Origin of the sequence: Streptomyces tibetensis, assembly GCF_007655005.1 — a bacterium.
GTDB lineage: Bacteria > Actinomycetota > Actinomycetes > Streptomycetales > Streptomycetaceae > Streptomyces > Streptomyces tibetensis.
The window spans coordinates 169523-227193 of record NZ_SZVW01000016.1; the positions used below are offsets into that span (position 1 = coordinate 169523).

The following is a 57671-nucleotide window of genomic DNA, read 5'->3' on the forward strand; positions in this document are numbered from 1 at the left end:
TTCTTCCGCGGACTGGTCGCCGGGGGCGGTGTAGCCGGCGTAGTAGGCGGCGGCCCGCAGATGGGGAATCGGGTCGGCGTCGAGATCACGGTGGATCACCGAGCCCTGCGGGTTCTCGTCCTCCCACACACGCCGGAAGGCGGCGGTCACTGCGCGGGAGTGGGAGCTCTCGCCGTTGAGGGAGGTGTCGATGTGAAGCAACGTGGCCATCAAAGTCTCCTGCGGACTATCGGGCTGCCCTTGCGCGGCACGCCCGGTGGGATGCCCAAAGCCTGCTTCCTCACGTGCACTTGAGGTCCAGTCGGTGTGATCCACGTCACCGTCGGGCATGCTCTGCGCCATCCGCTCACGGTTCGCAGCCGAGTGCGACGGCGCACTCAGTGCTTGCAGTCACCCCCCGGCGGCGGGTCCGCGACCGATCACACCGAAACGGCGGCCAGCGCCGCCAGGGCCGCGATTCCCAAGCGCGTTCTGGGCGTGCTCACTCGGCGCCGCCCGAGAGTGCCCCGTGCAGGAACACCTCCACCAGCTCCTGCGGGGTCAGGTCGGGCTCGTCCTCGGTACGCGGCTGGATGAAGAGCAGCCCGAAGAAGAGGGCCGCGATCTGCTCCGGCGGCCGGCGCAGGGCGGCCCTGTCGGGCTCCAGAAGGTCCACGAGGGCTGCACGGATACGGGCCGTCGACTCGGTGCGGCCCGCGCCGCGCACCGTGCCCGGGTGCTTGCCGCCGCCCTGCCCCAGCGAGCCCATGACCGCACCCATCCGGGCCATGTGCGCCTGCAGTGCGTCAGCCGCCTCCGCGAGCCTCTCGGCCAGCGGCTGGGATGCATCGATCGCGTCGAGCTCGCGGACCGCGTGTTCGGGAGAGAGCGCCTCGGCGATGCAGGCCTGCAGCAACTCGTCCTTGTCGGCGAAGACACGGAAGATCGTCCCCTCGCCGATGCCCGCGGCGCGGGCGATCTTCGCGGTCGTCACCGCGGCGCCGTACTCGGCGATCAGCGGGATGGCGGTGTGAATGATCATTTCGCGGCGCCGCTCCGGCGACATGCTGGGGGAACGGCGGCGGGTGGTCTGGTTCTCCTTGGCTGCTGTCATAACCACGAGAGTACGGAGTGAGTCCTCACTCCGTCAATGAGTGAGGACTCACTCCGTGTGTTTTCCCAGCAGATCGGCGGAGCCGAAGCCGTCGATCACACGCCGGAGAAAACCCGCCGCCGTGCCGCCGTCGCACACGCGGTGGTCGAAGGTCAGGGAGACGTTGACGACCTTGCGGACCTCGACACGGCCGTCCCGCACCCAGGGGCGGTCGGTGATGCGGCCCACCCCGATCATCGCGGCCTGGGGGTGGTTCAGGATCGGCGTGGCGCCGTCGACCTCGAAGCCGCCGTAGTTGTTCAGGGTGAAGGTGCCGCCGGTGAGGTGCTCGGAGGGGAGCGTCCCGCGGCGGGCGAGGCCTGTCAGTCGCCGCAGTTCAGCGGCGAGGTCGTCGAGGCCGAGACCGGCGGCGTTCCGGACGACCGGGACCACCAGGCCGTGGTCGGCGCGGCGAAGCCGAGATGCACCTGCGGCAACCGGACCACCTCCTGACGGTCGGTGTCGACGCGGGAGTTGAGCTCGGGGAACGCGGCGAGCGCGCCCAGGCACGCCCGGGCGAGCAGCGGCATCAAGCCGGTTCCGAGGGTGGCCCGGGCGGCGAGCAGGCTGTCGGCCTCGGTGTCCGCCCAGATGGTCACGGCGGGCGTGTCCCGCCGGCCCCGGACGAACTTTTCCGCCACGGGGCGCAACGGGGCCCGGGTGACGGAGAGGAGGGGCTGGTCGGTGTCCCGGTCGTGGGCGGCACCGGTCGTCCTGGCCGTGCCCGCGCAGGCCGGCCGAGGCGGCTGCCGCAGTGTGCGCCGGCCCGACGTGCCGTAGCCGGTCAGGACGGCACCGGAGGCCGCTGACTCCTCTCCCACGGTGAGCAGCGGCGCCCCCACCTCGACGACGGCCCCGGCTCGGCAGTGCAGGGCGGTCACGGTGCCGGTGTACGGACTCGGCAGTGTCACCACGGACTTGGCCGTCTCCACCTCCGCGACGACCTGGTCGTGTTCGACGGGGTCACCCACGGCGACCTTCCACTCCAGGACCTCCGCCTCGGCCAGCCCCTCACCCAGGTCGGGCAGGAGGAACGTCCGGCCGGTGATGGCTTCGCCGGTGGCGGCCGGGGTGCCGTCCGTCCGGCGCGCCGCGGCAGGGGAGGCGCTGGTGGCGGGCAGCAGGCGGTGCAGACCGTCCAGTACCCGGCGCACGTCCGGCAGGTGGGCGTCCTCCAGCAAGGGCGGCGGATACGGGATGTCGAACCCCGTGACGCGCAGCACCGGCGCCCGCAGCGCGTCGAAGCACCGCTCCTGCACCCGCGCCGCGATCTCGGCGCCGACTCCGGCGTAGCCCTGGGCCTCGTGCACGACCAGGCACCGCCCGGTCCGGCGCACCGAGGCGGCCAGCGCATCGTCGTCGAGGGGGACGAGGGCGCGCAGATCCAGCACCTCGACGTCCCGGCCCTCCGCGGCGGCCAGGTGAGCCGCCTCCAGGGCCACGTCGACCGACGGCCCGTAGGCGACGAGCGTGGCGTCGCTGCCTTCCCGGCGCACGGCTGCGGTGCCGAACGGCCCGGTGCGGACGGGCAACTCGAGTGGTTCCCTGGTCCAGTAGCGGCGCTTGGGCTCCAGGAAGATCACCGGGTCCGGGTCGTCGATGGCCTCGCGCAGCAGGCACCGTGCTTAGCCAGACCCCGTCGGCCTTCGCCCAGCTGCTGGACGTCGACCACGCCGAGGTGCCCGCCCGTCTCGTCGTCTTCGGAGGTGAGCCGCTGGACGCGCGGATGCTGCTGCCCTGGTTCGACCGGCATCCCGAGCGGCCCTGCCGGGTGGTGAACATGTTCGGCATCACGGAGACCACCGTCCATGTCACCGAGCAGACGCTCACCCGGAAACTGGCGCTCGCCGGCACCCGTTCCGTAGGGCGGGCCCTGCCCGGCTGGCACCTGTACGTGGTGGACCCGGCCGGACGGCTGCTGCCGCCCGGAGTGGCGGGCGAGATATGTGTCGGCGGCGCCGGCGTGGCACCCGGCTACCTGGGTCAGGAAGAGCCGACCGGCCGCCGGTTCGTACCGGACCCGTTCTCCGACGGCCCGATGTACCGCAGCGGCGACCTCGGGCGCCTGCGCCCCGACGGGCGGCTCGAACACCTCGGCCGGATCGACAGCCAGGTGAATATCCGCGGCTTCCGGACGAACTCGACGAGATCCGCTCCGTCCTGCTGGAGGACCCTGCCGTGCGCTCCGCGGCCGTCCTGGTACGCCGCGACGACCCGGCGGACGCCGCCACGGCCAGGATCGACGCGTACGTGACCCTTTCATCCGGGGTCGACGACCCCGCCGGGGTGCGTGAGCGGGCTGCCGGCATCCTGCCCGACCACATGCTCCCCGCCACCGTCACCGCACTGGACGCTCCCGCTGACGGCCAACGGCAAGCTCGACGCGACGAAGCTCCCCCCGCCCGCCGCCCCGCGCCCGTCGGTGCGGGACGAGGCTCCCCGTACCGCCGCCGCCGACGACCTCATCGCATGTCTGACGGACATCTGGAGCGACGTCCTGGGCGTGCCCGTCGACCCGGACGACGACTTCTTCGAACTCGGCGGCAATTCCCTGTCCGCCGTCCGCATCGGTGCTGCCCTGCGCGCCCGCGGTCTGCCGTCCCTGCGCCTGCGGGAGCTGTACCGGCATCCGACCGTCCGGGCGACGGTGGCAAGCCTCGAAGGCACGGACGAGCACCTGCGCACGTGAGACGACCGGCGTGCGCACCTGAGACGACCGGCGAAGGCGACCAGACCCGGAAACCGTCGGGTGGATCGTGGATCGCCGGCCGCTTGAGCGCGCGAACGCCGGGTGCACGCCGGACGGTGCGAGCGCCTGCTCTACCCTCGTGTGCGTGGCCGGTGAGCGCTATTCGGCCTCCGAGGGGATCGGCAGAGTCACCTGCGCCGAGGGACCACCGGTGCAGGGCTCGGACACAGGCGTTGATTCGCCTGTCAGGAGGACCGTTGCACCAGGATCCGCGGGCGGACCGGCCCGGAAGCCACGGAGAGCACCAGATCCAGGGCGAGTTGGGTACCACCAGCCGCGCTGATCGGTTCTACGACGAACAGGTACTGGACCGGCTCAACTCCAGGATGAGGGAGTTCGTCGCCCGCCAGGAGATGTTCTTTCTCGCCACTTCGGACGGCCGGGGCGAGTGCGACAGCACGTTCCGCGCCGGGCCGCCCGGCTTTCTCCACGTTCTCGACGACGCGACTCTCGCCTACCCGGAGTACCGGGGGAACGGCGTCATGGCCTCGCTGGGCAACATCCGGGAGAACCCGCACGTCGGCCTCCTGATGATCGACTTCTCCGAGGACCGCATCGGTTTGCACGTCAACGGCCGGGCCCGCCTGGTTCCCGACGAGGCGATGCGTCGGAGCCATCCCGGCCTGCCTGTCGATTCCGTGCCCGGCCGCCGCCCCCAGATGTGGGTCGAAGTCGAGGTCGAAGAGGCCTACATCCACTGCTCGAAGCACATACCCAGGCTGGTCAGAGCACCGCTGCGGCCGCAGGCCGCGCAGGACGGCGCCGTCGCCGCCGGCGGGGAGCAGGCCTGGGGCACGGACGACGTCAAGCGCAAAGGCGGCGACTACTTCAAGGCGGCGGAGGCGCGACGCAACCAGGCCGTGCGGTGATCCACGCCCCCCTGTGGAACGACCCACCTGGCGACCCGACATCCGCGCCGCCGTCATCTCCAAGGCCCGGGTCAACATGCACCGCAAGCCGCTGAGCATGGCCAGGCCGACGGGACGGTACCAAGGTGACGCACTTCCAGGGCGGCGGAGCCCGGGCACTGGGACTCTCGGACGTCGTCCTCAACGACACCGACCTCGACTACTGAGGCCGACCGGCCGGTGACCTGGACTAGCGGCGGGTGAGGCGGGTGAGGGTGGCTCCGGCGGGGAACGCGGTGCGCTCGGCGACATCGAACACGGTGGGGTCGAAGGCACCGTCGACCACCGGGATTCCGCTCCCCGCAATGACCGGGTAGGTCTTGATCAGCAGCTCGTCGATCTCGGGCAGCAAGCTGCCCGCGAGCCGGCCGCCTCCGCAGAGCCAGATGTCCTGGTCGGCGTCCGCCTCGCACTTGAGCTCGCGGACGAGGCCGAGCGGGTCGCTCGCCACGACGGTGACCGCTGGGTCGACGTCGGGCTCGAGGGAGCTGGACACGACGTACTGGCGCAGGTGTGCGTACGGGCTGGTGATCCCGTTGCCGTGGGGGAGGCGGTAGGTGCCGAGGCCCATGACGACGGTGTCGAAACGCCGGTTGGGCTCGTCTGCCACGCCCGCGGCAGCGCGGTAGGCCGTCGGGACGGTCTCCGGATGCAGCGCGTTCATCCAGTTCGCGTAGGCGGTGGCCTGCTGGTCGTCGCCCTGCGGGAAGAAGCCGAACTCCCCGCCCGGGCCCGCGATGCGGCCGTCGAGCGAGACGCCGATGTAGTACACGAGCTTTCGCACGATGGTCCCCCACGCATAGTACTCTGGTTGAAGTGGTTTGAAAGTAGTACTACGCCTGGAGTGGTGTCAATGGTGAGACGGAACGACCAGCGGCGCGCGGCCCTCGTCGACGCGGCGATCGAGGTGCTGGCCCGGGAAGGCGCACGGGGCCTGACGTTTCGGGCCGTGGATGCAGCGGCCTCCGTCCCCGTCGGCACGGCATCCAACTACTTCGCCAGTCGCGACGACCTGTTCACGCAGGCCGGCGCCCGGGTGTACGAGCGGCTTCAGCCGGACGAAGAGCTGATCGCGCGACAGCGGGCGGCAGGCCGCGACCGGGAGACCTATGTCGGCCTGATGCGCGATCTGGTCGGCCGTGTCGCGTCCTTCCGCACCGGCTATCTCGCCCTGCTGGAACTTCGCCTTGAGGCCACCCGGCGTCCCGAACTGCGCAAGGTCCTCACGGAGCGGGTCCGCGCCGACGTCGACGCCAACGTCGCCTACCACGAGGCTTCCGGCCTCCCTGGCGACGCCACGGCCGTCAAGCTGCTCATGCTGACGTTGAACTGGCTGATCGTCGAGCAGCTCACCCTGCCGGACGTCTTCACGGAGGTGGAGCGTGAACAGCTGGTGACGGCCGCGGTGGAGCGCATCGTGGCGGCCGAGTAGCAACGTCTGCTGCCCGGCCGCAGTGGGTGAGACCGGCGTCGGCGAGTGCGATGCCCGGCCCCACCGGCTTCTGTGCCGGTACTACAGCACTTGGTGGCCGGCCGCGGACCCGCCGGGGTCGTCGGCGAGTACGACGTCGGCGGTGATGCGCTTTCCGACCGGCTCGCGGTGGATGGCGAAGCCGACGCACACGGCAGCCACGATCTCGAGGCCGTGCTGTCCGATCCGGCTCGGGTCGGGCGCCAGGATCGCGGGCAGCGTGGTGCTGCTGTCCCACACGCTGGTCCGTACGGCCCCGTCCACGATGTCCAGGGTCAGCAGGCAGGGGCCGGGCGCGTACTTACGGGCATTGGTGACCAGCTCGCTGACCACGAGCTGGACCATCCCCATGGCCCGGCTGGAGACCGGCAGGCCGTGCACCGCCTGCACCCGGGTCAGGAACGTCCGGGCCAGGTCGCGGGCTTCGGCGATCCCGGTGTCGCCGTCGAACGCCGCCGATACGGAAATGGCGCTGGTGGACAGTGCATCCGGGCCGTTTCCTCCCATTTCGTGGTCCATGGGGGCCGTCGCGTCCTTCGAGTATTCGTCCAACACGAGCCGCGCCTACCCGCAAAGCGCCGGGACATGCCACCGGCCCGTACGCGAAGGATCGACGGCGATCGGTCAGATCACCTCGTCCAGTTCGGCCTGCATCTGTGACGCCTCGACGTCGCGAGCGACGGCCTGCGCGAGCAGCATCCGCAGCACGAGCACGATGAGCGCGACGCCCAGGATGGCCAGACCGATGCCGCCCATGATGACGGTGACACCCGGGTCGTCCCGCTGCCCCGGTGCGTTGAGGATCGTGACCGTGAACCACACGAGGGCGGCCGCCACGATCGAGCCGATCACGACGTCCACGTACCGGAAGGCGGCGGGGGAGAACACGGTCCTGCGGCGCACCATCGTCACCAGCCGCCATACGCAGAACAGGGCCGCCTGGGCCGCCGCCAGGCCCAGGATCGTGATCACGCGCAGCGGGGTCAGCGGGAGCGACCCGTCCTCCGGGTCGTTCCCGCTGACCAGCGCCCACACCATCGATGCCTGGACCAACACGGTGCCGACGAGCAACACCACGAGCACGGCGCGCAGCGCGCACACTGCCAGCTTCCCCATGACCCATCCTTCAATCGACTTACGATGGGAACCTATCGAATTTCGATAGGCCAGGCAAGAGGGGAGCAACGGATGGGCAAGGGGTGCCGGGGAGGGCGTACGCGTGCCGGGGGTCCTCCCCCCCTAGAAGGTCAGATTCCAGGTGTCGATCCGGCCGGTGTCCTGTGTCGCGATGTCGCGGACCCGCAGCTTCCACGTACCGGACGCGGTCTCGGACGAGGCGTCGACGGTGTACGTCTTCACCACGTCGTCCGCGCTGTCGCCGTCGGCGAAGTCCTCCAGCGGGTAGACCGATCCGTCAGGGGCGACGAGCGACAGCACCAGGTCGCCGCGGTACGTGTGCTTGACGTCCACGCCGACCTTCAGCGCGGCCGGGGCGTTGCCCGGCACGCCTGTCACGGTGATCGGTGACTCCACCGTGGCGTTGTCGGCGACGGTGACGTCGGCGGTGTTCTCGAAGTACCGGCCGGGCGGCGGCGTGGTGCCACCGACGGCCTTCAGCGCGTCGACCTGGCCCTCCCCGAAGAAGGCGTTCTTCCCCGTGGTGCCGGTGCAGCGGCTGTCGGACGGGCACGCGGTGTCCGTGGCCTGCGTTCCCAGCCGCGCGCGGAGGTCGGCGGGGGTGGCGGCCGGGTCGGCACTCTTCAGCAGCGCGGCGACGCCCGCCACGTGCGGCGAGGCCATCGACGTACCGTTCTTGTTCCCGTACTTGCCGCCGGGGAGCGTCGAGTAGACACCGTAGGCTCCGTCGCCGCCCGGGGCCGCGACGTCGATGACGTCCCGGCCGAAGTTGGAGTAGGACGCCTTGATGTTTCCGTTGCCCATCGCCGCGACGGTCACGACGCCCGGCAGCTCCGTCGGGATGTCGACGCAGGCGTTGGTGATCGTGCGGTTGACGGGCGTCGAGTCGTTCGGGCTGGAGCTGTCCGAACGCTTGTCGGCCAGGTCGTAGTCGGAGTTGCCGGCCGCCGCGACCTGGAGCGAGCCCTTGGCCTCCGCGTACTCCTGGGCCCGGCGCACACCCTCGATGATGGCCGCCTGGTCCGGGTCGTCGGGGCAGTTGAACATCCACGGGTCCGTGTAATAGCTGTTGTTGGTGACGTCGAAGCCGTGGTCACCGGCCCACATGAAGCCGCAGATCGTGTTCTCGGCGAAGAACATGCTCGTGTTCGGCTCGGCGATGCGCACGGAGGCGATCTTCACACCCGGCGCGACACCTACCACGCCCTTGCCGTTCTTCGCGGCGGCGATGGTGCCCGCCACGTGAGTGCCGTGGGTGTCGACGTCACGCCAGGCGCCGGCTCGGGTGTCGGCCTTGCCGTAGGCGCAGGAGGCGGAGTCCGCCGCGTCGAAGTTGGGCGCGATGTCCTGGTGCCGGTCGTCCACTCCCGTGTCGAGGACGCCCACCGTGACGGACGGGGAACCGGTGCTGACGGCCCAGGCCTTGTCGGCGTTGATCCTGGTCATGTCCCAGCGCGCGGTCTCGGTGAGAGTGGTGGGCGACTGCGCTGGAGCGCCCGGCAGGGTGGGGGAGTAGGCGTCCGCGGGGACGTCCGAGGTGCGGGTCGCCCCCACCTTCTGCACGCCTGCGACGGAGCGCATCGCGGTGGCGAAGCCGGCCGAAGTGGAGTGTGCGACCACCACGCCGATCGCGTCGTAGTGCGCGAAGACCGAACCGCCGTTCGCCGTCACGGCGTTGCGTGCGGCCGAGGTGTCACCGGGAGCGGTGATGACGAGGTAGGAGCGAGTGCCGGCGGCCCACCCGGCGGCGGATTGGGCGGGCGTGGCGGCGCGGGCAGCGGCCGGACCCGGCGGGAGGCCGGTGTCCACGTCGGCCGCGCCGGCCGGGGTGGCGAGCGCGAGAGCCGCTCCGGCAGCGGCCAAGGACAGCAGCGACCGTCTGAGACGGTGCTGGGATATGCGGGGGGTTGTCACAGCATCCTCCGAGAGCCCGGGGCAATGGGTGGCGCCGACCGGGCCGTGGGCCGAATGGGTCGACGCAAGATTTCAGATGAGGGCATGACAAGGGAAGGGCTGCGGCGCATCGGTGGTCGTGAGCAGGCAAGTGGGTGGCTCCGCTCCGGATCAAGCCCGGACGCGGCCGGTCCGGCGGCCGGTCCGGCGACTGGTCCGGCGGCCGGTCCGGCGACTGGTCCGGCGACTGGTCCGGCGACCGGCGGCTCGGCCTGTCCCGCCGCGCTTCGGGGCCGCGCGTTTCACCTCGCCCGGCCGCGCAGTCGGAGGCGGCCGGCCGTGTCGGAGCGACAGCAGAATCGGCCTGCCGCCGCTCCTCCCAGGAGAGGGACACTGACGAGTCCCAAGGCCGAGGCGCCCGCGAAAGCGACCGCCACCGCCGTCGAGGAACGGACATGGGGATCGCTGAAGACCGTGAAGTCGAGAATCCAGAGAAACGGCCCGACGGCGCCACACGTTGCCACCAGCCAGGTGGCCCGAGCACGCCCCAGTAGCGTCCCCAGCAGGAAGGACGGAACAGGGCCGAAGACCAGCATGCTCAGGGCGAGGGCCACACCTGTCAGTTCCAGGAAGCCCACGGTGCTCGGCAGCCAGGGACTCACGGTGATCAGCGTCGCCCACACCAAGGATGTTGTGATGAGCCCGGCGGACCTCCCCACGGCCATCGCCCCCTTGTCCGGCATCCTCACACCCACCCCCTGAGCGGTTGAGCGCGATACTCTCACCATATTTGAACGCGTTCAAGGTTCGAGTGAGTCGCCTGACGGCCGGTGACCTGCCGCAATCGATGGGCCCGGGGGAGTGGCACGGATCACCACGTCTCCGAGCCGACTACGGAACAACCGCCGCTGGTTGCCCGTTGAACAAGGCGTGGGTGCGGATGGGACAGTGTCCCCGGGCCTCACCATTCGCCCACAGGGACGATCGTTCGGCTGAAGCCCTGTGGAGCCTTTCGCCGAGAGGCGACCGCCATCCGCACCCACCACCGGACCGCCCCGGCCGCGATTCCCCCGTCCGGCCGGGGCTTTGCCGTCAGGGGCCCCGTGCAGTGAGCCCAGCCGTCCCAAGTGCCGTCCAGCGCGGCGGGCTCACCGGTCACCAGGGGCCCAGTAGCGGTCACCGTACGACCAGTGGCACCACTCAGGGGCTCGGCACATCGTTCGGCATTGCGGGGCGGCTCGCGTAGGGTGCCCCAGTTGTCGAGTGGGAAGGCGGGGCGTGGGCATGGCACCGCGGGCAGTGACACGAGACCGATTGGCGGGGGCGGCGCGGGCCGCTCTGGGCGGCGGGCGGCGGCTTGAGACGGTCGAGCGGCTCACGGGCGGCAGCAAGAAGGGCGTCTACCGGCTGACGATGGACGACGCGACGACTGCCGTGGCCTATCTGTGGGAGGCATCGGAGAACTACTGGCCGACGGCAGAGGGCGACGACGACCTCACCAACCCGTTCTCGCCCGGTGGCGGCCTCGACCTGTACGAGACCGCACGCGCGCGGCTGGTCTCGCTGGGTCTGCGGGTTCCCGAGCTGCACCTCACCGACCGCGAAGGCACTCACTACCCGGCCGACCTCGCGATCCTGGAGGACTTCCCCGGCCAGAACCTGCTGGATCTGCTCGAGCGCGATCCGCACGCTGCGGAACCGACCATGGCGCGCCTCGCCGACGCCCTGGCGGTGATGGGAAGTCACCGCGGCCCGTCGTTCGGCAAGGTCGGCCTGATCGATGCGGGCGGCGTGTCGCGGGAGGCGTCGGGCGAGCAGGCCGCGCTCGGCTTCGGGCTGCACTGCCTGGCCGAGGCGGCTTCCCGTGACGGGAGGATCGCGGGCGCCCGAGACCGGCTGGAGCAGCGGCTCCTCGAGCTCGCCGCAGCGGTGCGGCCGCGTGCCGAGCACTCCGTCGTCCATGGCGAACTGGGCCTGGACCACGTCCTGGTGGACCGGTCAGGCAACCCTGTTCTGATCGACATCGAGGACCTGATGTACTTCGACGTCGAGTGGGAGCACGTGTTCCTGCGGCTCCGCCATCCCGACGGCCACTATCGGCGGTTGGCGGTGGAGGGACTCGACGAGGACAGGCTCGCGCTCTACACGCTGGTCCAGCGCCTGTCACTGACGGCGGGTCCCCTCCGGCTCCTCGAAGGAGACTTCCCCCACCGGGCATTCATGCGGGCAATCGCCGAGCACCACGGCAACGAGGCGCTGGCGCTGGTCTCGGTGGTGTAGACGCCGTCAGGACGCGGCGTTGCGGATCGTGCCCGTGGCCCGGCCGGTCGCCGGGCCGGGGAGCCTGGGCGGTACCGACGGGACCTCGGGGGCATCGTCGAGGTCGGCCTGGGTCAGCCGGAACTCGGCCGGGTACAGATCGCGCCGGGTGCGGCGGTCCGGCTCCGTCGTGCGCCACATGTAACGGCAACGGTCGCACTGCAGGACGTCCCACACCCCGGGTACGGGGGAGGTGGCGACGGTCGTGACGGTGCCGTACGCGCAGCGGGGGCAGATGCAGGTCATGGTCGAGGCTCCGTTCCTCACGGTCGGCAAGTCGGCGGGTGCCAGCAGGGGCTGCACACGGCCGATCCACTCCTTACGGTCGGCGGGTCGGCGGGTGCCCAGCAGGGACTGCACACGGCCGATCCACTCCTTACGGTCGGCGGGTCGGCGGGGGCCCAGCAGGGGCTGCACACGGCCGATCCACTCCTTACGGTCGGCGGGTCGGCGGGTGCCCAGCAGGGACTGAACACGGCCGATCCACTCCTTACGGTCGGCGGGTCAGCGGGTGCCCAGCAGGGACTGCAGACGGCCGATCCACTCCTTGGTCTCGGGCAGATCGCGCGCCGGTGTACTGAAGTTGCCCCGGACGTCGGGGGGCACCGGCGTCGTCGCGTCGATGATCATCTTGCTGGTGATGCCGGCCGGTGAGGCGGCCGGCGCGAGTTCGACGACGGACAGGTTCGGGATGATGACGACGTCCTCCTGCGGATTGACCTTCGCCGACATCGCCCACATCACCTGCGGCAGGTCGAACGGGTCGATGTCCTCGTCGACGACGATCACCTGCGCGACGTAGCCGAGGCCGTGCGGCGTCGTCATCGCCCGCATCCCGAGCGCCTTCGCGAAGCCGCCGTACCGCTTCTTCGTGGAGATGATCACCGCGAGCCCGTGCGTGTACATCGCGTTGACCGCCTGCACCTCGGGGAACTCCGCGCGCAGCTGCTTCAGCAGCGGCACGCAGGTGTTCGGCCCGACCAGGTAGTCCACCTCGGTCCACGGCATGCCCAGGTACAGCGACTCGAACACCGGGTCCGTGCGGTACGAGACCCGGTCGACCCGGATCACCGGCATGCGCCGGCCGCCCGAGTAGTGTCCCGTGAACTCGCCGAACGGCCCCTCGATCTCGCGCCTGCGGCCCTCGATGACCCCCTCGATCACGACCTCGCTGCCCCAGGGCACGTCGAGGCCGGTCAACGGCGCCGTGGCGAGGGGCGCGGGCGCGCCGCGCAGGGCACCTGCCATCTCGTACTCGGACTGGTCGTAACCCATCGGCATGCCGGCCACGATGGTCATCACCGGGTCGTTGCCCAGCGTGATCGCCACCGGCAGGTCCTCGCCGTGCTCCTCGGCGGCACGCAGGTGCAGCGCGATGTCGTGCATCGGTACCGGCTGGATGGCGAGCCGGTCGCGTCCGGTGACCTGGAGCCGGTACGTGCCGACGTTCTGCTTCCCGAAGTGCCGAGGGTCCCTCGGGTCCCGGGAGACCACCGCTGCCTTGTCCAGGTAGAAGCCGCCGTCACCGTCGTTCAGCCGGAACAGCGGCAGGATCCGGAACAGGTCGACGGCCGCGCCCTCGACGGTGTTCTCCCGCCACGGCGCGTCCTCGCGACGCTCCGGCGGTACGGGGAACATGTCCCAGCGGCGGGCGAACTCCTCGACCTGGTCCTTGACCGACGTCCCGGCCGGCAGCCCGAGCGCCAGGGCGTGGTTGCGCCACGAACCGTGGACGTTCATGGCGATGCGGGCGTCGGTGAAGCCCGTCACGTTGTCGAACCACAGTGCCGGGGCGCCGTCGCCGATCCGGCAGGCCGCGTTGGCCGCGGCGGCGAGGTCGGGCTCGGGCCGGACCTCGTCGGTGATCCGCAGCAACTGGCCCTCGCCGTCGAGGGCGGAGAGGAAGCCGCGAAGGTCGTCGTAGGCCATGTCGTGTGTCCTTCGTCGTGTCTGTTCGGGGAGGGCCCTACACCGCCGGGCGGGCGGCGCGCATGCCGTGCCAGCGCTTGGCATCCGGTGCGGGCAGGTCCAGCTGGTCGAGGATGCGCGCAGTGATGTGGTCGACGATGTCGTCGACCGAGGTGGGGTGGTTGTAGAAGGCGGGCATCGGCGGCACGATCCGGGCCCCCTTGCGCGCGAGGTCGAGCATGTTCTCCAGGTGGATCTCGCTCAGCGGTGTCTCACGCGGTACGAGCACCAGCGGACGCCGCTCCTTCAGCACCACGTCCGCCGCCCGGCCGACCAGCCCGTCCGCGTACCCGGCGCGTATTCCGGCCAGCGTCTTCATCGAACAGGGCACGATCACCATGCCATCGGTCCTGAACGACCCGGAGGCGATGGAGGCGCCCTGGTCGTCCGGTTTGTGGACGACGTCGGCCAGGGTGCCGACCTCACGGGCGGTGCGTCCGGTCTCCATCTCGATCGTCGTCCGCGCCCAGCGGCTGAGGACGAGGTGCGTCTCGACCTCCGGCAATGCGGCCAGCCGCTCCAGCAGGCGGACCCCGAACGGTGCTCCGGTGGCCCCGGTCATTCCCACGATCAGTCGCATGTCTCCGACGCTAGGAGCGGCCTTACGGGCCCTTCCGGTACGCTGAGGACTTCTCATGGGAAAAAACGGACAAGCTGAGCGAGCGGAGATCACGGACGTCTCATACCGCCCGTTGCTCAGCGCCCCTCTCGGTATGGACGTCCTGGACTTCGCCGAACTCCGCGACCGGGGACGACGGCGGGGAATCGACCTGACGGCGCCGCAACGACCCGCCTTCCACCATCTGATCCACGTCCACGGCGGCAGCGGACCGCTCCGGCACACCGTGGACTTTTCGGACCACACCCTTCACCCCGGCAGCTGGCTGCGGATCCGCCCGGGCCAGGTCCACCAGTACTCACCCGACGAACTCGCCCCCGCGCGCGGCACGATCGTCATCTGGCAGCCCGGCTTCACCGCCACCGACCCGGAGCCCGGCGCCGCACCCCCCGGCGACCCGTCGCCCCTGCTGCCCTGCCCTCCGCACGACGGCGCGCTGGAGCTCGCGCTGCGTCATCTCACCCACGAGTACGCCGACTTGGGTGCCATCCCGCTCGACGCGCACATCGAGGCCCTGCGCCATCTGCTGGGCGTCCTGCTGCTCCGCCTCACCCACGCCCGCACCGGCAGGCCTCTGGAGAGCGCCTCTGCCGAGGGGGCGTTCGGCCGCTACCACGCCGCCGTCGAGCGGGACTTCGGCCATACGCACCGGGTCGCCGACTATGCCTCGGCGCTCGGCTACAGCGTCCGCACCCTCACCCGCGCCACCCTCGCGGCCACCGGCTCCACGGCCAAGCAGTACCTGGACGCGCGCATCCTGCTCGAAGCCAAGCGCCTCCTCGTGCACACCGACGCCACGTCGGCGGACATCGCCGGCAGACTGGGCTTCAGGGACCCGGGCGACTTCGCCAAGTTCTTCCGCAAGCGCGACGGCCGAGCGCCGCAGGCGTTCCGCACGGCGGCGCGTGGTACGCGGCCGACCGACTGACTCAAGAGGTCCTTGTGATGCGCGGGGCCCGACAGACCGAACCCAGCGCTCAAGAGGCCCTTGTGAAGCGCGGGGCCCGACAGACCGACCCAGCGCTCAAGAGGCCCTTGTGTAGCGCGGGCCCGACGGGTCGCCCCCCGTGCTCAAAAGGCCCTTGTGAAGCGCGGGGCCCGACAGAGCGGACCCCGCGCGAGAGGGCACTAGCGATCCCTCGTGCGTCATGCCTACGGCTTGTCGAGCACCGTTCCCGTCAGCACCGGCCTGTCGGGAAGCGGCTCGGCGTGGCGGTCGGTCAGCGCGAGGCGCATCGACTCGGCCGGTTCCGCCACCTGGTCCTGGACGGTCGGCACGACGAAGTCCACGCCGGTGCTCCCCGCCGGAATGGTCACCCACACCCACAGGTGCGTGTCGGACAGCGGCCGCTCGGGGTCGGGCACGTCACCGGACGATTCCTCGAGCCACTTCGGGTCCACGTCCTTGGTGGACAGCCCGGCGCCCTCGGTGACCGGAAGCACCCGCACCGGCTCGTAGAGGTCCACCGCCGCGGGCGTGTCCACGGACAGCCGCCAGGTCAGGGTCTCTCCCTCGGTCACCCGGTCCGCGATCGGCGACAGGGTGATCACCGGCTCGGGGTCGTCGTTCCCGACGGTGAGCCCGCCCCTGTACTTGCCGACGACGGCGCCCCGGACGGCCTTGACGGCGATGTCGTGGTCCACGTCGTCGCCGTAGGCCGTGTCGCCCTTCACCTCGACCGGGATGTCGACCGCGCCGCTGCCGGGCCGTACCGTCACGAGGCGGTTCTCGGCCCGGTCGCTGTCCGGGTCGAGGACGTAGACGCGGACCTGTCCGCTGCCGTGCCCCGAGACCTGGACCGGGATCCGGTAGGTGCGGGTGCCCGAGTCGCCCTCCTTGACGATCGTGCGGCCCACGTCGACCCGCGCCAGTGCGGTCGCCTTCACCGCCGGAGTGCCGGGGGCCCAGCCCCAGGCGTCCATCAGCCAGGCCCGACCGGAGGGCGAACGGGGCGTCAGCGCGAGGGACTTGACGTGCTTGAGATCGAGCCCGGCCCGGGTCGCGGCCGACAGCGGGACGCGCAGCTCCTGAGCCCAGTAGGACGCGGTGGCGGCGGAGCCCGGCAGCCCCGCCACCGCGACCCGGCCGAGCGTGGCCGTTCGGTTCCGGGAGTCGGTGACGGACACGTCGAACTTCGTGCCTGTCGTGTTCGGCGGTACGAAGACCCGGAGCGCGAGCTTCTGCGCCCCGTGCAGGGAGAGCGGCTTGGCGGGAGTGATACGCACGGCTCTGCCCGGCGCGGACCACTTCAGGTCCACGGCGCTGCGGCCGGTTTCCTGCTGCGTCTCCCACGCCGCGAAGTGCGGGGACGATCCGAGGGTCTCAGGGGCCAGACAGGCCAAGGCCGGGTCGGGGTCGATCGCCGAACACAGCCGGGCGCCGGTCACCTTCGCCCCGCCGTCCGGCAGGAACCCACCGCTGCGACGGCCGCCGACCGCGTGGGTCAGCACCCGGGCCGGATCCGCGGACGGGGCCCGCTTGCCGGAACCGTCGAGCAGCGGACGCACCCGATCGTCCCCGGCGAGGAAGAGCCGGGCCGCGGCGGAGATGTACGTGGCGCCCGCCTTGTGCTGCTGGGCGGCGGTCAGCCGGGCCGCGGCACCCGGTGTGCACACCGGGTCCGGCTGATCCGGGTCGGTCCTGAAGTCGTCACTGGCCGGTGCGACGGCCTCGCCCGGGGTCCACTCGCTGTTGAAGTAGTTGTGGTTGGCGCCGACCATGTAGACGGCGCTGTGCAGTGCCGTGCCCCGGCTGATCCCGCGCGTGCCGTCGACGAAGGCCTCGCCCTGCAGGTCCGACACGTCGCCGTCGCAGCCCGGCAGCAGCGTCACGGACGGCACGTCGGCGACCGGGTTCTGGCCGAAGATCGTCGGTGCGATGAGCACGGCCCCCCGCACCTTCCAGCGCACCGGGCCCCGGTAGCCGTCCTCGGCGGGCGGCGGCGGATACAGGCTGTCGAGGGCGGCCCGGTTGACGCCCTCGCCGCCGCGCGAGTGGCCGACGAGCAGGACCCGGGACAGGTCTGCCTTCGGCGCCTTGCGTACGACGGCCGGGGCGGAGGAGCGACGGGCGGTCCAGTCGGCCCAGCGGGCGAGGTGCTGACGTACCAGCGAGGAACGCGCCTGCGCGCCGGCGTCCTCGGTCTCCAAGTCCTGAGCGTTGATGCCGTTCGCCGAGATCGACACCGTCACATAGCCCTGGGAAGCCAGCAGTCGCTGGTCACGCAGATAACCCCGGTAGCTCGGAATCGGCTTGTAGCCGTCCGCACAGGGCCAGTCGCCGGTCACGTCGTCCTCGGAGCCCGGCTTGTAGCAGGTGTCGTGGCGGCCGTGCAGGAACAGCGCCAGCGGCCGGCTGCCGGTGGCACCCTTCGGCGCCACCACCTCGGCGGTCATCTCCACCGGAGCGGCGTATCCGGGCAGGCGGACCGGGGCGAGGTCGTACTCGCCGGTGACCGTGCGGTACGAGCCGGGTTTGCCCGGATCAACGCCGTTCGCCGGTGCCGGTGCGGGTATTCGTCCCACGCGCGAGCCGGACCTGCGCGTGTCGTCGGCCGTCGCGTCCAGCCGGCGCCCCGCGGCCGTCACCTGCAGGCCCGTCAGCTGCACGGGCCGCGTCTCGCCGAGGGCGAGCCGGAAGGTCCGCCCGTCCCTCGCCTGCCTCGGTACCCCGAGCAGCCGGTCCTCGGCACGGAACTCGACCCGGGCATCTCCCATGGGCACGGACTTCGGTGCACGCCAGACCAGCTCACGCGCCCCGGCCTCGCCGTCGATCCGCCACCCGGGCGGAAGTGGGCTCTCGTGCGTCGTGTCGAACAGACCTGATGGTTGCGACTGTTCGGCCTGTGCCGGTCCGGGCGGGCCCGCCAGGGCTGCCAGCACCGCCACGGCGGTCACACATATTCGCCGGGCACGGATCAACGATCCTCTCCTCAAAACCCCGTGCGCAGACGTCCCGTCGGTCCCGGGCGCCTCTCGCGTCACCTAGGACGGGGAGTGGTGTCCGCGGGTTGTCTGTGCGGAGAGGCCGAGATGGGGAGCGATGCGCTCAGCCGGTGCGGCCGATCTTGTCCAACTCGGCGATGTCCCCCACGTATCGAGCCTGCGCCGCCGCTTGAGGGGCGGTGGACGGGCTCAGGACCACAAGGTCCGGCATCCGGGCGCTCCTTGACGAGAAGCACGACGTATTGCTCAACTGACCTCATGACCGCGCAGCAACGCTTGGTCTCGCGTGGCCACATCGACTTCGGTCGGGTGTGGTCCGCGGCGTGTTGCGCCTGACGCGGCAGTGGGCCGTCTGACCGGCCCTTCCCGCGCCCGGTGAGTCCCTCCCGGGCCGACTCTCCACCCTCCGTGCAGCCGCACCTTCCCCGCTCCCTGACATGCGGCGCGGGCTCGGACGGACCCGGCACGTCGTCCGCATCACCTGATCCGCCGTCCCGCCCGGTCACTTCGCCCTGCACGCGGGGCAGTCGACCTGCGCGTGTGCGGATGTCGTACCCGACCCCGTACGCGAACCCTGAAGCGCTGGGGCCTGCCCGACGAGGTCGTGCGGAAGGCGGAGACGAAGCCGACCGGGCTGCCCAGGACAGACAACCAGCCGAACCTCTGCAGGAAGGCCCCTCGTGTCCTCGACTGCTTCATCCTCGCTGCACCTCGCCGTCGCCCTGGACGGCACCGGCTGGCATCCCGCCTCCTGGCGGGAACCGCAGGCCCGGCCCCGAGATCAGTTCACCGCCGCCTACTGGGCCGATCTCGTCACAGAGGCGGAGCGCGGACTGCTCGACTTCGTCACCATCGAAGACGGCCTCGGTCCCCAGTCCTCCCACTTCCTGGACCCGGACGAGCGCACCGACCAGGTGCGAGGCCGACTCGACGCCGTCCTCATCGCCTCCCGCGTCGCCCCGCTGACCCGGCACATCGGCCTGGTGCCAACGGTCGTCGCCACCCACACCGAGCCCTTCCACATCTCCAAGGCGATCGCCACCCTCGACTACGTCAGCACCGGCCGCGCGGGCCTGCGGGTGCAGATCACCGCACGCCCGAACGAGGCCGCACACTTCGGCCGCCGCACCATCGCGCGCATCGACGCCTACGACAGCCCTGCCTCCCTGGAAACGGTGACCGACCTGTTCGACGAGGCCGCCGACCACGTCGAGGCCGTGCGCCGCCTCTGGGACAGCTGGGAGGACGACGCCGAGATCCGGGACGTCGCCACGGGCCGTTTCGTCGACCGCGGCAAACTGCACTACATCGACTTCCAGGGCAGGCACTTCAGCGTCAGAGGCCCCTCCATCACGCCGCGCCCGCCGCAGGGCCAGCCGATCGTCAGCGCCCTCGCCCACGACACCGTCCCCTACCGTCTCGTGGCCCGCGCCGCCGACGTCGGCTACGTCACCCCGCACGACGCGGAGGAGGCCCGCACCGTCGTCAGCCGGATCCGCGCCGAGCAGGACGCCGCAGGCCGGGCGTCCGAACCTCTGCACGTCTTCGGTGACCTCGTCGTCTTCCTCGACGACGACCCGGTCGCCGCAAGGGCACGCCGGGAACGGCTCGACACGCTCGACGGACGGCCGTACGCCAGCGACGCCCCGGTGTTCACCGGCACGCCCTCCCAACTCGCCGACCGGTTGCTGGAGTTGCACGGCGCCGGGTTGTCCGGCTTCCGGCTGAGGCCCGCCGTCGTGGGCCACGACCTCAGGGCCGTCACCCGCGGCCTGGTCCCCGAACTCCAGCGCCGGGGCGCCTTCCGCCGGGCCTACGAGGCCGGCACCCTGCGCGGTCTGCTGGGCCTGGCCCGCCCCGCCAACCGCTACGCCGCCGTCTGAGCCGGAGGGACACCACCTCGATGACCAAGCCCCTGAAGCAGATCCACCTGGCAGCCCACTTCCCCGGCGTCAACAACACCACCGTCTGGAGCGACCCGCGGGCCGGCAGCCACATCGAGTTCAGCTCCTTCGCGCGCTTCGCACAGACCGCCGAACGCGCCAGGTTCGACTTCCTCTTCCTCGCCGAAGGACTTCGGCTTCGTGAGCAGGGCGGCGAGATATACGACCTGGACGTCGTCGGCCGCCCCGACACCTTCACCGTCCTCGCCGCGCTCGCCGCCGTCACCGAGCGCCTGGGCCTCGCCGGCACCATCAACTCCACCTTCAACGAGCCCTACGAGGTCGCCCGCCAGTTCGCGAGCCTCGACCACCTCTCCGGCGGCCGCGCCGCCTGGAACGTCGTCACCTCCTGGGACGCCTTCACCGGCGAGAACTTCCGCCGCGGCGGATTCCTGCCGCAGGAACAGCGCTACTCTCGCGCCAAGGAGTTCCTCGCCACGGCACATGAACTCTTCGACTCCTGGCACGGCGACGAGATCCTCGCCGACCGCGAGACCGGCAGGTTCCTGTCGGACGCCAAGGCCGGCGCCTTCGCCCACACCGGCCCGCACTTCGACATCCAAGGGCAGTTCAACGTCCCCCGCTCCCCGCAGGGCCGCCCCGTCATCTTCCAGGCCGGCGACTCCGACGAGGGCCGCGAGTTCGCCGCCGCCGAAGCGGACGCCATCTTCAGCCGGCACGGCACCCTCGAAGCCGGCCAGGCCTTCTACGCCGACGTCAAGTCCCGCGTGGCCGCCCACGGCCGCACCCCCGATCAGCTTCTCATCCTGCCCGCCGCTACCTTCGCCCTCGCCGACACGGACGCGGAGGCCGAGGAACTGGCCCGCGAGGTGCGCCGGCAGCAGGTCAGCGGAGCCACGGCCCTCAAGCACCTGGAGTTCGTGTGGAACCGGGACCTGTCGGCGTACGACCCGGACGGCCCCCTTCCCGACATCGACCCGGAGGTCGGCGACGACCACATCGCCAAGGGGCGCGCCCAGGTCCGCATGTACCGGGACCCGCTGGCCACCGCGCGCGAATGGCGCGAACTGGCGGAGGCCAACGGCTGGTCCATCCGTGAGCTGGTCATTAACACCGGGAACCGGCAGAACTTCATCGGTTCTCCGGCCACCGTCGCCCGCACCGTCAACGACTACGTGCAGGCCGACGCGAGCGACGGCTTCATCCTCGTGCCCCACCTCACCCCGACCGGACTCGACGAGTTCGCCGACAAGGTGGTCCCGCTGCTGCAGGAACAGGGCGTCTTCCGCACGGAATACGAGGGCACGACCCTGCGCGACCACCTCGGCCTGGCTCACCCGGACGGCATCGGTGACCAGCGGGTCGCGTCGTGAGGTTCATCGCCATCCGCCTGATCGCGCACTGGCCGGATCCCGTCGGTTCAGGAGAATCCTTGTCACGGCCCCGTGAATTCCATGGCTCGACATGTGAAATCGGGCTCGGAATTGTTGACCGTCCGGATGTTCCGCTGCTTTGATCGAAGACATGAAGCAACAGGGCCTCACGCGACGACGCCACGTCGATCTCGCGCGTGTCTGCAGCTCCCGCTGTTGCTGTCAGGGCTGAGCGCGGCGAGCTGAAAAGCTCCCACCCACGCTGCCCTTCTTCCCCCTCCGTGAATTTTGATCCCTGCCGTTTCGTTGCGTGACGACGGCTTTCCCTGGGATGTTGCGCACGCGCACCTGAATTCCGGACGTTCCTTCGTCACGCTTTCGCTCGACATTCGCCGGCCAGGAGTTTCCCATGCCCGAATTCCCCGCAACCGACCCCGCCCGCTTCGCCTACTGGGTGCCGAACGTCAGTGGCGGCCTGGTCACCAGTACCATCGAGCAGCGCACCGACTGGGGCTACGAGTACAACCGCGAACTGGCCGTGCTCGCCGAGAACAACGGCTTCGACTATGCCCTCAGCCAGGTCCGCTACATGGCCGGCTACGGCGCCGAGTACCAGCACGAGTCGACCAGCTTCAGCCTCGCCCTGCTCCTGGCCACCCAGCGGCTCAAGGTCATCGCCGCCGTCCACCCGGGCCTGTGGCACCCGGGCGTCCTCGCCAAACTCGGCGCCACCGCCGACCACCTGTCGGGCGGCCGCTTCGCCGTCAACGTCGTCAGCGGCTGGTTCAAGGGCGAGTTCACGGCCCTCGGGGAGCCCTGGCTCGAGCACGACGAACGCTACCGCCGGGCCGAGGAGTTCATCACCGCCCTGCGCAGCATCTGGACCGAGGACCACGCCGAACTCGCCGGTGACTTCTACCGGTTGCGGGACTTCTCGCTCAAGCCCAAGCCCCTGAACACCCCCGAACGTCCCCACCCGGAGATCTTCCAGGGCGGCAACTCCACCGCCGCCCGGGCCATGGCGGGCCGCGTCTCCGACTGGTACTTCAGCAACGGCAAGGACTTCGACGGCGTCACCGAGCAGATCACCGACGTCCGCGCATCCGCTGCCCAAGCGGGCCGCACCCCACCGAAGTTCGGACTCAACGGCTTCCTCATCGCCCGCGACACCGAGGCCGAGGCCCGCGAGACCCTCCGCGAGATCGTCGCCAAGGCGGACACGCCGGCCGTGCACGGCTTCCGGGACGCCGTCCGGCAGGCCGGGCAGTCCACGGCCGACGGAAAGGGCATGTGGCAGGACTCGAGCTTCGCGGACCTCGTCCAGTACAACGACGGCTTCCGTACGGGTCTGATCGGCACTCCCGAGCAGATCGCCGAGCGGATCGTCGCCTACAAGCGGCTCGGCGTCGACCTCTTCCTCCTCGGTTTCCTGCACTACCTGGAGGAGGTCGAGTACTTCGGCAAGCGGGTGCTGCCCCTGGTGCGCGAACTCGAGGCCGAACAGCCCGAGCCGGAGCCCGCCACCGCCCACGCCTGAACAGCCCGTCCACGACGAAAGGGAACAGCTCATGAGCACCGCCGTACGCACCGACTGGAAGACCGCGCCCCTCCCGCGGAACGCCGAGGGCTGGATCGCCCGCGCCACGGAGGTCGCCGCCGTCCTCGCCACCGACGCGGCAGCCCGGGACGAGGCCGCAGCCACCCCCCATGCCGAGGTCCGGCTGCTGAAGGACTCCGGCCTGGTCACCCTCCTCGGGCCCGTCGAGCACGGCGGAGGAGGCCAGGACTGGCCCACTGCCTACCGCGTCGTCCGCGAGGTCGCCAAGGCGGACGGCTCCATCGGCCAGCTGCTCGGCTACCACTACCTGTGGAACTGGGCCGCCCGGCTGGTCGGCACCCGGGAGCAGTGGGAGCAGGTGGAGGCCGATGCCGCCCGCAACCGCTGGTTCTTCGGCGGCGCCGTCAACCCGCGCGACACCGACGTGGTCGTGCGCGACGAGGGAGACACGCTCACCTTCACCGGACGCAAGTCCTTCTCCACCGGCAGCAAGGTCTCCGACGTGACCGTGCTCGAAGGCGTCCTGGAGGGCACCGACGACCATGTATTCGCCATCGTGCCCTCCGACAGCGAGGGCCTGACCTTCCACGACGACTGGGACAACATCGGCCAGCGTCTCACCGAGAGCGGCGGCGTCACCCTCGACGCCGTACGCGTCCCCTGGTCGGCCGCGGCCGGTTATGTGGACAAGCGGTTCCGGCCCCGCGTGTACAACACGCTCAACGTGCCCACCATCCAGCTCGTCTTCGTCAGCTTCTACCTGGGCATCGCCGCCGGCGCCCTGGAGACCGCCGCCACCTACACCCGAGCCAAGTCCCGCCCCTGGCTGCACGGCGGCCACGAACGAGCCGTCGACGAGCCGTACGTCATCGACACCTACGGCGACCTCACCGCCAAACTGTGGGCCGCCGAGGCCTTGGCCGACGCCGTGGCCGCCGAGGGACAGAAACTGCACGACGACCCGGACGCGGTCACCGAGCAGGCCCGCGGCGAGTTCGAGGTGCGAGTGGCCGCGGTCAAGGCCCGCGCCACCGATGTGGCCCTGGAGATCACCAACCGCATCTTCGAAGTGACCGGCGCCCGCGCCACCGCCGCCACCGAAGGCCTCGACCGCTTCTGGCGCAACGTCCGCACGCACACCCTGCACGACCCGGTCGCCTACAAGCGCCGCGAGGTCGGCCACCACGTCCTCACCGGCGACCTGCCGCAGCCCACCTGGTACTCCTGAAAGGTCCTGCCATGGCCACGATCCTGTCCGTCTCCGGCAGCCCCTCCGCCACCTCCCGCACCGCGCGCCTGCTGCGCCACCTGGACCAGCGGCTCATCGCGCAGGGGCACGAGGTGATCCCCTTCGATGTCCGCGACCTGCCCGCCGAGGCCCTGCTCGGCGCGGACTTCCGGCACCCGGCGATCGTGCGGGCCACGGCGCTGGTCGAGCAGGCGGACGGGGTCGTGGTCGGCACCCCCGTCTACAAGGCCGCCTACTCCGGGCTGCTGAAGGCGCTGCTCGACCTGCTCCCGCAGTACGCACTGACCGGCAAGACGGTGCTGCCACTGGCCACCGGAGGCTCCACCGCCCACGTCCTGGCCATCGACTACGCGCTGCGCCCCGTACTCAGCTCCATGGGCGCGCAGCACATCGTCCCGGGCTGGTTCACCCTCGACAGGGACATCACGGTGGGCGACGGCGGCACCGTGACCGTCGCACCCGGCTCGGCGGATGCCCTGACGCAGGTCACGGACCGGTTCTCCGCCGCCCTGGGCGGCCGCACGGCCCTGCTGGCGGCCACCGGATGAGTGCCGCACATGTGATCGTCGACGACGCCGAGGCCCTCGCCGTCGCCTCCGCACTCGCCGCGGAGTTCCGCAAGGGCGCCGCCGAACGGGACACCCGTCGCCGTCTTCCGCATGCGGAGATCGAGCGGCTCTCGGCATCCGGGCTGCTCGCGGTGTCGGTCCCGGCCGAGTTCGGCGGTGCCGACGTCGGCGCGGGCACGCTGGCCGAGATCTTCCGCCTGCTGGCCGGTGCCGACGCCAGCCTCGCCCAGATCCCGCAGAGCCATTTCGTGTACGTCAACGTGCTGCGTCGGCAAGGGACGTACGAACAGCGTGCGTTCCTGTTCGGCGAGGTACTGGCCGGCAAGAGGTTCGGCAACGCCCAGTCCGAGGCAGGGACGGCGCACGTGCAGGACATCCGCACCCGGCTCGCGCCCCGTCCCGACGGTTCCCACGTCCTCGACGGCGTCAAGCACTACTCCACCGGCGCCCTGTTCGCCCACTGGATCCCCGTCCTCGCCCGCGCCGAGGACGACACCCTGCACGTGGCGTACGTACCGCGGGACGCCCCGGGGCTCACCGTGCTCGACGACTGGAACGGCATGGGCCAGCGCACCACCGCCAGCGGAACCGTGCGACTGGAGTCGGTGCCGGTCCCGGCGGACCGTGTCGTACCGCACCATCTCACCTTCCGCGGCCCACAACTCCACGGCTCGGTCGCCCAGTTGCTGCACGCGGCCATCGACGTCGGGATCGCCTCCGGTGCGCTGGCGGAGGCGGTGGAGTTCGTCCGCGCCAAGAGCCGCCCCTGGTTCGAGAGCGTCGACGAAGGGCACGCCACCGCGGCGGAGGATCCGCTGGTGATCCAGCGGTTCGGTGAACTGGCCGTCCGGGAGCGGGCAGCCGAGGCGTTGCTGCGTGAGGCCGCCCGTCAGGTCGACGCGGCCCGCGCCGACCTGACCGACGACTCGGCCGCCGCCGCATCGGTAGCGATCGCCACCGCCAAGGTGACGGCGGCCGAGGCCGCGGTGGAGATCGGCAGCGCTCTCTTCGAGGTCGCCGGGACCCGCTCGGCGCTCGCCTCCCTGGGCCTGGACCGCCACTGGCGCGACGCCCGCACCCACACCCTGCACGACCCGGCCCGCTGGAAGATCCAGCACATCGGCCGCTACGTGCTGAACGGCACCAGACCGCCCCGGCACGGTCTCCTCTGAGGCTCCGGCCATGGATCACGTCCTGGCCTCACGCAGGGGCACGGCCACACGGGGCTGACGCGGGTGCTTAGCGCACCACAGCGTCGGGCGGCGGCATACCCAACGTTCCCGCGCACGACTGGAGATGAGCAACCGCTGCCCTTGCTATGGTGCGCCGATGTCATCGATCAAGCAGTTCCAGGTCACCTTCGACTGCGCAGAGCCCGCGCGCCTCGCCGGCTTCTGGTGCGAGGTGCTGGGGTACGTCGTACCGCCGGTCCCGGAGGGGTTCGCCACGTGGGAGGACTACCACCGGTCGCTGCCGCCTGAGGACCAGGTCGTCTACTTCGCGTGCAGCGATCCCTCGGGCGTGGGCCCGCGCCTGCTCTTCCAGCGCGTTCCCGAAGGGAAGGTCGTCAAGAACCGCGTACACCTCGACGTCCGAGCCGGCACGGGACTCGTCGGTGAAGAACGCCTCGCCACGCTGGAGGCCGAGTGCGCACGACTGGTCGCGCTCGGCGCGGTGCACGTACAGACGATGGTTGCCGATGAGGAAAACGAATCATGCATCCTGATGCAGGACATCGAGGGCAACGAGTTCTGCCTCGACTGAGCATCCAGCGCGACGGCGAGACCGGGGAAGCGCTCTGTGTCTCGGACTCCGGACGGAACATCGGCAGCACCACTTGACGTGGCGGGGGCGGCCCCTGACACTCCAAAGGAGAGTTCCCTAGTGCATGGGTAGGAAATGATGGAGCGTCTGGAGCCGACCGCCGACCGCGCCCCGCGCGTCGGCCGGTCTTCGCTGCTCCTCACCTCCCGTCGGCACATCGATCTCCTGCGTGTCTGCAGCGCCGCGAGCCTTCTGCGCTGAAACCGGGGTGTCCAAAGGCACCGCACTCCGCCGCTCGCGGGTGTGCGCCCATCCCCCCGCGTGCCCATTCCGTGCGTGCGCTGCCCGCCGCACCTCCGAGAGCCAGCAGCCGGATTCCGGACCCAGGGAGACACATGCCGTCCACGCCCCTGACCACCGTGCCGTCCCTCCCCTCCTCGCGGTCGTTCCCCAGCAGGATCGGCTGCGACGCGAACAGCGGCTATCACGCCGTGCCGCGCCGCTACCGCCTTCACCTTTCGCTGTCCTGCCCGGCCTGTCTGCAGATCGCCGTCACCCACAGCCTGCTCGGTCTGGAGGACTCCCTCCCGGTCGTCCTGCTGCCGGCGATCCCCGACCGGCCCGACGGCGGACACTCCGCGCTGCACGCCCTGTACGAGGCCAGCTCGCATCGGCACCCCGGACCGGCTGTGGCACCGGTGCTGAGCGACAGCTGGACGGGACGGATCGTCACCACGCACTCCTCGCACATCCTCCGGGATCTGGCCCGTCACTTCGGCGGTGACGCCCAGGACCGGCCCCTCCTCTACCCGCAGGGTGCGGAGAAGGAGATCCAGGCCGTCGAGCGCCTCTGCGAGAACCGCATCGACCACGCCGCACAGGTCGCCGGGCAGGCCGACATCGACGAAGCGGCTCGCCACTCCGCTCTCGGCTCCCTGCTCCGCGTCCTGGGCTCACTGGAGTGGCGGCTCGCCCACCAGAACTTCGTCCTCGGAGACGAGATGACCGCCGCCGACGTACGGCTGTGGGTCGCCCTGGTCCAGCTCGACACCGTGCACCGCCTGCACCTGGACGTCGCAGCGGTCCACCGCATCGCCGACCATCCCCACCTGTGGCGCTACGCCCGCCGCCTCGCAGCTCACCCCGCCTTCGGCCGTCATCTCGATCTGAACGGCATCGCTCACAGGCACCACGCCCGTTGCCAGGGACTGGAGGCCGCAGGTGCAGCCGTACAGATCCTGGACTGGGCGGTTCACATCGCGGACAGCACCGCAGTAGAACCTGTCCGCGCCGGCACGGGCGGTCGTACGGCCTGACCACGCCCGACGTGACTCCGCGTGCCGGTGATCACGTGGCCGGCTCGTGAGCCTCGTCACGAAGACGTGTCGACGGGATGCAGAGGAGCAAGAGAAAGGTTGGCATATACATCTGATCGAGATTCCGCGCCGGGCGGGCGACCACCCGGCGCCCACCGGAGAGGCGCCATGAACCCCCACACACCCGAGACGCCCGCCGACGTCGTGGCCAGGCTGCGCGCCACCTTCCGCACCGGACGCACCAAGCCCGTGGAATGGCGCACCGGCCAGCTGCGCCGCATGCGGGCGATGCTCACCGAGCGGGGCTCCGACCTCGCCGCCGCCCTCCACGCCGACCTCGGCAAGAGCAGCACCGAGGCCTACCGCACCGAGATCGACTTCACCATCCGGGAGATCGACCACACCCTCGACCACCTCGACGGGTGGCTGCGCCCCGAGCCCGCTCCCGTCCCCGCGCACCTGGGCGCCGACGCGACCGCCTGGACGCGCTACGACCCTCTTGGCGTCGTACTCGTCATCGCCCCGTGGAACTACCCGGCCCAGCTGCTGCTAGCCCCGGTGGTCGGCGCACTCGCCTCCGGGAACGCCGTCGTGGCCAAGCCGAGCGAGCTGGCCCCGGCCACCTCGGCCGCGCTGGCCGAGCTCCTCCCGGCCTACCTCGACACCGACGCGGTCGCCGTCGTCGAGGGCGGCGTCCCGGAGACCACGGCCCTGCTGGCGGAGCGGTTCGACCACGTCTTCTACACCGGCAACGGCACCGTGGGCCGCATCGTGATGCGTGCCGCAGCCGAGCACCTCACCCCGGTCACCCTGGAACTCGGCGGCAAATCACCGGTGTTCGTCGACCGCGACACCGACCTCGACGTGGTCGCCGACCGGCTGGCCCGCGGCAAGTTCATCAACGCCGGGCAGACCTGCGTGGCCCCCGACTACGTCCTCACCACCCAGGAGACCGCAGCAGCCCTGGAGACCGCCCTCGTCCGCGCCGTCGACGCCTTGTACGGCGGAGACCCGGCCTCCTCGCCGGAATACGGCCGGATCATCAACGAGCGGCATTTCGACCGGCTGTCCGCCCTGCTCGACTCGGGCCGCGTCGTGACCGGCGGCGACAGCGACCGCACCGGCAAGTACATCGCGCCCACGGTACTCGCGGACGTCGACCCGAAGTCCCCCGTGATGCAGGAGGAGATCTTCGGGCCGATCCTGCCCATCGTCACCGTGTCCGGCCTCGACGAGGCGATCGACTTCATCAACGACCGCGACAAGCCCCTCGCGCTGTACGTCTTCAGCGAGTCCGGCGAGACGCGCGACCGGATCGCCGCGGAGACCTCCTCCGGCGGCCTCGGATACGGCCTGCCGCTCGCCCATCTCACCGTCTCCGACCTGCCGTTCGGCGGGGTGGGGGAGAGCGGCATGGGCAACTACCACGGCAGGTACTCCATCGAGACGTTCAGCCACCGCAAGGCGGTCCTGGACAAGCCGCTGAACTGAACTCGTCGTTCGGGCGCGCACCGCACCACCATCGCTGCTCGTGAGGTTCCCGGTGTGGTCCTGACCCGCTGCCGGCCCCGCCGGGCGCTCGTCGGGCGGGGGGCTTGGGGGGACGGGACACTCTCACTGTTGTGCAAGCGGCGGATGGATGGGTACCTGCGTTCGGCGGCACGTCGACGGCGGGCCTGTGAGCGATGCGAGTGCGCGGAGTGGGGAGATCGAGGTGGGATTGCGCGAGGTGCGGGGCGCCCGGGCTTTTCGAGGCTGTGCCCGAATACTGGCGGGCCGCTACCGTCTGGATGCGCTGATCGGTTCGGGTGGCGCGGCCGACGTGTACCGCGGGTACGACCTCAGGCTGCGACGGCCGGTCGCCGTGAAGGTGTTCCGCCCCGGCACCGGCTTCGACACGGAGGAGGCCTTCCGGAGCGAGGCCGTGATTCTCGCCCGTTTGCACCATCCGGGCCTGGTGACCGCCTTCGACGCCGGACGCGATGACGGCGACGCCTTCCTGGTCATGCAGTTGATCGACGGACGCACTCTGAAGTCCCGCATCGCCGAGGGTCCCTTGCCGTGCGAGGCTGCGGCCGCGCTCGGGGCTGCCCTGGCCGAGGCGCTGGCTCATGCCCACGAGGAGGGAATCGTCCATCGGGACGTCAAACCGTCCAACATCCTCCTCGACTCCTCCGGCCGCGCCCATCTGACGGACTTCGGCATCTCCCGGGTCCTGGATGAGGCCACCCGCACCGCTCCCGACACCCTGACCGGCACGGCGGCCTATCTTTCCCCGGAGCAGGTACTGGGTCGGCCGGTCGGCCGACCCGCCGACGTCTATGCCCTCGGCCTGGTCCTCCTCGAGAGCCTCACCGGCCGACTCGAATACGACGGCGGCCCTCTGGAGTCCGCCGTAGCGCGTCTGCACCGCCGGCCCGTTCTCCCCGACTTCCTGCCCGACGGCTTCGCAACCCTCCTACGGGACATGACGAGTCTGGAGGAACATGTTCGTCCCGAGGCGTACGACTGCGCCCGAACGCTGACCCGGCTCTCCGGAGCGAGCCAAGAAGCGCCTGTCGCCTCTGTTGCCCGTCCCGCGCTCAGCGTCGTATCCCCCACAGTCGCGGAGCGCGCCGACCGTACCCACCGGAGTGTGTCACCCGCTGCGCAAGCTCCCGAAAGGCCGGGTACCTCGACAGGACTTTCTCAGAGGGTGTCTCGATCCGCCTCCCTACGCGGCGGCCTGCGAACGCGGGGGATGGCAGCCGCAGCAGCCGCACTGGCCGCCCTTCTCGCCACCGGCCTGGCGGTCACCGACGGCTTTTCACAGCACGATGCCGCGGACGAAGCGGCGCCGTCCGCCCCGGATCCGGTCGCTCCCACCACCCCTCCCGACACCGCCGATCACCAGGACGACGCATCCTCCGCACCGGTGACCCGGCATTCGCGCAGCCCCTCGGACTCCGATCGGCCGCTGGACGATTCCGTCCCCGTGCGTGATGCTCCTCCGCCCTCCACCAAGTCGAAGCCCGGCCCCCAGCGCGAAACCACTGCCGGCTTCCCTGCGCGGACCGCGGCCCACGCAGTCGCCAAAGACAGGGGCAAAGACAGGGGCAAAGACAGGGGGAAGACCCCCGACGTGCCGCCAGGTCAAGCACGGCAGAAACAATGGGGAAAGGAGACGGCACAGCGGAACCGCAGGCCCTGACAGCGGCGATGGAACAAAGTAGGGGTGTCTCACGTGGCGAGTTTCGCGAGCTTCTCGTAACAGGTCGGGGCGGCGGCCATGACCGGGCCTCGGCTCTGCCGGTCGTCGCGGACCCCGTACGGGATCTTGAGCGCACGAGCAGCCCATGGCAGGCTCATGCCGCGTGATCGACGACTTCGCGAAGGACAACCTGCACGGGAGACTGCGGCGGGACCGCGAGGCGCTGCTCTGGAAACTCGACGGCTTGTCCGAATACGACGCCCGCCGACCTTTGACAGCGACCGGGACCAACCTCCTCGGCCTGGTCAAACACGTGGCCACCGTCGAGGCCAGGTACTTCGGCGAGGTCTTCGGCCGCCCCTCTCCGGAACCGCTGCCCCGGTGGCAGGACTACGACGGCAGCGATCTGTGGGCGACCGAGGACGAGACCCGCGATCAGATCATCGGGTTCTGCCGGCGCACGTGGGAACACTCGGACGCGACGATCAACGAGCTTCCCCTCGACGCCCCCGGCCACGTGCCGTGGTGGCCGGAGCCCTGTCCCAACACGAACCTGTTCGCCATCATGGTCCATGTCCTCGGCGAGTCCATCCGGCATGCCGGGCACGCCGACATCCTGCGCGAGGGCCTCGACGGCCGGACCGGGGTGCGCGCCGAAAACGAGCAGCAGATCGACGAGGAAGCCCGTGCGGCCTACTGCGCGAAGATCGAGCAGGCCGCCAGGTCGGCTGCACCGAACAAGGCTTGAAGGGGAACTCACCGGCAAGCTGCACGTGCAGCAGCCTGAGAGTGTCTCCGCGTGGTGGTGTGAGGCCGACGGATCAGGCCCTCTCCGATGCTGCCCCGCCCGGAGTGGTGCTTGTGGTGGGTCGTCGTACGAGCAGTTGGCTCACCTCGTATGACATCTCGGTCGTTTCCGGTCGTGGTGCGGGATGGTATCGCCCGGCGCACACGGAGAGATTGACGATGAGGTAGGCGTGCCAGGTACGGCCCACGCCCCGCCCGTCGGTGAAGACCGGTCTGCCGTTGAGCCACCAGTCCACCGAGCGGGTACCGAAGACAGTGCGCAGGTTCACCCATGCGCCAGGGAGGATCGCCCGGTCGTGGTGGTAGCGGTTGGTGCCGCGTACGTGATTGGTGAATTCGAGCAGGTCGGGGTTGTCCGGGTGGTACTCGAAGACGTCGATCTCCTGGTCGCCGTCGCGCCAGGTCCAGATCGCAGGCCAAGCGCCGATCTCTTTCGGCAGCCGCACCCGGGCTTCCAGCACATCCCCGGCACGGACGGTGAAACCTTCTTCACTTCCCTCGGTGGTGAGCAGCCCGGTGTTCCACCGGCCGTCCTGCCGTCGTCCGGCACGGAAGACGCCGGAGCGGCTGTATGCGGGGTCGGCCACCAGGTGATCGAGCTTGTCGTCGCGCGGGTTGACCGGGCCTCCGCCGGGATAGGCCCACGAACGGCCCGCCAGCCATTGGGTGGTGGACGTGAAGTCGGCCGTGAAGACGACCGGTGTGGAGAGCGGGCGGCCGGGCGTAGGAAGTGAGCCGGCCGGTAAGGGTTCGGTCATGGCGAATGTCTCACCGCTTGAAGGCCGCATATGCGTCCAGCCCCGGCCCTCAGGGCAGATCTGACCCTTTCAGGTGAACGGTCGGAGACAGCACCGCCGGACGGTCAGGACCGCGGACGGGCACGGTCCACGGCTGGACCACAGTTGGGGTGGGCAGGCTCCCGACGACCATCGCTACCGCGTGCTCGCGCAGTGGCCGTCGCAGAGTCGTCGGACTGCGGGAGACCGGCACCGGTTCGCCTCCGCCGCCTGGGCTCCGGTGTTCAGTTGCGCCCGATGGTGGAACTGATCATGAGTGGGCGACACTTGATCCTGGAAGGCTTTCCGGAAAGTGGGGCCCGGGGGAGAGGCGGTGACGACCAGTGAGTGAGCAAGGCGGCCGCGACTGGGTGGGCATGACTCCGGACGACTTCGACCGTGAGGCGCCGCCGCGCCCGGAGGTCGACGGGCGGATCCCGGCCGAGCTCGACGAGTGCGGAACGGCTCCGCTGTTCGGCGATGAACCGACGCCGGCAACGACAAGCGGGACCGGTCCGCGCTCTTCTCTGCGCGGCTGCCAGGGACGGCTGTTCTGACCCCCAGGTGATCCGCACGGCAGGTGTGAGGGCCGCTCGATGCCCGCCTCCTCAGTACGCCTCAAAAGCTGCGCCAGTGAGTGCAATTGCCTCGTGGTTCGCGAGGGGAGGGGTGAAGGTCACAGCGGCATATCGGGCATTTCGCTCTTCGATCTTCACGCAAGGCGCACAAGTTGGCTAAGTTGGTCACCGTGTGCACAACTCTCACCGATGCATCGGTGGTTTGGTGCGCCTCTCGGAACGGAAGGAGTGCCCTTTCCATGGCGCTGGAACGAACCTCGCACCCCGGAGTGACCGACTTCCCGGACAAGGCCAACTCCCTTGCCCCGGGGGCTCTCACCGCCGAGGACCGGCTCTCGCAGTTGGCTGGTGCCCGCGTTGGCGACTGACAGCGAGGGGCCGAGCCCCGACGAGGTGCGGCGGTGGGTCGACAGGCTCTACGACCGGGCCGAGAGCGACACGGGTACCTTCAATGCGACCCGTGCCGCCGCGATTCCGCGCCAGCGAGACGCGGCCGCCCGTGGCCGGTCCCAGAGTGATGTGGAGCCGGCGGTCGGAACGCTGGCCCGGAAGTGGTTCGACGCCGCCCGCGCCAAGCTGGGCCCGACCGTGCCGGCGTGGCACACGGGCCAAAAGGTGCCGCCCCGCCCCGACCGGGCGCCCCAGGCGGCACGCCCCGTACGGCAAGCCGAACGTGCCGCGGAACCCCGCGCCCTCGAAGCGCCCCCGACACCCACCGGTGTCGCTTTGGAGCTGACCAGCGGATCAGCTCAGGCGCCGGCCACTGAGTTCCTTCCGGAGCTCCCCGACCGGCGTGCCGTACCGGCTGCGCCAGGCAAGCCCGGGCAGGAGGAGGGCGCCTGGCGAGCCGGTGCACAGTCGGCCCTCGACGCCGAAATGGCGGCGTGGCCGCTGTACGAGCCCTCGTCGGCGCCCGCACCGCAGTTCAGCCCACAGTCCACCACGGCGCTGTCCGCCGTTCCTGATCCCACCGCGGCGCTGCTCACGGTTCCTGATCCCGCCGCGGCGCTGCTCACGGTTCCGGATCCCTCCGCGGCGCAGTCCGCCGTTCCGGATCCCGCCGCGGCGCTGCCCACTGCCCTCGGCTCCACCGCGGGTGCTCACCGGGCGGATGTTCCAGCAGACGGGGCGGAGACGTACGGTGCCGGGCAGGGGGCTGTCGCGACCGCACCGTACGCCACAGCTCTGGCAGCCGATCTCACCGCCTACCACCCCTCCGGTCCACGGCCCGAGGTGACCACTGCCGGCTACGGCGCCGGCCTGCCTGACATCTCTGCATCGACCCTGGCGGCTCCTGCGCCACCGGTGCCGACCGGACCGGTCACCGCACTCGCCCCCGCCGCACCGACGGTGGCTGCCGCGGCGTTCGTTCCGGACATCCCCACGCCACGTGAACCCCCCTCCACCACTTACACACCCGGCACTTACGGTGGATCCTGGCTGTCGCCCAACCAAGGCCACAGCACCCAGACCGAGCGGGTGATCGCCTTCGCCCGTGCGCAGATCGGTCGGCCCTGCGTATGGGGCGCCGTCGGGCCGGGATCGTACGACGCCCCGGGTCTCACCCAGGCCGCGTGGAAGACTGCCGGAGTCACTCTTCCCCGGACCTCCCAGGCCCAGTGGGGAGCGGGAGTGCCGGTCTCGCTCGCTGACGCCCAGGTCGGAGACCTGGTCTTCTTCCACGACGACCTCGGCCACGTCGGCATCTGGAGCGGAGACGGCATGATGATTCACGCCCCGGGGCCGGGAGCGCTCATCCGTGAGGAGTCGGTGTTCTTCGCCGGTCAGTCGGCCATCAAGGGCGCGATCCGCCCGGCCTGACGGCCCGCACAGGCCGGTGTGCAGTACGGGGAGAAGTGAGGTGAGGGATTCCGCCATGCCCTTGAGGAGGCAGGGCACTTGGGCGAGGGCTCGCCGCCGAGGCGAAGGGGCTGAATAGCGCAGGGCCATCGCCCCACCGCCGGTCGGAGTCGGCCCGAGGACTCGTGTGCTCAGGTGTTACGGCGCCGCGGCGCCGCTGGTCTCCCTCATCAGGTCGTCCAGCTTCTTCTTGGCGTCGTCGAACTCCTTGCCGAGGTCGGAGGCGTCCGGGGTCGGGATCACGTCTTCCCACGGGGCGTCGTCGATGGCGCCCTCCACCACATCGTCGACGGCCTTCTCGGCATCGTCGCTCGCCAGGTACTCCTTGATCGCTTCACCCGCGAGGCGCTGCAGCGTCTTGTCGTCGACGCCGTCACAGGCTTCGGGCTTCTTGCTCGCAGGCGCGTCGTCGCCGGCCGCGACCGTGTCTCTGTACTGGTCGTACAGGGCCTTCTTGCAAGCTTGCGGGTCCGCCTTGGCTTCGGCGCCTCCGCAGGCGGTGAGCGTGGCGAGCAGCAGCGCGGTCACCGCCGTGAGTGTCGTACGCATGCCCATATTCCCCCCAGTTGCTGTGTGCTGACAGAACATCATGCGTCCCGCGAGGGTGGCATGCCGGGCACGTGGCCGTGTTGTGACCGGCCGGGCCTCCGCGTGGCCGGCGGCTCGTGCGAAGCGCCCTCCGCTTGCCGCGGAGAGTCGATCGAACCAGCAGGCTCTCTCGATCGGCTGCTCCCCCGACGCCACGTGGCAGCATGCGGCAATGGCCTTCCAACACCCCGACGGCGACTACACGATCACCGCGATGTACTCCGTACCGGATGACGCCTGGTACCTGGAACTGGACGTGGTGGCCGGGCAACGGAATCTCGTGACGGCGATCGTCCCCGACGAGGATCCGGCTCGGAGGCCGACGGTGTGCTTCAACCCACGCGAAGGACACGTGGACGTCCCGTACGAGGTCATGCGCTGGTTCATGCACCACGTCGATGAGGAGATCCGAACCTCCCGTGCCTGGATGCGGTTGAGGTCCGACCTTGTCGAGATCATTTATCAACTCCGTCAGGAGTACCTGGGCGTCATCGACGACGACACCTTCCGCCATGTCCTGGCGGAGCTGCGCGCCGCGATCCCCGAGACAGACCTCCCCGCCGTTCTGGAGGCCGCTTTCGGACGCAATCCCGACGGCACGACCGTGGTGGCACGATGACGGAACCGTCGAGCGGATCCATGAAACGCTCCGTCTCAGAGTCCGTGCAGCCGAGGGCCGCAGGTCTGAAGCGTCCGCCGGGTTGATCGACTGGCAGTACGTCCGCACCGCCGACACCGTCCCGGCGGTCACGCCGGGCTTCGATGCAGGCAAGAAGGTCAAACTGGGCGACTGGACCTCCGAGATCCTCGGCCGCGAGCTCGGGATCGTCCGCAGAGACCCTGTCCGGCACGGCTTCCAGGTGCAGCCGAAGCGGTGGGTGATCGAGCGCACGCTGCCGTGGATCACTGCCCACCGGCGCCTGGCTCGCGACTACGGGAGCAGCACGGCTGACTCGGAGTACTGTGCTGCTGTGACCAGTGACAATGCCGACCACAGGGCGCTCTGGGACGGCGCTGCGGTCCGTGCCCGTGTCGCCGCCATGGCCCGACAAGACCCTCTGCGTCAGCGTTTCGGGTCCTCACATCATGGATATCGACTCCGCCCTCCTCTGGGGGAGGACACGATCGGGCTGTTCGAGCAGCAGCATGGTGTCCGGCTCCCCGCTTCCTACCGCAGCTTTCTCAAGGATGTCGCGGACGGAGGAGCGGGACCGGACTACGGGCTCCTGGGTCTTGCAGAGGAAGTAGACGGCGAAGAGGCTCTGCACGACCTTCGAGAAGAGGGCAGACGCGCGGGCTTCCTGTCCACGCCGTTTCCGCACACCCACGAGTGGCGGGGGCCGGGGAAGGGCGGTGCTGCCGACTACTCGGTCGAAGGGAGCCTGGTCATCGGGGAGTGCGGTTGCGGCATGTTCCACCGCCTGGTCGTCACGGGGAGGAACGCTGGTCACGTCTGGCTCGACGATCCTGACTGGGGCGGCCTGACGCCGGGGCCGGACTTCCGAGACTGGTACTCGGCATGGCTGGCTGGGACCTGACCTGCTGCGGCCCGAGCCCGTCCGGGCGAGCTGGTCGACAGATCTCAAACGCGGTCTGCGTGAAAGCGGCCTGAACTCACGGCGTAGCGCAGGCAACCAAGTGCTGGGGCAAGCCAGTCGTACTGGGCGTACGGATGAGGATCTTGGTCTCGGGACGGGGACCGGTGTCCCCCCGTGCTCAACTACCCTCACGATCCAGGGAGTCGACATGTCCCAGCCCGTGCGGGGCGCAACCCGGCGTACCGTCGTGGTCGCGCTCGCCCTGCTCAGCGCCACCGCCGTGATGCCGGTGGCGCACGCCCGGCCCGCCGTGGCGGAGGTCCGCCAGGACTTCAACGGCGACGGGTACGAAGACCTGGCCGTTGCGGCCCCACACGCCACAGTGGGCGGGAAGGCGAACGCCGGATACGTGGCGGTGCTGTTCGGGTCGGCGCGCGGGCTGAGCCCCGCCGCCCGCATGGTGTACACGCAGGCGTCCGCGGGCGTGCCCGGCGCCGTCGAGGCCGGTGACCGGTTCGGCAGCCGGCTCACCGCCGCGGACCTCGACAACGACGGCTTCACCGACCTGCTGGTCGCGGCCTACGGAGAGCGGTGGGAGCAGAACGGCCTCGCCCGGGAGGGCAACCGGACCGTGCTGTGGGGCGGGCCCGACGGTTTCACCACGGGGAAGGTACTGCCCGCCGAGGGCACCGGCAGCTTCCAGGCCGGCCTGACGATCGCCGGTGACTTCGACGGCGACGGGCGCCGGGACCTCGCCCGCGAAGGCCTGGTGACGTACGGGCCCTTCGGCCGCGACGGGCAGCCCTCGCGCGTCCAGGGCGACGTGAAGTTCGCCGACGACGACGTGCTGACGGTCGGCGTGGCGACCGGGGACACCAACGGCGACGGTGCCACCGACCTGGTCACGGTGACCCGGGCGTACGACCGGGACCCCGAGGGCGGCTACACCTACGAGGTGAACCAGTTGCTCGGCAGCCGTGGCGGAGTGCGCCCGCTGACAATCGTGAGGGGCCTCGAAGGGCCCACTTACGGGGACCTCACTCTCGGCGACCTGAACGGAGACGGGAGGGCGGACCTGGTGCTGGGCGCCAACTCCCTGCGCATCCGGTACGCGGGTGCGGGCGGCCTGACCGCCGGTGCGCCCCACGTCATCGACCAGGACACCCCCGGCGTCCCGGGCGTCCAGGAGCGGGACGACGCCTTCGGCTGGTCGTTGTCGGTCCGGGACGTCGACGGTGACGGATACGGTGACCTGCTGGCCGGTAACCCGTACGAGAGCTTCGACGGGGTGAGCCGCGCCGGCACCTTCGCCGTCGTGCCCGGCGGGCCGCACGGACCGACCGGCGCCGGTACCACAGTGCTCAGCCAGAACAGCGCGAACATGCCCGGCACCGCCGAGCGGCAGGACTTCTTCGGCTCCACCACCCACCTCGTCGACGGCGACGGCGACGGCCGGGCGGAGCCGGTGGTCGCGGCTGCCGCCGAGGACGAGGGAGCGGGTGCGGTCTGGGTGCTGCGCTCCGGCCCGGCGGGCGTCACGGCCCGGGACTCCTTCTCCTTCGGCGCCCGCACTCTCGGCACGGTCGCAACCAAGGCTGCGCTGGGCTCCGCCTTCCCCGACTGAACTCCCCGACAGGCCTCGGTGGTCTGCGCTGAGTCCGCGCTGCGCCTTCCGACCTCCACCCCCTACCTAGCGACTGCATACAGGGGCGCACTGCGCGGCAGGTCTACGCACTCACCCCCGCCGGGCGTGACCTCTTCGCCGTGGTCGTGGCCCTGCGCCAGTGGGGTGAGCGTCACGCGTTCGCCGCCGACGAGCCTCATTCGGTTCTGCTCGACCACCACGGCCACGAACTGGCCGAGCTGCGGCCCACGAACTCAAGCGGCGCCCCGGTGGATCCGGACACGACATCCGTGCGCAGGGAACGCTGACGACGCGGAACCGAAGCGGCGACAGACCCCGGGGGGCGTCTCGTTGGTGCGAACGCACGATCTTGCCCGATGAGGGATAGGCAGGGGCGGCTCATCGCGTCGTGATGATTCGAGAAGGGGAGGGTCGATGGAGGCCTCGAGTCATGACGAGTTCCGGGAGTTCGTGGAGATGCGCTCCACCGCGCTGCTGCGACTAGCGGTGCTGCTCACCGGCGGGGACCGGCACGCGGCGGAAGATCTGCTGCAGATCGCACTGATGAAGGCCTACGGGCGCTGGGGGCGCATCGAACAACACGAGGCATATGTCCGCCAGGTGATGTACCGCCAGCAGGTCAACCGCTGGCGGCTGCGAAGACACCGCGCGGAGACGACGGTGCCCGTTCTGCCCGACGAGGCAACGGGCGCGGAGGCCGGATCGGACGCCGAGCTGCGGATCGCGCTGTGGGCGGCGCTGGGCCGTCTGACGAAGCGGCAGCGGGCCGTGGTCGTGCTGCGCTATTTCGAGGACCTGCCGGAGGCCGAGGTCGCGGCGCTGCTGGGGTGCCCGGTCGGCACGGTCCGCAGTACGGCGCACCGATCGCTCGCCAAACTCCGCTTGCTCGTACCGGAGCTGGGCCCCGAGGGGCCGAAGGAACGGATCCAGTCGCTCGGCTACACGCCCAAGGAGGTTCAGCGATGACGACGGAGCGCGTGGAGGAAAAGGTCCGGCAGACGCTGCACGCGGTCGCCCTGGACCGGGTCCGTGCGCCCGGGGACCTGGTGGAGAAGGTGGTGCGGCGGCGAAGCCGGCGCCGTTTCTCACAGGCCGCGGGGACGGCGGTCGCGGTTGCCGCGATCAGCGTGGGCGCGGTCTTCGGCTTCGCGGACGGTGGTACGGCGCGGCATGAACGGCCCGTGCGGCCGGCGGCGTCGCCGGCGACGCCGCCGGAGGGCTGGAAGCCCTGGCAGAGCAGCAGTCCGGATGCCGGCGAGCGGGGATGTGTGGTGGACGGTGCCGCACTGTACTGCAGCGGGTCCAAGTACGACGCCGCGAAGATCGACGCCAACACCGGCAAGCGGCTGTGGGGCGTCGAGGTCAATCGCGAAGGCGACGGCATCGACCATCCGGTCGCCGTGCGCGACGGCGTGGTGTACGCCTACCGCAATCACACCGCGGAGAACCTGCCCAACGGCGACTACTTCGGTGGCACCGACCTGATGGCGGTGAACGCCGGCACGGGCAAGGTGCTGTGGACGGTGGAGATGCCGCAGGACGACCGCACGGACCAGGCCGCCATGCTCATCGACGGCGCGGTACTGGCGAACACCCCCTCGGTCCGCACGATGTCGGCCCTCGACCCACTGACCGGTAAGGAGAAGTGGCGCCACACCTGGGACAAGGGCATCGCGTGTCAGCGGGCCGTGCTGAGCGGAGTGCCCTACCTCCTGTGCACACCTGACGTCGAGAAGCCGGACGGCACCGACGTCCTCCGTCTCGATCCCGCGACCGGAAGCACCACGAAGGTCGCGACCCTGGCCGGCGGGCAGCGGCTCGTCGGGACCTCGGGGGACCGGATGGTCCTGATCGCAGCCGAGGACGGCGGCCGCAAGGACATGCAGCTGACCACCGTCAGCAGTTCGGGAGAGCATGCCTCGCACCCCTATCGGATCGACGGCGCCCTGGCCACCTCCGATGTCGTAGGTGATCGTTTGATCACCGTGTCCCGGCAGGGCAAGGCCTCGGCCCACTCGCTGACCACGGGAAAGACGCTGTGGACCCGCCCGGTGGGCGTCGAGGTGCCGAGCCAGGACACGATGCCGGGCCTCGCGACACCCGTGGCGTCGGCGGAGCAGGGGATCGTGTACTTCTTCAGCCCGACCGGAGACCTGTCCGGACTCGATCTGCACACGGGCAAGCAGGTCTGGCGCACTCACGTCGCCACCGGCAAGCCGAGGCCCGGATTCGGGGGCCCGCCCCAACTCCTGCTGTACGAGGACGTGCTCGTCGCCAAGAACGGCAGCAAGATGGTTTCCCTCCTGCCCCGGATCGGCGACTGACCCATAAGCCCCAGGCCGGGCGGCACAACGCCCCCCGGCCTGGGGCGGGCTTCGCCAGTGCCCGGGGCGGACCGCTGCCCGAGGACGACCGCCGGCATTCAATTCACGGCCTCGACAGCCGGCAGGGCAGGGCTGCATCGCCCACAGGAAACCTTCGTGGAAGATCTCTTCAGCACCTGCTCGGGCGGGCTGGGCTTCCCTCAGGTAACCGCACCCCACTCCCTGGATCATCAGAAAAGACGTCTTGGTGAGCGCGGGAATTCTGGCTCCTGGGTCGCGCGCATGCTGGTATCTGGGGCCATGACCTCCAAGCGACGCGTTCTCATCGTTGCCTACGACGATGCACAGATCCTCGACATCGCCTGTCCCAGCGGCGCGCTGGACATCGCCAACCGCTACGGCGCGCAGCCCCAGTACTCCGTTGAGCTGGGGACTCTGGGCCGTCGGGCTGCCCGCAGCTCGGCGGGAATCACGGTGGGGGCGGGGCAGGGACTGGAGACGGTAGCGGGTCGCCTGGACACGTTGATCGTCGTGGGCGGCATCGGGTGCGAGGACGCGGCGGCGGACGAGCGGTTACTCGGACAGGTTCGCCGGCTCGCCGGCCTCAGCCGGCGCGTGGCCTCCGTGTGCACCGGCGCCTATGTGCTGGCCGCGGCCGGACTTTTGGACCACCGGCGAGTGACGACCCACTGGGGATGGGGCGACCGGCTCGCCGACCGCCACCCCGCTGTGGCAGTGGACGCGAACCCCCTCTACATACGTGACGGCAACGTCTACACCTCGGCCGGCGTCACCAGCGCGCTCGACCTGACACTGGCCCTGATCGAGGACGACCACGGCCCAAAGCTGGCCCGCGCAGTCGCACGGGAACTCGTGACGCATCTGCACCGCCGGGCCGATCAGGCGCAGATCTCCACGTTCCTGGCTGCTCCGCCGCCGGACGACCGGCTCGTGCGGGACCTGACGGGCTACATGGCCGCGCACATATCCGAGGACCTGACCCCCGCTGCCCTGGCAAGGCGGGCGGGGGTCAGCACCCGGCACCTGACCCGTCTCTTCCGTGCATACCTCGATACGACTCCGGCCCGGGCCGTGCGCGTGGTGCGCACCGAAGCGGCGGCACACCTGGTGCAGTCCAGTGGGCTCTCCCTCGCGGCGATCGCCCGCCGCTGCGGCTTCGGGTCGGCACAGACCCTGAGGCAGGCGTTCTGGGACCACTACGGCATGACGGGGGACACGATGCGCAGGATGCCGGACATGCCGCCTGCACGCGTCACGAGGCAGCGGAAGACTCCCGGTTCATGAGCAATGTGACGACACGCAGAAACGTACTGCGCGGGGCCGTGGCCACCGCCGCGCTCGCCACTACTGCCGCGGCGCCGACCGAGGAGGCGTACGCCGCCGCACCGGGCGCCAGCGCGGGACCGAGCGTCGGCATCCTGTTGTACGACGGCTACAGCCTGCTGGACCCCACAGGTCCGGCCGAGATCCTTTCGAGGCTGCCGGACGCGACCGTGACGATGATCGCCGAGAAGCGCGGCCCGGTCCGCACGGACACCGGAGATGTCGCCGTGGTCGCCGAACGGTCCACCGCCGACGTCGACCGCCTCGACGTCCTGCTCGTTCCGGGCGCCGGCAACCGAGGCACCATCGGTGCGATGAACAACCAATCGCTCCTGCGCTGGATCCGTCGGGTCCACCAGCACACACAGTGGACGACTTCCGTGTGCACCGGGAGCATCATCCTCGCGGCGGCCGGCCTGCTGGACGGAAAACAGGCGACGACCTACTGGGCCTCCGCCGAGTACCTCCAGTCCACGTTCGACGTGACCTACCTGCCGCAGCGTTATGTTCGCTCCGGAAACATCATCACCGCGGCCGGAGTGTCGGCGGGTGTGGACATGGCCCTGTACCTTGCGTCCCTGATCGCGGGAGATCAGACGGCCAAGGCGATCCAGCTCGCCGTCGAGTACGACCCCCAGCCGCCCTTCGACTCCGGCAATGCCGCCGAGGCAAGTCCCGAACTGAAGGAGAAGGCACTGCAGTTGCTCGCCGCCTCCCAGGTGTGACTGCCGGCGCTTCAGGAGAGCCGGCGGCCGCGGCAGCCAGGTGGGTCCGTGCCTGTGGGACTGGCACGGACCCGGGCACAGCCTCCGCGGCCGAATTGTCCCTGGCCCTCGCCGGCGCTCCTGCCCTGGACGGCTCACTGCCCGGCCATCCGCGCCTTCCTCGCTTGCAGACAATCCGGGACGGGAGAAGTTCAGTGCTCGCAGAGGGAGAACTCTCGCTCGTACAACTGCTCGTTGTGTTCGTCGACAAAGAACGTGCGTTCCCGCATGAGCTGTTCGCGGTGACTCCTGGCCTGTTCAAGTGTCATGGTCGAGGCATCGGACCACGGTTGCTGCGGTGGCACATCGGATGTCGAGACGATGGTCTCCGATGGGTCGACCAGGAAGAACGCGAGGATCTTGCGGTATCCCGGGCGGGTGGGGTCCATGAGGCGGAATGAGCCGACCCGGTGTTGCAGGATGTTCGGGAACGCAAGGCAGCGGCCCGCTGGGGTCGATGCCGATCCCAACATCTGGTTCAGTGCGTCTTCGTCCTCCAGGCCATAGACCTCACGCAGGCCGCCCTCGTCGTTCTGTTGGTAATCCGGGTCGTCGAGTGCCGCCCGGAAGCTCAGCCGGCTTTCGGTGATGTTCTCGCTGTCCCAGTAGTAGATTCCGGTGGAGACGATCCGCTCGTTCAGCATTCCCTCGACATGCCAGGAGCCGCCGGGGTATTCGGGCTTGTCGGGAGTGAGGTGGATGGTGGCGAGCTTGACGATGACCTGGAGACGGCGGCCGCGCAGGTCGACTCGGGCGGATCCATCGGGTGGCCCCGGAGGAGTGAAGGCCGGGGCGTCAGGGATGACGGGGCGGCGGTTTTCCCACCAGTCGTCGTGGGCCACTGCCCATACGCGTCGGGCTTCTGCGTAGGCCTCGTCATCACTGTAGGAAGACCTGTCTGGATACTCGGGCTCCGAGTCGTACCAGCCGTAGGGATCGGCCTCGATCCGCCGGGGCCGCGGATGACGCAGATCGGTGAGCACGTTCTCCAGTAGCGGACGCATACGTGCGAACAAGTCGGGCAGGACGGCGGCCAGTTCGTGGTGAGTCTCGGGGTGAATGTTGTTGACGTACGAGCGGAAGGCGACATCTCCGTCGTCACTGACCTCGACGTCCGTGGGCAGCCACTGGAATTTCTCCGAGAACTCGTACTTCGAGTAGTGGTTCGTCGGATTCTTCCACGCCCGCTCGGGCGCGCCGCTCACCCCTCTCACCAGAGAGAACAATGAGGGATGAACCAGATCCAATACCTGTCCGTCGGATCCGGGGTGCCAGTCCAGTTCCGCTTCGGGAACCTGTTCCAGAGCCTCAACCGCCTTGCGCAACCGCATTCGGAGCGTGTCGTCGACCAGAGCGTCCGACTGCCACACCCCGTCGACGGCAGACACCTCGATGCCGGTTCGCTCGTCTCTCAGGGCGGCGTAATGCCCGAGTTCGGCCAGCACGTAGCGCACTTGCGCTTCGGTGAGCCCTTGGGAGACCGCTTCTTGCGTCCACCTCGCGACGATGTCGGCATCATTCATCTTCTCGAACCACCCCGGCTTCGACCGAATGTGTGCGCTGCACTGCAACATCTGCAGTTCCCGCAGCGTTCGCGGTGGCGTGAACGATATGGAACGGGAAGCGTGAAAAGGCAAGGGAAAAGCAGACAAGGCGGTCAATTCTCTCGGTCCTCACAGTGGGTGAGCGGTGGCGGTGAAGAGTACTTCAGCGGACTGACACTGCTTCCGGACCCCTGTCATCGCCGGGCCCGGCGAACCTCTGGACTTGCTCAAGAGGCGCTTCGGGTGACCGCAACGCCGGGCATACTGCGGGCAATCCGGGCGCAGCTCGGCGGAAGGGGGCGTCGTGTTGATCGCATGCGTATTGGTGGGCGTACTGGCACTCGTCACACTGGTCACCTGGATGGTGCGCCGGGCATGGCAGCGCGCGTGGGACGATCTGGGCGCGCGGGCAACCGTGTACGGGGCGAGCTCCGGGCCAGGCCTCGGAGCCTGGCCGACCAGCAGTGGAACGCACAGCGCAACGACGCCGCATGACGCCTACAGCCCGGTCGACCACTCATCCTGGTGGGAGGCAGGCGGGAGCGAAGGCACGTCGAGTGGCTGCTCCAGCGGTACTTCCTCATCGTGTGGAAGCAGCTCGTCGTCCTGCGGGAGCAGCTCCTCCTCGTGTGGAAGCAGTTCGTCGTCCTGCAGCAGTTCCTGCTGACCGGAGCCACGACTTGAGTGCACCGGCGTGTCAAACCGCCCGGTCTAGCGTGGGCTCGAGGCGCACGACGATGCCCTTCGACGTGGGCTGGTTGCTGATGTCGGCGACGCTGTCCAGCGGCACCAGAACGTTCGTCTCCGGATAGTAGGCGGCCGCCGAGCCCTTGGCGGCCGGGTAGGGAACGACCTCGAAGTTCTCGGCTCGGCGCTCGGAACCATCCGCCCAGACGCTCACCAGGTCGACGTGATCGCCCCGGAGGAGGCCGAGGTCGCTCAGGTCGGCCGGGTTGACGAGCACCACGTGACGGCTTCCGTGGATACCGCGGTAACGGTCGTTGTTGGTGTAGGGGACGGTGTTCCACTGGTCGTGCGAGCGCAGCGTCTGCAGCAGCAGGTGTCCCTCGGGCGCCCGGGGGACCACGCGCTCGTTGCAGGTGAACAGGGCCTTGCCGACTGTGTTGTTGAAGACACCCTCGTTGACCGGGTTGGGCAGTTGGAAGCCCCCGGGGCGGGCCACCCGTGCGTTGAAATCGTGGAAACCCGGCACGATGCGGGAGATGCGATCGCGGATGGTGCCGTAGTCGCCCTCGAACGCGTCCCAGGGGATGCCCGCCTTGCCGTCCAGGGTGCGGCGGGCGAGCCGGCACAGGATGGCGACCTCGCTGAGCAGTAGCCGAGAGGCCGGTTCGAGGCGTCCCTGCGAGGTGTGCACCTCGCTCATGGAGTTCTCGACGGTGACGAACTGCTCGCCGTCGGCCTGGACGTCACGCTCGGTGCGTCCCAGGGTCGGAAGGATCAGCGCGGTGTCGCCGCACACGGTGTGCGAGCGGTTGAGCTTGGTGGAGATGTGGGCGGTCACCCGGCACGAGCGCATCGCCTCCTCGGTGACGTCGCTGTCGGGAGCGGCGCGGACGAAGTTGCCGGCCAGGGCGAGGAAGACCTTGACGCGGCCCTCGCGCATCGCCTTGATCGAGTTCACCGAGTCCAGGCCGTGCGGGCGCGGCGGATCGAAGCCGAACTCCTCCTGCAAAGCGTCCAGGAAGGTGCCGGGCATCTGCTCCCAGATGCCCATCGTGCGGTCGCCCTGGACGTTGCTGTGGCCGCGCACCGGGCAGGCGCCGGTGCCGGCGCGCCCCAGGTTGCCGCGCAGCATCAGGAAGTTGACGATCTCCCGGATGGTGGGAACACCGTGCTTGTGCTGGGTGATGCCCATCGCCCAGCAGACGATGACACGTTCGCTGTTCAGAACCTCGTCGCGGACCTTCTCGATCTCCTCGCGGGTCAGTCCGGTCGCCGTGTGGACGTCGTCCCAGTCGACAGCGCGGGCATGCTGGGCGAACTCCTCGAAGCCCGTGGTGTGGGCGTCGATGAAGTCGTGGTCCAGGACGCTGCCGGGCCGGGCGTCCTCGGCCTCCAGCAGCAGGCGGTTGAGGGCCTGGAACAGGGCGAGGTCGCCGCCGGGCTTGATGTGCAGGAAGCGGTCGGCGATCTGGGTGCCGCGTCCGACGAGCCCGCGCGGTTTCTGCGGGTTCTTGAAGCGTCGCAGCCCGGCCTCCGGCAGCGGGTTGACCGCAACGATCCGGCCGCCGCGCCGCTTGGCCTCCTCCAACGCGCTGAGCTGACGAGGGTGGTTGGTACCCGGGTTCTGCCCGACGAGGAAGATCAGATCGGCGTGGTGGAGGTCGTCGAGGCTGACGGTGCCCTTGCCGGTGCCCAGGGTCTCGCTCAGGGCGAAGCCGCTGGACTCGTGGCACATGTTGCTGCAGTCGGGCAGGTTGTTGGTGCCGAAGGCGCGGGCGAAGAGCTGCAGGACGAAGGCGGCCTCGTTGCTGGCGCGGCCCGAGGTGTAGAAGACGGCCTCGTCGGGGGAGGCCAGCGCCGTGAGTTCCCGCGCGAGGACGCCCAGGGCGTCGTTCCAGCCGATGGGCTCGTAGTGCTCGGAACCGGGCCGCTTGATCATCGGCTCGGTGAGCCGACCCTGCTGGTTGAGCCACATGTCGGAGCGCCTCGCGAGGTCGGAGACGCTGTGCTCACGGAAGAAGTCGGCGGTGATCCGGCGCGTGGTGGCCTCGTCGTTGATGTGCTTGGCGCCGTTCTCGCAGTACTCGTTGCGATGGCGCCGGCCCGGGGCCGGGTCCGCCCACGCGCAATGTGCTTGGCGCCGTTCTCGCAGTACTCGTTGCGATGGCGCCGGCCCGGGGCCGGGTCCGCCCACGCGCAGCCGGGGCAGTCGATTCCGCCCACCTGGTTCATGGTCAGCAAATCCACCCCGGTCTTGCGGGGGGAGGTCTGCTCCAGGGAGTACTCCAGCGCGTGCACGACCGCGGGGATTCCGGCTGCCCACTTCTTCGGCGGTGTCACGGAGAGGCTGGTCTCCGGCTCCTCGCCGGGCGGGTTCTGCATCGGTTCGCCTTTCTCTTGCCGTGTCCGTCACGCCGGTCAGCCGACGGGCCACTGCGCCACGCGGCTCCTGGGCGGTTCCGGGTGATCGTGCTGCACGCGGCCGTTGCGGATGGTGCCGCGCCAGGCCCCGCCCTCCTGCCCGAGCCCCTCGATGAACTGCTTGAAGTTCACGAGTTCGCCCTGCACCAGACGGGCGGTCAGCCGGGCGGCCCTGGAGGAGCGGTTGAGGATCCTCGCGGCTCCCCGCGGTTCCAGGAGCAATCGGACAGTGATGGCGGTACCGCCGGACGCCGTCGGCCTGAACTCGACCTCGCCCTGGTGGGAAGGGTTCTGCTCCAGAGCGCGCCACGCCAGGTAGGCATCGGGGTCCTGCTCCACGATCTCGACCGCGAAGCGGCGGCGCAGGGGGCCGTAGCCGATGGTCCAGGCGGTCACGGTCGGCCTGATCTGTTCGACGCCGTGCACCACGGTCGAGAAACGCGGGAACGTCTTGAACTGTGTCCACTGGTTGTACGCCGTCCGCACCGGCACCGCGACCTCGACCGTCTCCTCGACGTGCCGCTCCCGCAGAGGACGATGGCGCGTCAGGCCGTCGCCGTCGGCGCGCGTCCTCGGCGTGTTCGGCACGGCCTCCCGAGTGTCGTCTTCGTGCGCCATCGTGGTCTCTCTTCCGGTGCAGGAACCGGGCGTCCGGGCATCCGGCCCGCCCTCGCGCGTCAGGGCTGCCCTCCCAGTTCCCCCCTCGTCCACTTCAAGTCCCCCCGACCCCTCTTGAGCCCCGCGATCCCGCCCCGCGAGAGGGACTGGCCGGGCCCGGGACTTTCATGCGGCGGCTGGGCGCTGGGGGGGGCTGAGGCGGTTGGGCAGCGGTGGCGACGGTGCGGCCTGCTCGTGGACGGTGGCGCGGCCTGCTCGTGGACGGTGGCGCGGCCCCAGAAGCCGGTGGCGAGCGGCCGATCCGTATCGCCCGGCGCTCGTGCCGGCCAATGCGGTCTACGTCGGTCACCATCCCCCGGTCCGGCCGCCCTCTGGGCAGCCGGCCGCAGCGACGCTCCACTCCGCGGGTGCCGTGGTGACCGAGAGGGATTTCCGCCCGAAGCACGAGGCAAGCCCTCACAGGTCCCCGGGTGACGGGTTCCCCGACTTGGAGGCGTCCGGTCAGGTGCAGTTGCCGTTGTCCGAGTTGTAGTAGATGTCGAACGAGCCGCTCCACGTCAGGCACTGCCCGTCGTCGGGGACGTCCTTGTAGACCGGGCCCGCGTAGCTGGTGAAGGAGCCGGAGTCCTTGGCCTGGCCGCTGCTGTAGGGCCAGGTGTCCAGTGTGACCTCCATGAAGACGCGGGCACCCGGGTTGGTGCGCACGGTGACCGCGCAGACCTTGCCGGCGCTGCTGTTGTAGGTCACGAACGTGGTGGCAGGGATGGTGGACTGCGAGGAGTGGATCGGCGTGGCCCGGATGACGTCGTATCCGGTGCCACAGGCGCCGTTGTAGCGAGTGGGCGTGGCAGCCGAGGCCGGTGCGGTGGCGGCGAGTGTTCCGCCCAGGGCGGCGACGGTCAGGACGGCGGCGGTGGCTGCCTTGCGGCGGGTCGACTTCATGATGTTCCCCCGGTTGTGGTCTGAGTCAGTGCGTCGCAGACGGCGGTCGTTGCCGTCCACGCATCATGAGACCCGGGGTGCTCACCGATGGTTGTGGAGCGCTTCGTCACTGTTCTGTCACCAGTGTCACAGCGGGTTGAGACAGTTCCTCACATGAAGTCGGTCCCTCTTGTGGAGGTGTTGCGGGCCCGGGGGGGCTTTTGGCGGCCCCGATGGCAGGCACCGGTGAGCGAGCGTGCAGGCTGGGCACATGGCCAGTCGCGTAGAGAAGTACCTCGCCCATCTCGATCGACTTTCCGGGGGACGGGAGCCCCGGTTCTTTCCTGTCGAGTCGACCAAGCAGGGGCTGCGGGGCGTGACGGAGATCGTGTACGACGACTTGCCGGACGGCCTCCTCACGACGCTCACCTACGGCTTGTCGCTGGCAGATCATCCGGATTGGCAGCACGGATCACCGGAACTCTGCCTCAGCGTGAACTCGACGAATGTGATCTGGGCCCACGCGGTGGGCTACCTCGCCGAGCAGCTGCGTGGCACGTGCCCCTTCAGCTACGGCAGCACGATCAACTTCGGCGAGCGCATCGTGCCCGAGTCGGAGATGACGGCGTTCTTCGTCTTCGCACCGATGGTCCTCGACGCAGACGACCACCTGGGCATCGACGTCGGCATTCCGGGACACGAAGGCCACGACGTGATCACCATCCAAGGCATGTATCCCATCCACGAGGCCGAACGGCAGTTCATCAACGAGTACGGGCTCGAACCCTTCTGGAAGAGCGACTGGGATCCCACCGACGTGCTGCGTCGCCCAGCGATCTGAGGAGGGGGCTCCGCTGCGCGGTACCTGTCGTCTTCGCTTCCTCCACACCCGCTCGCGAAGTCGTCCAATCCCTGACATCTGTCAGGACCGTTCCTGACTGCGCCCTCCTAGCCTTTCGGTGCACGAGCTCCTGTCACCCCGGCCGCAAGGAGCCGGCCACGCTCACCACCGGTAAGACGCACGAGACCTATGGAGCGGCCTCGCGGGCAGATCGAGCCGCGCCGTGCACGTCAAGGGCGTCCCATCCGCCAACCTGCCGGCCTCAGCCCAGTGCTGACCACGGCAGTCAGAAGAGGGGGATCTCCATGCGACCTCACCTGCGAGTACGAGCCGCCGCGCTGACCATCGCCGCCGCGCTCGGGAGCTTGGGCTTGATCGCGCCCACGGCCTCCGCGGGCGCCCAGCACCAGTGCACGCTCGAGACGAACGCCCATTACTGCTACAACGTTTACGCCGCGAAGGTGTACGACAATTTCAACGGCACCGGCAAGGTCGTCGGATACATGTACACCACCTACAGCTGGTTCAGTTGCCGGCTCGACAACGGCGCTTATGTGGGAGGCCCGCACCCGAACCGCTGGTTGCTGACAAAGGCGGACAACGGAGTCTGGGGATGGATGAAGGACACGTCCGTCAGCTCCGAGACCGATCCTCTGATCCGCTGCAACTGACACCGCGGTCTCTCCTAACCCGCCACGGGCGGATCTCGACGAGAGAGGCATCCGCGAACCTCGCCCTCCAGCCGGCTGATGCCTGAAAACCGGGTTCACGTTCGCCGGTCCCTCGACGTCGAGGAGCACCTCGTCGGCTGGGACATGAGGTGGCATCCCGGCACCGCCGTCGGTGGTGGCGCTGCCGCCGCCGAGCTCTGTTTCCCCGAGCGTGTACGCACAGGACGCCGTGCAGCGAAACAGGAGCGTCGACGGGGGCCGGGACGCGCGTGCCGGCTCCTGTGCTCCACTGTGGACTGACGGTACGTCACCGATACCCGGGGGCGCGGCCGTTCCGCTTCCGGCAGGCCAGGTTCGTTGCGGTGTCAGTCACTCCTGGTCGTGCTGCCCAACACGTCCCTCGAAGTCCCGGCGCACTGCCGCACCTTCGTCTTCGATCAGCCCATCCCCATCGGGAAAGTCCAGAACAGTGCCGCAGTGGCTGCACAGCTTCCCGTCCTCGGCGGGCGTGCCGCATGCCTTGCAGAACCGATTGCCCTTCCCGTTCTCAATCCCCTGTGTCATGACTCTCCGAATGCAGCTTGGAATTGTTGGCTTCGGATGCGGGGTACCCATGACGTTGAGGTCGATTCCGTGACCGGCCGCGCTGCGGCGCCCAAGCCGTCCCGAGGAGCCAGGCCGTCCCGAGCTGTCCCGAGGCGCAAAGCGGTGCAGCGCGGGCGAAGCACTGCCCATCCATCGGTCGCCGACACGACGATCAGCCCTCGGCGCCGATGATCCCCCGATCCGGCACGGTGGTACGTCTCAGCGCGAGAGCCGCGATGTCGTCGTCGAGCCTTCCGCCGCTGTGCCGGAGCAGATCCCGATGCAACTGGTCGAGCAGTTCGCGGGGGTGCTCCAGGTCCTGTCGCCGCATCCAGTCCGGCAACGGGAAGAACCGGCCCATGTGGTCCCGGGTCTCCGATACGCCGTCCGTGTAGAGCAGCAACTGCTCACCCGGGGCGAAGGAGACGATGTCGACCCAGTAGCGGTCACCGATGATCGATGCGAGGTTGAGGGGCGGGGAGGGGATGGTGGGCTCCAGGACCCGGACCTTCCCGGAATGCGCGATCAGCGGCGGGGGGTGCCCGCAGTTCAGAAGTCGTAGCCGGCCGCCGCCGTGCGGGATCTCGGCGAGGAGAGCGGTGGCGAAGTGCTCGGGCTGGTCCTGGACGGGAAACGCGGCGCTGTGGCGTGTGACGGTGGTCTCCAGGCGGTGGACGATGCCCTGCAGGTCCGGCTCGTCGTAGGCGGCCTCCCTGAAGCAGCTGATCACCGCCGAGGCCGCCCCCACCGCTGACAGACCTTTGCCCCGTACGTCACCGATGAGCAGCCGGACCCCGTGCGGAGTACCGATCGCCTCGTAGAAATCACCGCCGATCCGCGCTTGTTCCTGAGCTGCCAGATACAGCGACTCGATCTCGACGCCCTCGATGCGGCGCGGCAGCGGGCGCAGCAGCACCGTCTGGGCCGCGTCGGCCACAAGCCGGACCTGGAAGAGCGTCTCCTCCCGCTGAAGTCGGACATGACTGCCGTATGCGGCCGCCAGGGTGACCGCGATGATCGCGGCCGACGTGTACGGCGTTCCCAGATCGGTGTGGAAGAAGCTGAGGACGATCATGAGCACGAGGCAGAAGGCCCCCAGGACCATCGTGGGGAGCACGGGCCACATGGCGGCCGCGAGGGCGGGCGCGACGGGAAGAAGACGGCTGAACGCGATCTCCCTGGGGGTGGAGAACGCCAGGCCGGCGATGAGAACGGTCAGGATGAGGGGCGCCAGCCGGGCAGCTTCCCATCGGCCGCTGTAGGCGGGGCGACGACGCCACGGCCGTGCAGACATGATCACAAAAGTATCTTATCGGTCGAATCGGTCGGAGGGTGTGGAAGGATCATGCGCGCATGGGAATGTGCGAGGGTCGGCCAGGTCCCGAGGAGATCCGAGGCGACGCGACGCACGGCCGCGCAGACGCCCCAGGTCGGCCGAACAGGAATCGGGCGCGCCCTGGCCACTTGGGATCACCGGTGTTAGAAAGGTCGCATGGCGAGTCTTTTCGCCCGTCTTCGACACCTGTCGGTCAAGCGTCTGTTCAGCAAGAGCACGCGGACTGTAGCCGGGCAGGTGTTGGTTTTCCAGGTGGCTCTGGTAGTGCTGCTCGTGGCCTGCGGCGTCTTCGCCCTCATCCTGCAGTCGGAGCGGGACAGCAGCGCCGAGGCCAGGCGCCGCTCCACGGCCGTGGCGCAGACCTTCGCGCACTCGCCGGGTGTCCTGGCGGCATTGCAGACCCCGGATCCCAGCAGGATTCTCCAGCCGCTCACCGAGGCGGCACGCCGGGCCGCCGACGTCGACTTCATCGTGGTCATGGACACCACGGGCATCCGGTACACGCATCCCTTGCCGGACCGCATCGGAAAACGGTTCGTGGGCGAGATCGGGCCGTCGCTGGCAGGGAAGGTCTACGTGGAGAGCGTCGACGGCCCGCTCGGTCGCGAGGTGCAGGCCACGGTCCCGATCAAGGACGCCGACAGCGAGGTGGTGGGCCTGGTCTCGGCCGGGATGAAGGTCAAGAACGTCGAAAGCCAGTTGAACCAGCAACTACCGATCATCCTGGGCGCCGGGGCGGGAGCGCTCGCGTTGTCGGCCGGAGTGACGGCACTGGTGGGCCGGCGGCTGCGGCGGCAGACACACAGCCTTGCCCCGGACGAGATGGCCCTGATGTACGAGCACCACGACACTGTGCTCCACTCCGTCAAGGAAGGGGTGCTGATCGTGGCCGCCGACGGGCGGCTGATGCTGGCGAACGACGAGGCCAGACGGCTGCTGGAGCTGCCCCCGGACATCAAGGGGCGGCTCGTCTCGGACCTGCCGGGCCTCGATCCCGACATGAAGGCGCTGGTCGCCTCCGGACGCGAGGCGACCGACGAGGTGCACCTCGCGGGAGAGCGGTTGCTCGCGGTCAACCAGCGGCCCACAGGGCGCGAGGGAGGGCCCAGGGAAACGGTGGTGACACTACGCGACTCCACCGAGTTGCAGGCGGTGACGGGCAGGGCGGAGGTCGCCCGGGAGCGGCTCAGGCTGCTGTACGACGCCGGACTCCACATCGGTACCAGCCTGGACGTGCTGCGCACCGCCGACGAGCTGGCGCGAGTCCCCATTCCGCGCTTCGCGGACTTCGTCACCGTGGACCTGGCCGACGCCGTCCTGCACGGCGAGGAGCCTGCCCCCACGGGTACGGCCATGCGACGCGCCGCCGTGTCCGGCATCGTGGACGACCATCCGCTCACCGAGCAGGGCCGGCTCTTCGATTACCTTCCGTCCACGCCGCAGGCGCGCGGCTACGGCAGCGGCCGCTCCCAACTGGTGAGGGATCTGCCGACCGCAACGGGCTGGCGCGTGCAGGACCCGGAACGGGCCAAGGCGATCATCGACTACGGCATCCACTCCCTCATCACAGCGCCCATTCAGGCCCGTGGCGTCGTGCTGGGCATGGCCACCTTCTGGCGTACGCAGCAGCATGAGCGTTTCAACGAGGAGGACGTGTCGCTGGCGGAGGAGTTGGTGGCCCGTGCCGCGATCAGCATCGACAATGCCCGCCGCTACACCCGCGAGCACGCCCTGGCGGTCACCCTCCAGCGCAGCCTGCTGCCGCAGGCCATGCCCGAGCAGAACGCCCTCGACATCGCCTACCGCTACCTCCCCGCCCAGTCGGGCGTGGGCGGGGACTGGTTCGACGTGATTCCCATGCCGGGCAGCCGGGTGGCACTGGCCGTCGGCGATGTGGTCGGCCACGGCCTCCACGCCGCCGCAACGATGGGACGGCTGCGCACGGCGGTGCACAACTTCTCCGCCCTCGACCTGCCCCCCGACGAGCTGCTGAGCCATCTGGACGACCTGGTCGGAAGCATCGACCAGAGCGAGACCGCGGAGAGCGCGGCTGGCGTCGTGGGCGCCACCTGCCTGTACGGGATCTACGACCCCGTGACGCGCCGTTACGTCGTGGCGCGGGCGGGACATCTGGCGCCCGCGCTGGTCCGTCCCGACGGAACCGTCACCTTTCCGGACGTGCCCGCCGGTCCACCGCTGGGCCTCGGCGGCATGCCGTTCCGGACCGCGGAGCTGTGCCTCGCTGAGGGCACCCAGCTCGTCCTGTACACGGACGGCCTCATCGAGGACCGCAGGCGCGACCTGGACGTGGGAATGGAGCTGCTGCGCGAGGCGCTCACCGGCAACCCCGGCCGGCCACCCGAGGAGACCTGTCAGGACGTGCTGGACAGTGTGCTTCCCGGCCGCCCCAAGGACGACGTCGCCCTGCTCGTCGCCCGCACGCGGCAACTGCCGCCCGACCGGGTCGCCGACTGGGACGTGCCACCCGACCCCGCCGCCGTCGCGGGTATGCGCGACGCTGTGTCCCAAAGGCTCGACGCCTGGGGCCTGGCGGAGCTCGGCTTCACCATGGAGCTCATCCTGAGTGAGCTGATCACCAACGCCATCCGCTACGGCTCCGGGCCGATCCATGTACGGCTGATCCGCGACCGCACGCTGATCTGCGAGGTCGCCGACGGCAGCAGCACCTCACCCCATCTGCGCTACGCCGCGACGACGGACGAGGGTGGCCGGGGCCTGTTCCTGGTGTCGCAGATGGCCGAGCGCTGGGGCACCCGGTACACCCCGCAAGGCAAGGTGATCTGGGCCGAACAGGCTCTGCCCTAGCTCCGGTGCCGGGGATGCCGCTTCAGGCGTGACAGCGCTGCACGCCGCCAGTCCTCGGTGCACCGGGCGCAGGCGCTGACCTGTTGGCATCGGCGGTTGCAACCCGTGCCCAAGAACGCCGTCGATCGGGACGCCAACCTGTGACGGCGTCGACTCGGCATCGAGTGAGGTGTCGTGACATCTGCAAGCGGCGCGGAACTGCCATACAGAGGCTGGGTGTGCGCCGCCAGCGGGCCAAGTGGTGTGCCATCAGGCCAAGTTGCGTCTGCCGCCTTCCGGGATTGTTGTCTCGCCCATATCCTCGTGCGGCCGACGTTACCAACGGTAAGGGGTGGCGATGAGTGGCACCACGCGCAGAGAGTTCCTGGGCACTGCCGCGGCCGCCGGCGGCGGGTCAGCCCTCGCAGCCCCAGAAGCGGCATCGGCCGAGAACGCCTCCACACCGCAGACCGTGGCGGTCCTGGGCGGCGGCGTCGCCGGGCTCACGGCCGCACACGAACTCGCCGAGCGCGGCTTCCGGGTAACGGTCTACGAACGCAAGGCACTTGGCGGCAAGGCCCGCAGCATGGACGTGCCGGACAGTGGCACGGGCGGCCGGCGTCCCCTGCCGGGCGAGCACGGCTTCCGCTTCATCCCCGGCATCTACCACAATCTGCCCGACACGATGCGGCGCATCCCGTTCCCCGGCAACCCGGGCGGCGTTCACGACAACCTCGTCGCCCCGAAGGAGATGCTGTTCGTCAGGTCGGGCGGCCGTGAGGACATCCGGATCCCGCTGCCCTGGCCCGACAACACACCGGCCGAACTCACCCCCGACGAAATCCGCCGCGCCTTCACCGCCGTTCTGGACACTGCCTTCAACCTCCCCCTTCACGAAGCCCTCTACTTCGCCAACCGCTTCCTGGTCTTTCTCACCAGCTGCGACCAGCGCCGCGACACCGTATGGGAGCGAACGCCCTGGTGGGACTTCGTGCGGGCCGGACGGATGTCCTACGACTACCAACGGGTCCTTGCCGTCGGCATCACCCGCAACATCGTGGCCACCAAAGCGGAGGAGGCCAGCACTCGTACGGTCGGCACCCTGCTGGAGGCCTTCGCCTTCAACCTCCTCGGACGGGGCGCGGACGGACCACTGGACCGGATCCTCAACGCCCCCACCAACGAGGCATGGATCGACCCCTGGGTAACTTACCTGCGGTCACTCGGGGTCGAGTTCCGCGTCGGCTGGACCGTACGGGACCTGGCCCTGGACGCGGATGCGATCGCCGGAGCCGTCGTGGAGGACCGCTCCGGCGTGCGCCGGACCGTCACCGCCGACCACTACATCTCGGCGATGCCCGTCGAGCACGCCCGCCGCACATGGAACTCCGCCGTCCGCGCAGCCGACCCCCAGCTGGCCGCGTGCGACCGCCTGGAGACGGACTGGATGACGGGCATTCAGTTCTACCTGACCGAACGCATGCCGATCGTGCACGGCCACCTCGACCTCATCGACTCCCCGTGGTCGCTGACCGCGATCGCCCAGGCCCAGCACTGGCCCCGCCGCGACTTCCCGGCCGATTACGGCGACGGTACGGTCGCGGACTGCCTGTCCGTGGACGTCTCCGAGTGGGACCGCCCCGGCATCCTGTACGGCAAGACCGCCAAGCAGTGCACCCGGACCGAAGTCGCACGCGAGGTGTGGGCGCAGCTCAAGGCGTCGCTCAACGACAGCGGCCGTACGGTCCTGAAGGACTCCGTGCTGCACTCCTGGTTCCTCGACCCCGCTGTCGACGGACTCGGCACGCCGCATCCCGTCAACGACGAACAGCTGCTCATCCACCCGGTGGGCACCTTCCATCACCGCCCGCGATCGGCCACGAAGATTCCCAACCTCTTCCTGGCCGGCGACTACGTGTCAGTACCCATCGACCTCGCCACCATGGAGGGCGCC

Annotated in this window: 49 protein-coding genes and 4 pseudogenes (2 of these 53 running past the window's edge); 33 read left to right on the plus strand and 20 right to left on the minus strand. The window is 69.8% G+C overall.

Going from position 1 to position 57671, the window contains the following annotated elements; genetic code table 11:
- From FDO69_RS27080 to FDO69_RS42305, 4 genes and pseudogenes are all read right to left on the minus strand, one after another.
- Window positions 1-210 carry the start of an FMN-dependent NADH-azoreductase gene (locus tag FDO69_RS27080; protein ID WP_104782570.1) on the minus strand. 441 nt of this gene lie to the left of the window's left edge, so 210 of the gene's 651 nt are visible here — the first part of the coding sequence; it begins with the start codon at window positions 208-210; its stop codon lies beyond the left edge, outside the window.
- Between the two features lie 271 nt (window positions 211-481).
- Window positions 482-1093, minus strand: a complete 612-nt coding sequence (locus FDO69_RS27085; protein ID WP_104782572.1) for a TetR/AcrR family transcriptional regulator — start codon at window positions 1091-1093, stop codon at window positions 482-484.
- Window positions 1094-1141: 48 nt separating this feature from the next.
- Window positions 1142-2274 (minus strand): annotated as a pseudogene (locus FDO69_RS42300) (dihydrolipoamide acetyltransferase family protein).
- Window positions 2254-2748, minus strand: a pseudogene (locus FDO69_RS42305) (transketolase C-terminal domain-containing protein); the annotation flags it as partial. The pseudogenes FDO69_RS42300 and FDO69_RS42305, both read right to left, overlap by 21 nt.
- Window positions 2749-2750: 2 nt before the next feature.
- Between FDO69_RS42305 and FDO69_RS27095 the strand changes: the two are divergent.
- Window positions 2751-3821: pseudogene (locus FDO69_RS27095) on the plus strand (non-ribosomal peptide synthetase); the annotation flags it as partial.
- Window positions 3822-4078: 257 nt separating this feature from the next.
- Window positions 4079-4750 (plus strand): pyridoxamine 5'-phosphate oxidase family protein, encoded by a 672-nt coding sequence (locus tag FDO69_RS27100; RefSeq protein ID WP_234388124.1) that lies wholly within the window; start codon window positions 4079-4081, stop codon window positions 4748-4750.
- 229 nt (window positions 4751-4979) lie between these two features.
- Here FDO69_RS27100 and FDO69_RS27105 read toward each other — a convergent pair whose 3' ends face one another.
- Window positions 4980-5573 (minus strand): dihydrofolate reductase family protein, encoded by a 594-nt coding sequence (locus FDO69_RS27105; RefSeq protein ID WP_104782578.1) that lies wholly within the window; start codon window positions 5571-5573, stop codon window positions 4980-4982.
- A 69-nt stretch (window positions 5574-5642) separates the two neighbouring features.
- On the opposite strand from FDO69_RS27105, the gene FDO69_RS27110 reads away from it, so the two are divergent.
- Entirely contained in the window at window positions 5643-6221 is a 579-nt protein-coding gene (locus FDO69_RS27110; protein WP_104782581.1) for a TetR/AcrR family transcriptional regulator, read from the plus strand.
- Between the two features lie 81 nt (window positions 6222-6302).
- Here the strand turns inward: FDO69_RS27110 and FDO69_RS27115 are convergent, their stop codons facing one another.
- From FDO69_RS27115 to FDO69_RS27125, 3 genes are all read right to left on the minus strand, one after another.
- A complete protein-coding gene (locus tag FDO69_RS27115) occupies window positions 6303-6779 on the minus strand; it encodes an ATP-binding protein (RefSeq protein WP_104782584.1) in 477 nt (158 codons plus the stop codon).
- Window positions 6780-6884: 105 nt separating this feature from the next.
- Window positions 6885-7376: a DUF2975 domain-containing protein gene (locus FDO69_RS27120; protein ID WP_104782587.1), complete on the minus strand. Its 492-nt coding sequence runs from the start codon at window positions 7374-7376 to the stop codon at window positions 6885-6887.
- Between the two features lie 123 nt (window positions 7377-7499).
- Window positions 7500-9311, minus strand: a complete 1812-nt coding sequence (locus tag FDO69_RS27125; protein WP_234388125.1) for a S8 family peptidase — start codon at window positions 9309-9311, stop codon at window positions 7500-7502.
- A gap of 618 nt (window positions 9312-9929) precedes the next feature.
- On the opposite strand from FDO69_RS27125, the gene FDO69_RS42745 reads away from it, so the two are divergent.
- Complete coding sequence (locus FDO69_RS42745; RefSeq protein ID WP_267896256.1) at window positions 9930-10052, plus strand: hypothetical protein; 123 nt, start codon at window positions 9930-9932, stop codon at window positions 10050-10052.
- A gap of 537 nt (window positions 10053-10589) precedes the next feature.
- Window positions 10590-11570 (plus strand): phosphotransferase family protein, encoded by a 981-nt coding sequence (locus tag FDO69_RS27135; RefSeq protein ID WP_104782592.1) that lies wholly within the window; start codon window positions 10590-10592, stop codon window positions 11568-11570.
- A gap of 6 nt (window positions 11571-11576) precedes the next feature.
- Here the strand turns inward: FDO69_RS27135 and FDO69_RS43255 are convergent, their stop codons facing one another.
- The 3 genes from FDO69_RS43255 to FDO69_RS27150 form a co-directional block, all read right to left on the minus strand.
- Window positions 11577-12026 (minus strand): non-oxidative hydroxyarylic acid decarboxylases subunit D, encoded by a 450-nt coding sequence (locus FDO69_RS43255; RefSeq protein ID WP_324827487.1) that lies wholly within the window; start codon window positions 12024-12026, stop codon window positions 11577-11579.
- An 87-nt stretch (window positions 12027-12113) separates the two neighbouring features.
- The gene (locus tag FDO69_RS27145) at window positions 12114-13538 is read right to left on the minus strand and encodes a non-oxidative hydroxyarylic acid decarboxylases subunit C (protein WP_104782595.1); all 1425 of its coding nucleotides are present in this window, start codon (window positions 13536-13538) and stop codon (window positions 12114-12116) included.
- Between the two features lie 37 nt (window positions 13539-13575).
- Window positions 13576-14157: a non-oxidative hydroxyarylic acid decarboxylases subunit B gene (locus FDO69_RS27150; RefSeq protein WP_104782598.1), complete on the minus strand. Its 582-nt coding sequence runs from the start codon at window positions 14155-14157 to the stop codon at window positions 13576-13578.
- 133 nt (window positions 14158-14290) lie between these two features.
- Between FDO69_RS27150 and FDO69_RS27155 the strand changes: the two genes are divergently transcribed.
- Complete coding sequence (locus tag FDO69_RS27155) at window positions 14291-15124, plus strand: helix-turn-helix domain-containing protein (protein WP_104782601.1); 834 nt, start codon at window positions 14291-14293, stop codon at window positions 15122-15124.
- A gap of 224 nt (window positions 15125-15348) precedes the next feature.
- Here the strand turns inward: FDO69_RS27155 and FDO69_RS27160 are convergent, their stop codons facing one another.
- Window positions 15349-18117: an alpha/beta hydrolase gene (locus FDO69_RS27160; protein WP_104782603.1), complete on the minus strand. Its 2769-nt coding sequence runs from the start codon at window positions 18115-18117 to the stop codon at window positions 15349-15351.
- A gap of 704 nt (window positions 18118-18821) precedes the next feature.
- Between FDO69_RS27160 and FDO69_RS27165 the strand changes: the two genes are divergently transcribed.
- From FDO69_RS27165 to FDO69_RS27210, 10 genes are all read left to right on the plus strand, one after another.
- Window positions 18822-20024, plus strand: a complete 1203-nt coding sequence (locus FDO69_RS27165) for an LLM class flavin-dependent oxidoreductase (protein ID WP_104782606.1) — start codon at window positions 18822-18824, stop codon at window positions 20022-20024.
- 20 nt (window positions 20025-20044) lie between these two features.
- Entirely contained in the window at window positions 20045-21418 is a 1374-nt protein-coding gene (locus tag FDO69_RS27170) for an NtaA/DmoA family FMN-dependent monooxygenase (RefSeq protein ID WP_104782609.1), read from the plus strand.
- Between the two features lie 409 nt (window positions 21419-21827).
- Complete coding sequence (sfnG, locus tag FDO69_RS27175; RefSeq protein WP_104782612.1) at window positions 21828-22955, plus strand: dimethylsulfone monooxygenase SfnG; 1128 nt, start codon at window positions 21828-21830, stop codon at window positions 22953-22955.
- 31 nt (window positions 22956-22986) lie between these two features.
- Entirely contained in the window at window positions 22987-24204 is a 1218-nt protein-coding gene (locus FDO69_RS27180) for an acyl-CoA dehydrogenase family protein (protein WP_104782615.1), read from the plus strand.
- Window positions 24205-24215: 11 nt separating this feature from the next.
- A complete protein-coding gene (ssuE, locus tag FDO69_RS27185; protein ID WP_104782617.1) occupies window positions 24216-24773 on the plus strand; it encodes an NADPH-dependent FMN reductase in 558 nt (185 codons plus the stop codon).
- Window positions 24770-25966 carry an SfnB family sulfur acquisition oxidoreductase gene (locus FDO69_RS27190; RefSeq protein ID WP_104782620.1) on the plus strand — a complete coding sequence of 399 codons (1197 nt, stop codon included), beginning with the start codon at window positions 24770-24772 and terminating at the stop codon, window positions 25964-25966. The genes ssuE and FDO69_RS27190 overlap by 4 nt, the downstream gene beginning before the upstream one ends.
- 157 nt (window positions 25967-26123) lie before the next feature.
- Window positions 26124-26558 carry a VOC family protein gene (locus tag FDO69_RS27195; RefSeq protein WP_104782623.1) on the plus strand — a complete coding sequence of 145 codons (435 nt, stop codon included), beginning with the start codon at window positions 26124-26126 and terminating at the stop codon, window positions 26556-26558.
- Window positions 26559-26953: 395 nt separating this feature from the next.
- Complete coding sequence (locus FDO69_RS27200) at window positions 26954-27874, plus strand: glutathione S-transferase C-terminal domain-containing protein (RefSeq protein WP_104782626.1); 921 nt, start codon at window positions 26954-26956, stop codon at window positions 27872-27874.
- 168 nt (window positions 27875-28042) lie between these two features.
- Window positions 28043-29365 (plus strand): aldehyde dehydrogenase family protein, encoded by a 1323-nt coding sequence (locus FDO69_RS27205; RefSeq protein ID WP_104782629.1) that lies wholly within the window; start codon window positions 28043-28045, stop codon window positions 29363-29365.
- A 223-nt stretch (window positions 29366-29588) separates the two neighbouring features.
- Window positions 29589-31064 (plus strand): serine/threonine-protein kinase, encoded by a 1476-nt coding sequence (locus tag FDO69_RS27210; RefSeq protein ID WP_234388126.1) that lies wholly within the window; start codon window positions 29589-29591, stop codon window positions 31062-31064.
- Between the two features lie 29 nt (window positions 31065-31093).
- On the opposite strand, the gene FDO69_RS42750 is transcribed toward FDO69_RS27210, so the two are convergent.
- Window positions 31094-31222, minus strand: a complete 129-nt coding sequence (locus FDO69_RS42750; RefSeq protein WP_267896257.1) for a hypothetical protein — start codon at window positions 31220-31222, stop codon at window positions 31094-31096.
- Between the two features lie 5 nt (window positions 31223-31227).
- Here FDO69_RS42750 and FDO69_RS27215 point away from each other — a divergent pair, with 5 nt between their 5' ends.
- The gene (locus tag FDO69_RS27215) at window positions 31228-31812 is read left to right on the plus strand and encodes a DinB family protein (protein ID WP_104782635.1); all 585 of its coding nucleotides are present in this window, start codon (window positions 31228-31230) and stop codon (window positions 31810-31812) included.
- Window positions 31813-31885: 73 nt separating this feature from the next.
- On the opposite strand, the gene FDO69_RS27220 is transcribed toward FDO69_RS27215, so the two are convergent.
- A complete protein-coding gene (locus FDO69_RS27220) occupies window positions 31886-32629 on the minus strand; it encodes a LamG domain-containing protein (protein WP_104782638.1) in 744 nt (247 codons plus the stop codon).
- Window positions 32630-32991: 362 nt separating this feature from the next.
- Between FDO69_RS27220 and FDO69_RS27225 the strand changes: the two genes are divergently transcribed.
- The 3 genes from FDO69_RS27225 (at window position 32992) to FDO69_RS42310 (ending at window position 35046) form a co-directional block, all read left to right on the plus strand.
- Window positions 32992-33204, plus strand: coding sequence for a hypothetical protein (locus tag FDO69_RS27225; protein ID WP_104782641.1), 213 nt, complete (start codon window positions 32992-32994; stop codon window positions 33202-33204).
- 260 nt (window positions 33205-33464) lie between these two features.
- The gene (locus FDO69_RS42755) at window positions 33465-33593 is read left to right on the plus strand and encodes a hypothetical protein (protein ID WP_267896258.1); all 129 of its coding nucleotides are present in this window, start codon (window positions 33465-33467) and stop codon (window positions 33591-33593) included.
- On the plus strand, window positions 33583-35046 hold the full coding sequence (locus FDO69_RS42310) for a C40 family peptidase (RefSeq protein WP_234388127.1): 1464 nt from the start codon (window positions 33583-33585) through the stop codon (window positions 35044-35046). Before FDO69_RS42755 ends, FDO69_RS42310 begins: the two co-directional genes overlap by 11 nt.
- 177 nt (window positions 35047-35223) lie before the next feature.
- Here the strand turns inward: FDO69_RS42310 and FDO69_RS27235 are convergent, their stop codons facing one another.
- A complete protein-coding gene (locus tag FDO69_RS27235; protein ID WP_138430188.1) occupies window positions 35224-35634 on the minus strand; it encodes a hypothetical protein in 411 nt (136 codons plus the stop codon).
- Between the two features lie 211 nt (window positions 35635-35845).
- Here FDO69_RS27235 and FDO69_RS27240 point away from each other — a divergent pair, with 211 nt between their 5' ends.
- The 8 genes from FDO69_RS27240 (at window position 35846) to FDO69_RS27275 (ending at window position 43249) form a co-directional block, all read left to right on the plus strand.
- Entirely contained in the window at window positions 35846-36292 is a 447-nt protein-coding gene (locus FDO69_RS27240) for a hypothetical protein (protein WP_104782646.1), read from the plus strand.
- 82 nt (window positions 36293-36374) lie between these two features.
- On the plus strand, window positions 36375-37211 hold the full coding sequence (locus tag FDO69_RS27245) for an SMI1/KNR4 family protein (protein WP_234388128.1): 837 nt from the start codon (window positions 36375-36377) through the stop codon (window positions 37209-37211).
- 208 nt (window positions 37212-37419) lie between these two features.
- Window positions 37420-38835 (plus strand): FG-GAP-like repeat-containing protein, encoded by a 1416-nt coding sequence (locus tag FDO69_RS27250; RefSeq protein ID WP_104782649.1) that lies wholly within the window; start codon window positions 37420-37422, stop codon window positions 38833-38835.
- Window positions 38836-38975: 140 nt separating this feature from the next.
- Window positions 38976-39143: a hypothetical protein gene (locus FDO69_RS27255; protein WP_199838327.1), complete on the plus strand. Its 168-nt coding sequence runs from the start codon at window positions 38976-38978 to the stop codon at window positions 39141-39143.
- Between the two features lie 127 nt (window positions 39144-39270).
- A complete protein-coding gene (locus FDO69_RS27260) occupies window positions 39271-39822 on the plus strand; it encodes a SigE family RNA polymerase sigma factor (protein WP_104782652.1) in 552 nt (183 codons plus the stop codon).
- Window positions 39819-41180 carry a PQQ-binding-like beta-propeller repeat protein gene (locus FDO69_RS27265; RefSeq protein WP_104782655.1) on the plus strand — a complete coding sequence of 454 codons (1362 nt, stop codon included), beginning with the start codon at window positions 39819-39821 and terminating at the stop codon, window positions 41178-41180. The genes FDO69_RS27260 and FDO69_RS27265 overlap by 4 nt, the downstream gene beginning before the upstream one ends.
- Before the next feature lie 300 nt (window positions 41181-41480).
- On the plus strand, window positions 41481-42485 hold the full coding sequence (locus FDO69_RS27270; protein WP_420878544.1) for a GlxA family transcriptional regulator: 1005 nt from the start codon (window positions 41481-41483) through the stop codon (window positions 42483-42485).
- A complete protein-coding gene (locus FDO69_RS27275; RefSeq protein ID WP_104782661.1) occupies window positions 42482-43249 on the plus strand; it encodes a DJ-1/PfpI family protein in 768 nt (255 codons plus the stop codon). The genes FDO69_RS27270 and FDO69_RS27275 overlap by 4 nt, the downstream gene beginning before the upstream one ends.
- A gap of 191 nt (window positions 43250-43440) precedes the next feature.
- Here FDO69_RS27275 and FDO69_RS27280 read toward each other — a convergent pair whose 3' ends face one another.
- Window positions 43441-44949 (minus strand): DUF4246 domain-containing protein, encoded by a 1509-nt coding sequence (locus tag FDO69_RS27280; RefSeq protein ID WP_104782664.1) that lies wholly within the window; start codon window positions 44947-44949, stop codon window positions 43441-43443.
- Window positions 44950-45357: 408 nt separating this feature from the next.
- Here FDO69_RS27280 and FDO69_RS27285 point away from each other — a divergent pair, with 408 nt between their 5' ends.
- Window positions 45358-45516 (plus strand): hypothetical protein, encoded by a 159-nt coding sequence (locus tag FDO69_RS27285; protein WP_159030654.1) that lies wholly within the window; start codon window positions 45358-45360, stop codon window positions 45514-45516.
- Window positions 45517-45529: 13 nt separating this feature from the next.
- Here FDO69_RS27285 and FDO69_RS27290 read toward each other — a convergent pair.
- From FDO69_RS27290 to FDO69_RS27300, 3 genes and pseudogenes are all read right to left on the minus strand, one after another.
- Window positions 45530-47901, minus strand: a pseudogene (locus tag FDO69_RS27290) (FdhF/YdeP family oxidoreductase).
- Window positions 47902-47937: 36 nt separating this feature from the next.
- Window positions 47938-48558: an SRPBCC family protein gene (locus tag FDO69_RS27295; RefSeq protein ID WP_104782670.1), complete on the minus strand. Its 621-nt coding sequence runs from the start codon at window positions 48556-48558 to the stop codon at window positions 47938-47940.
- A 501-nt stretch (window positions 48559-49059) separates the two neighbouring features.
- Complete coding sequence (locus tag FDO69_RS27300) at window positions 49060-49500, minus strand: hypothetical protein (RefSeq protein ID WP_104782778.1); 441 nt, start codon at window positions 49498-49500, stop codon at window positions 49060-49062.
- Window positions 49501-49855: 355 nt separating this feature from the next.
- On the opposite strand from FDO69_RS27300, the gene FDO69_RS27305 reads away from it, so the two are divergent.
- Both FDO69_RS27305 and FDO69_RS27310 read left to right on the plus strand, forming a co-directional pair.
- Entirely contained in the window at window positions 49856-50320 is a 465-nt protein-coding gene (locus tag FDO69_RS27305; RefSeq protein ID WP_234388130.1) for a suppressor of fused domain protein, read from the plus strand.
- A gap of 305 nt (window positions 50321-50625) precedes the next feature.
- Window positions 50626-50991: a hypothetical protein gene (locus tag FDO69_RS27310; protein WP_104782675.1), complete on the plus strand. Its 366-nt coding sequence runs from the start codon at window positions 50626-50628 to the stop codon at window positions 50989-50991.
- 757 nt (window positions 50992-51748) lie between these two features.
- Here FDO69_RS27310 and FDO69_RS27320 read toward each other — a convergent pair.
- A complete protein-coding gene (locus tag FDO69_RS27320; RefSeq protein WP_420878545.1) occupies window positions 51749-52876 on the minus strand; it encodes a PP2C family protein-serine/threonine phosphatase in 1128 nt (375 codons plus the stop codon).
- A 192-nt stretch (window positions 52877-53068) separates the two neighbouring features.
- Between FDO69_RS27320 and FDO69_RS27325 the strand changes: the two genes are divergently transcribed.
- On the plus strand, window positions 53069-55738 hold the full coding sequence (locus FDO69_RS27325; protein ID WP_170320949.1) for a SpoIIE family protein phosphatase: 2670 nt from the start codon (window positions 53069-53071) through the stop codon (window positions 55736-55738).
- 337 nt (window positions 55739-56075) lie between these two features.
- A protein-coding gene (locus FDO69_RS27330) for a hydroxysqualene dehydroxylase (RefSeq protein WP_104782684.1) crosses the window boundary here: on the plus strand, window positions 56076-57671 show its 5' portion. The gene runs 168 nt beyond the window's last position; the window shows 1596 of its 1764 coding nt (coding positions 1-1596); the start codon lies at window positions 56076-56078; the stop codon falls past the right edge of the window.

What these genes read in the sequence shown, in the direction of transcription:
- FDO69_RS27195 (WP_104782623.1), top strand. Translation starts at nt 26,124, where the DNA reads ATGTCATCGATCAAGCAGTTCCAGGTCACCTTCGACTGCGCAGAGCCC.
- FDO69_RS27170 (WP_104782609.1), top strand. Translation starts at nt 20,045, where the DNA reads ATGACCAAGCCCCTGAAGCAGATCCACCTGGCAGCCCACTTCCCCGGC.
- FDO69_RS27190 (WP_104782620.1), top strand. Translation starts at nt 24,770, where the DNA reads ATGAGTGCCGCACATGTGATCGTCGACGACGCCGAGGCCCTCGCCGTC.
- FDO69_RS27150 (WP_104782598.1), bottom strand. Translation starts at nt 14,157, where the DNA reads ATGCGACTGATCGTGGGAATGACCGGGGCCACCGGAGCACCGTTCGGG.
- FDO69_RS27220 (WP_104782638.1), bottom strand. Translation starts at nt 32,629, where the DNA reads ATGACCGAACCCTTACCGGCCGGCTCACTTCCTACGCCCGGCCGCCCG.
- FDO69_RS27145 (WP_104782595.1), bottom strand. Translation starts at nt 13,538, where the DNA reads ATGGCCTACGACGACCTTCGCGGCTTCCTCTCCGCCCTCGACGGCGAG.
- FDO69_RS27325 (WP_170320949.1), top strand. Translation starts at nt 53,069, where the DNA reads ATGGCGAGTCTTTTCGCCCGTCTTCGACACCTGTCGGTCAAGCGTCTG.
- FDO69_RS27250 (WP_104782649.1), top strand. Translation starts at nt 37,420, where the DNA reads ATGTCCCAGCCCGTGCGGGGCGCAACCCGGCGTACCGTCGTGGTCGCG.
- FDO69_RS27110 (WP_104782581.1), top strand. Translation starts at nt 5,643, where the DNA reads ATGGTGAGACGGAACGACCAGCGGCGCGCGGCCCTCGTCGACGCGGCG.
- FDO69_RS27205 (WP_104782629.1), top strand. Translation starts at nt 28,043, where the DNA reads ATGAACCCCCACACACCCGAGACGCCCGCCGACGTCGTGGCCAGGCTG.
- FDO69_RS27085 (WP_104782572.1), bottom strand. Translation starts at nt 1,093, where the DNA reads ATGACAGCAGCCAAGGAGAACCAGACCACCCGCCGCCGTTCCCCCAGC.
- sfnG (WP_104782612.1), top strand. Translation starts at nt 21,828, where the DNA reads ATGCCCGAATTCCCCGCAACCGACCCCGCCCGCTTCGCCTACTGGGTG.
- FDO69_RS42755 (WP_267896258.1), top strand. Translation starts at nt 33,465, where the DNA reads ATGGCGCTGGAACGAACCTCGCACCCCGGAGTGACCGACTTCCCGGAC.
- FDO69_RS27300 (WP_104782778.1), bottom strand. Translation starts at nt 49,500, where the DNA reads ATGAAGTCGACCCGCCGCAAGGCAGCCACCGCCGCCGTCCTGACCGTC.
- FDO69_RS27265 (WP_104782655.1), top strand. Translation starts at nt 39,819, where the DNA reads ATGACGACGGAGCGCGTGGAGGAAAAGGTCCGGCAGACGCTGCACGCG.
- FDO69_RS27155 (WP_104782601.1), top strand. Translation starts at nt 14,291, where the DNA reads ATGGACGTCCTGGACTTCGCCGAACTCCGCGACCGGGGACGACGGCGG.
- FDO69_RS27235 (WP_138430188.1), bottom strand. Translation starts at nt 35,634, where the DNA reads ATGCGTACGACACTCACGGCGGTGACCGCGCTGCTGCTCGCCACGCTC.
- FDO69_RS27310 (WP_104782675.1), top strand. Translation starts at nt 50,626, where the DNA reads ATGCGACCTCACCTGCGAGTACGAGCCGCCGCGCTGACCATCGCCGCC.
- FDO69_RS27200 (WP_104782626.1), top strand. Translation starts at nt 26,954, where the DNA reads ATGCCGTCCACGCCCCTGACCACCGTGCCGTCCCTCCCCTCCTCGCGG.
- FDO69_RS27115 (WP_104782584.1), bottom strand. Translation starts at nt 6,779, where the DNA reads ATGGACCACGAAATGGGAGGAAACGGCCCGGATGCACTGTCCACCAGC.
- FDO69_RS27270 (WP_420878544.1), top strand. Translation starts at nt 41,481, where the DNA reads ATGACCTCCAAGCGACGCGTTCTCATCGTTGCCTACGACGATGCACAG.
- FDO69_RS27180 (WP_104782615.1), top strand. Translation starts at nt 22,987, where the DNA reads ATGAGCACCGCCGTACGCACCGACTGGAAGACCGCGCCCCTCCCGCGG.
- FDO69_RS42750 (WP_267896257.1), bottom strand. Translation starts at nt 31,222, where the DNA reads ATGAGCCTGCCATGGGCTGCTCGTGCGCTCAAGATCCCGTACGGGGTC.
- ssuE (WP_104782617.1), top strand. Translation starts at nt 24,216, where the DNA reads ATGGCCACGATCCTGTCCGTCTCCGGCAGCCCCTCCGCCACCTCCCGC.
- FDO69_RS27260 (WP_104782652.1), top strand. Translation starts at nt 39,271, where the DNA reads ATGGAGGCCTCGAGTCATGACGAGTTCCGGGAGTTCGTGGAGATGCGC.
- FDO69_RS27275 (WP_104782661.1), top strand. Translation starts at nt 42,482, where the DNA reads ATGAGCAATGTGACGACACGCAGAAACGTACTGCGCGGGGCCGTGGCC.
- FDO69_RS27120 (WP_104782587.1), bottom strand. Translation starts at nt 7,376, where the DNA reads ATGGGGAAGCTGGCAGTGTGCGCGCTGCGCGCCGTGCTCGTGGTGTTG.
- FDO69_RS27240 (WP_104782646.1), top strand. Translation starts at nt 35,846, where the DNA reads ATGGCCTTCCAACACCCCGACGGCGACTACACGATCACCGCGATGTAC.
- FDO69_RS27295 (WP_104782670.1), bottom strand. Translation starts at nt 48,558, where the DNA reads ATGGCGCACGAAGACGACACTCGGGAGGCCGTGCCGAACACGCCGAGG.